Consider the following 57,671-nt stretch of genomic DNA (forward strand, 5'->3'; position numbering starts at 1 on the left):
CTTTAACTTCAGTTTGTGGAGCAGGTTTAGAAGTATTTTGCTCAACTGGTTTTGGTTTAGCTATTTCTTGTTCAGGAACAGTTACATTTCCATTATTTAAAAGTTTTTTAGCTTCAGTTAAATCAATATTATATTTCTCAGCAATTTGATTGAGCATATCTTGTATATTTACATTGCCCTCTGTCATTTGCGTCATTATTTTTTGTAAGTTTGGAGTCACTTGACCTTCATTAAATGTGATTTCTTGTGGGGTTGGACAATCTATTTTAAAATTAGAAGTATTAGTATTTGGGTTACTAGCTGCAGAACTCATTCCAGGTGAAGAGATTAATAACGTTACAGCCGCTGCAGTTGATAATAAGAATGTTTTTTTCATATTGTTATTCCTCCTCGTTGTTTATCTTACATATCCACTATAACAGCTGTTTTTTGTCATATTTCTGGTTAAAATACCCAGTTTGAAAGACGGAATTTTAAAAAAACATATATAACATTGAGAGAACAAGGCTGATCCACAGGCATAAAGCTTTATGTACATATTTTACGATACCATATATATACATCATAGAGAAATATTACATTGATAGACCTATTGACAACTTTTTTGATTGCACTTTTAGTTACATCTATATTACGATTAGATACAGAGCAGTAAAAAACTTGTTACTTCGTAAAATTTCTGTCGTTTAGCTTGTGATAATGTATGGTTAACTTTTATTTGGACGTGACAAACTTCTTTTACATAATATATTAGCATGTAAGAAAAAGGAGGTTTGCACGATATATGCAGTATCAGCAAATGGGCACTACACAAGCTCAGAATATCGCTAATTATCAGCAATTATTTATGCAACATGCTGCACTAGCAGAGCACTACACTCGTCAGATGATGGCTTTTGCAAGTAATTCTAGTTCTTACTATAGATATGCTGAGCTAGTTTATTTTCATAAATCAAGAGCGATTAGATACAAAGGATTATTCTCTGCGACACCGTTTATACAATAAAAATAATCAGGTGGAAAACATTATCCACCTGATTATAACGGTTTATAAGTCATCGTATATTATTTACATAACATATTGAAACCAAAGGAGTGAAATTTGTGGATTCAGTTCTTTTCAAAGAATTTACGTTAAACAATGGAATTAAAATAAAAAACCGATTTTTCAAAGGTGCTATGAGTGAGGCTCTCGCAAATAAGCATCATCAACCTACTGAAGCAATTTATCATTTATATGAAACGTGGGCGCGAGGTGGCACGGGAATAGTTGTGACTGGTAATGTCATGGTGGATAGAAAAGCATTAGGTGAAACGAGAAATGTCGTTGTTGAAGATGAAAGTATCTTACCTTTTTTAGAAAAATGGGCAGAAAAAGGAACAATAAATGATACACACTTATGGATGCAATTGAATCATCCAGGAAAGCAAGCTCCAAAAGGTGTCGTAAAAGAAACAGTTGCTCCATCAGCGATTCCTTTGCATGAAAGTTTAAGTAGGTTTTTCCCTCACCCTCGGGAAATTACAGGCTCGGAGATTAATGATTTAATTCGTAGGTTTGGTAACAGTGCTAAGCTAGCAAAAAAAGCAGGGTTTACTGGTGTGCAAATTCACGGAGCGCACGGATACCTTATTAGTCAATTTCTATCTCCAAGACATAACCACCGTAATGATGAATGGGGAGGAGATATAGATGGTAGAATGAAATTTTTAATAGAAATATATAGAGAAATAAGAAATCAAACTGGATCGTTTCCGATAAGTGTGAAGATGAATTCTGCTGATTTTATGAAAGCAGGTTTTACTGAGGAAGAAGCGATGTATGTTGCTAAACAGTTAGAAAAAGAAGGAGTAGACTTGTTAGAAATTTCAGGAGGTTCATATGAAAATCCTCAAATGACAGGAAGAAATGTGAAGGAGAGTACAAAGGTTAGAGAGGCGTATTTTCTTGATTTTGCTGAAAAGCTTAGAAAAACAGTACATATGCCATTATGTGTTACAGGTGGATTCCGGTCAACGATAGGAATGGAAAATGCAATTCAATCTAATGCGACAGATTTTATAGGAATTGCTCGTCCACTAGCAGTTTATCCAGACCTTCCACGTTTAATTGCAAACAAAAGTCTTCAAGAAGTCGTCTTACCTCAAAAGAAAATCGGGGTGAAAGGCATTGATAATAAGGTGCCATTTGAAATAATATGGTATTCACAACAAATGAAGAGATTAGGGCAAGGGAAAAAGATAAAACATAATCATCCTGTTTGGCTTTCACTACTTCAGGCAGTGTTGAAAAATGGCAAGGAAGCTATTCAACAACAAAGAATAAAATAACACCTTTTTTAACTCTGTTGTTCATGTTCTTAAATTTAATCTTTCTATAAAAACTCTTTTCGTATACTTTATTGCTTTTTTTTACTTGCAATTTGTATAGTATTTAAGAAGAAAAGATGTTCAAGTATGTTAGCTCTTTCGTGTTTAGCTGTTATTACGAAATTAACACTTAGAAGAGACATATATATAAATAGCATGTATAACTTGTATGTTTTAATTTATTCATTTGAAACAAGCAAATAAAAAGAACCATCTCTATTTTTATCTGGAGATTGGTTCTTATGCTTGTGCTTATAAACTAAGTCTTTTTTCGTTTTCGTTTTCCGTGTTCTCATATCAGCAAAAACAAAGGGGCTCCTGTTTTCTTCGGGGTTCCTTTTTCCTTCTCTTATTGCTTTCAGCCGAATCTTTTTTGCTTTAGATTGTGCCAAAATAATCACTCCTTAAGAATATTTGTTCTTAATTATAGTGTAAAATAGAGAAGAGCTCAACACTTTACTCTAACTAAATGTAAGTTTTTATCTTAGAGAATAGTTTTTTCATTACATCATACTCTTTTCGTTTACTGAGTTGCTATTAGTTAAGCGGGGAATCAACGAAAGACCTATTAAAGAATAAATTAACGGAAAAGACATTTCAAACTTTTTGAAAATCTAAGCATAATGGTATTAACAAAAGTTTGGGAGTAAAAATAATGAATTTATAGCATATTTATATGGGGACTTAAAAACCACAAGCTATATGAACTATAATGGTTAATAAGTCTATAACATTAATCTTACAGGAGGGTTGAAGGTGGTTCATTTTACACCTTAACACAACATGAAAATACTAAGAGGATTTGGGATATTTATCTTTTCTATCTTCGTAATTCTTTACATAATCATTCGTTTGGGTATGGAAAGCAGTACCATATTTCAAATTATGACGGATATATTACTGTCTGTAGCTGTGTTATTAACTGTTATGTCCATGTTTCTTAAGACAAGAAATAAATGAACTCGTTATTGAAATTTCGCTCATTAGATGTAGACTATTGTAGATGTAGAATTAATAGCTTATCTAAAGAATCAAGATTCATAAATGACCAAATGTAATAAGTACTAAATGTGGAAGACAGTATAGTGTTGTAATACTTACCGTCTTCTTATTTTTTTCCTTATTTTAAATTATACTGTTCGTTATTTTTCGTACTTAGGATATTCACGTATATTTCGAGTCTTGTGGAAATTTATTACTCATTTATAATAGGATTTCAATAGCAACAAAATTTAAATAGGATTAATGATCATTATGAATGTAGAAATAAATTGATAAAGATTCTATGTTGTTTTATTGCATATTTTCTATGCACAGTTTGTATATATGAAATATGGGCGGTAAAACTTTGTTTAGTACCTTGCATTATTCAATACTGTATATTATCATTAAGTTGTGGTAAATATTAGTTTTATAGGTATTAACTAGAAAAAACTTAAAGGAAAGAAAAATAGGAGGTGCATATAGTGAATGTACAATTTAAAAAAGGTGTCTTAGAATTATGCGTCTTACTTTTAATATCAAAAAAAGATCAATATGGGTATGAACTAGCTCAAAATATATCGAATAAAATTCAAATGGCAGAAGGAACTTTATACCCTTTACTTAGAAGGCTAACGAAGGACGAATATGTATCAACTTATTTAGCTGAATCGACGGAAGGACCACCGAGAAAGTATTATTCATTAACAACTAAAGGAAGCGACTATATGACCATTCTAGTTGATGAATGGCAGCAATTTTCTAAGGCTGTCAATTTATTTATAGAGGAGGGATTAAATCATGAGTAAACAAGAATTTTTAACTAAGCTCGAGCAAATGTTAAAGCGTGTTCCTGAGCATGAACGAAAAGAAATGTTATATGACTATATAGAGCATTTTGAAGTAGGGCTAGATAATGGAAAGAGTGAAGAGGAATTGATAAGTGAACTGGGTGACCCAGAACAGATTGCGCGTGATCTTTTGACAGTCTACCGTGTTGAGCTAGCTGAAAAAGACAAGTCAGTTTCAAATATGATGAACGCAATTTTTGCTACAACGAGCCTTAGTTTTATTAATATCGTATTTGTATTGGGTCCTGTATTAGGTTTAATAGGTGTATATATTGCGTTATGTGGAGTTGCTATTGCGTTTACACTTTCGCCAGTTGTACTTATACTATCGTTACTAATTAATGGCCCAGCAGGGAGTTTAGCTGTTAACTTTTTTGTAGCAATCACATTATGTAGCTTAGGTTTATTAATGGGGATAGGTATGATAAAGCTCGGAAAGTATTTATATAATATTATTCTCCGTTACATTAAATTTAACATTCATATTATTAAAGGAGGTCAGACAGTATGAAAAAACTGTTACTTGGGTTGCTAGTCGTTTTTCTTATAGGAGTTGTTGGATCCGTTGTTTCAATTAATGCAACAGGAGGCTTATCAATTAATACGGTAACTTTACATGATAAAAAAGTAGTTCAGAATGAAGAGATTAAAAAAATTGACATAGACTTTGCGTCAACTGATATAGAAGTTTTACCTTCTGACGATGACCGCTTTACTATTGAGGTAAATGGTAAAGTAAGTGAAAAGCTGAAAGAAAAATATCAATTAGAAGTAGAAGAAACAGGTGATTTGCTGAAGGTACAGTTTAAAAAACCAGATACTTATTTTCATATTGGTATATCTATAGTAGATACAACTGTATCAGTGTTTTTGCCTACAAAGTTATATGAATCAGTAACATTACACACAGCGTCAGGTGATATTGAAGCTGAACAAATAAAAGCTACTCAATTTAATATATCAGCAGCATCTGGTGATATTGAAACGAAAGGCATAGTGGCTGATCGGATTTTTGTAACAACTGCATCAGGAGATATTACAGTAGATGATCAGCAAGCTGTTCATTCATCATTTAAGGCATCATCTGGTGATATGATTTTAACAAATGTAATAGGTGATGTAAAAGCAAATAATGCTTCTGGGGATATTTCCATATTAAATGAGGAATCTTCTGGCAACATTACCGCAGATGCTGCGAGTGGTGATGTAGATATCGAATTTGTAAAACCCCCGTCATCTCTATACATTAATTTTAGAAGTAGTTCAGGTGATGGAGTCGTTGAACTAGATGGTGTGAACTATGACGAAAAATCTGATGGCCGGATAATCGGCACGATTGGATCTGGGGATCATGAATTAATTGTTGATATTTCGTCTGGTGATTTCACACTTCGATAATAATTACGACTGATAAATAATCCGAATTGACCGATAAACCCGAGTAATTGACCCAAAAATGATAAAAATTGACCGATAAACTATAGGATTTGACCCGCAAACTCATTTAGTTGATCAATATCGTAGTAGGATATGACCCTCACTGCGTAAAAGCAGTGAGGGTCATATCCCTTTAGCACCCAAAAATTTGTTGCAACATAGGGTCATCCTCCAGAAATTTCAAGGCTTGCTGCCGATACTCATCATCATGCAAATATGTATACCGATTCGGTTTAATTGTTGGAGCGATTTCAATGGCCTGTCGGTATTCATCTTTATGTAATTGTAACGTTTTTATATATTCAAAAAAGCCAGTTCTAGTAAATACTTTCATCATTCGTTCTGCACGATGACATTGTACATTAGCCATAATATATGTAGCGAGGCCAACTTGAATCCCATGCATTTGTGGTGAAGTGGATATTTTATCAAGTGCATGAGATATAAGATGTTCTGAGCCACTAATAGGAGAACTATTGCCACTTATCGCTGTTGCAATTCCACCCATAGTCAATGAGCTTATTAATTCCTTTAAAAAAATAGGGCTACTTATTTCATTCATCGGAGTTCGTATAAAGCTATTTACAGCTTTTTTACTAAGCATTGATGCAAAAGCGCTAACAGAACTCACCCCATGGTTTTCTTCAAATTCCCAATCATACAATGCAGTGATATTTGACATTAAGTCACCGATACCTGCTAAAATGAATCGCTTAGGTACTTGTTCTATAATTTGCAAGTCAGCAATAATACCATAAGGGACTTTTGCGGGTACCGTTGTTTTCTTGCCATTAACCTCGATAGAACAATTACTGCTTGCAAATCCATCATTGGACGCTGAGGTAGGTATACTTATAAATGGTACTCTTCTAGAAAAAGCAATATATTTTCCATAATCAATGATTGTTCCACCGCCCATTGCCAAAACGACTTCATAACGTTCCATGTCAAAGGCAGTTTTGATAAGTGCTTGGATATCTAAATTACTTGATAACAGTTTCATATCTAACTTCAACGTTGTTATCGATTGTTGAATCGTATCTTTATATGTATGGTAAGTAAAATCATCAAAAAGAATAACCGCATTCGTAAAACCATGTTTCTGTAAAATTTGTTCTAGATGTAGCGAAGCTCCTTGCCGTATTTCTAAAATAGCAGGGATGGGTATAGAAGTCACAGGATTGATCATTGAGATATCATTCCTTTGTTCACCAAATACTGTTCAATTTCTGTGAAATCATCTACAGCAACATATGGTAATTTTTTTTCACTTAATAAATCCTGTAGTCCATTCTTGGCAAAAGTGATATCTGCATGTGCAGCAGGATGAGAATCAGGTTCACTATCTCCAGCGAAATATACAAGGTCATATTGTTCTTTTAACTCTTGAATTACTTTTGCTTTATCAATTCCGTACCGTTCAGAGTAATGTCTATGTTCTGGGTCAATATTTAAATGCACATTTCTTTCTTGATAAAATCCTTTATTAGAAAGCACTTCTACGTCAGATACATGATATTTCTGTAAAATATGTTTTATGTAGTAGTCAGTTCCTGCACTTAAAATATAAAAATCACCACCGTTTTGTTGAACATGTTCGATGAATGTAGGTACGTATTCATCAATCGGAATAGCAAGAATATCATTAATGATTTGTTGTTCTTCTTGATGGATGGATGTAAATACTGTTGATAAGAAATCAATGTCCTTTATATCTCCAGCCTTCCATTGCTTACGTAGCTCTTCACCTTGTTTAAAATATTTTTCGATGACGATATAATAAAAGTCTTTTTTCGAAATTGTACCATCGAAATCGGAAACAAATGCCCATTTTTTCATGATTATTACCCCCATTATTTCACGTCTTTTTTGTTGTTTTCGAATGAATAAATTAATGGCTTCGCTATAGTATTCTCTATGATTTGCTATGATATATCATCATAACATAATTCGTGCTTGGATAATGAAGCGTTTAAATTTCACAGAAAAAAATATAGTAAACTACTAATATTATTGTAGTTTACTATCTGAGTTCATCTGTTTGTTTTTGAAAAAATCGATAGCTCCATATTAGACCAGTAAAGAATAACATTAATGCTATATACGCTGGTAACAGGTGTATAAAGGTCGTATAACCGATCGCTATATGTATTGAAATCCCAGTTATAAAAGCTGGGATACCTCCAATGAACAAAGTCCACCATACCCATTTGTTACCTTGTTGAAATCCCCATAAAGATACCGTTAACACTAATAAGCCGACACTAAATAAGGCACTTCCAAAACCAGCACGATCGTGGGCAATTACAGGAATTAATCGCTCATTGAACAACTGTATAAATTCTGGAGGCATGCAAATATACAATAAATCTGTTGGTACAAATACCGATGTAACACCAATATAAGAAATAATTATGCCCCCAAGAACAAATGAAAATCCTAACATTACAAAAGCAAGTTGGCCAAATAAACTTTGCTTCCATATTTTATGGTTTTTTGTATTCGTAGAATTAGGGGTATTAATAATTCCTTTCGTTGTTAAAAATCCTAACACGTAAAAGGGTAATAATAGTAGCCAAAACAGTAGATGAAGCCAATCAAAATAACCATACCCTATAAATAAAAAAATGCCGAGAAATCCGGTTATAGCTGCTAGATCAATCGCTTGTTTTGCCCATCGAAGCCCCTTCTTAACACCGTATGAAGCTAAATTCATATAAACAATGCCACCTGAAATCATCGTTCCAGCAAGAGTCATTCGGTCGTGAGACATAAATAACAGAATGCGTTCATTAAAAATCCAAATCGATTCCTTGTTCATTCGTAAGAACTGTTCATCATATGGCAACAGAACAGACGTCAAGCTAATAAAGAGAGCAATTATTCCACCAAACAAAATAAATAAACCGAACAACCAATAATATTTCCAACCTAGTTGGGGTATTATTTTTTCTTGTCTAGTTGTTAATACCGCTTCATTTATCCGCTTCGTTAAGCCTGGACCTGCGAAAACATAACCACTAGAAAGCATGATTAAATCTGCACCAGCTTCTAAAAGCAATAAGGCGTCATTAGGCTCTTTAACCCCCCCAACCGTAATTATAGGTTTTGTGAACTTACTTTTTTTCAAGTATCTTATTTTTTTTATTAGATCGTCTGTATTATTTGTAGTTAACCAATCCTCTTCTAATACAATACCATCGAAAGTCTCAAAGAAGTCGAGCGTGTGATCGTTGAGAGATTGAATAGGTGTTGCGACGTAAATAGGTTTAGTCGTAGAGAAAATGTTCCCTTTTTTCGCCATGTCTGCTTGAATGATAAAAACATCAGCTAACTCTTCTAATTCTAGGATCATCGTGTTAAGTTCTTGTTCATTCCCAACTAAACTCATTAAGAGTTTCTGTTGTACCTTTAGTTTATGTAATTTTCGTTTAGTTTCATCTAGACCAATGGATTCGAAGTCATTTGAAAACTTAATATACTCTTCCTGAAAGTTAACTTCTGGTGTAGTTCCTTTCTTTGAGTCTATCGTGATCGGCCCGATCTCAATAAAGCTAAATCCTAAGTTGGAAAAGGCCTTTGTCCCAGAAAGTAATGGGTCTATTTTTCCCGATAAACCAACAGTGTGTTTGAAGTGAATATTGCTAACTTCTGTCGTAAGTAAGGGTGAGGATTCTTCCCTACCCAAAAAGTTAATAATATGATGACCACCTGGGAGAGAAGCAACCATGTTCATACTTCTATGAATAAACTCACGAGAGGTGGCCGGCGACAGGTGTTTAATTACTGGTTTAAATATTTGATGGTAGGACCAATCTGGCATCGCTTACACCCCCAATTTGTGTTCCTCATTTAATTTTACCACCTCAATAGGGGAAAATGTTCCATCGAATGGAATTAACATAAAAGAAATGTAAGTGTTTATTATAAAAACATTATGTAAACAACAAACGTTTAATCAATTATTTAATGAATACAAATAAGAAAAGTACCGTCTAATCTTTCTGTTAAAAATCGTTGCTATTCGTTCTTAGTTATAATCACACATACACTTTCGTTCGTAGTATTTTTCTACTTTTAATATTTTTGATTATAAAAAACACATAGGAAGGCTGTTTTCGTATTAAGAAATAAACATTTACTCAACTAGAAAGAGTGTCATTTTTAAGTCTGTACCAACGATGACTAACATATAAAACCACTTAGTAGGAATTAATTTAGCTACAATTGCAATAAAAGATTACGAAAAGACTCTGCGAAATACTACATACTAGGTGCAAGTTGAAAGTAAGAACGTTTGTTTTTAATAATGATCCTTGAGTATTGATTAGTGTATTTAGACATTAGTCAAATACATTTAGCACTTGAAACATAAAAGTTTGCAGTCAAATAAAACCATTCAATTGAATGAGGCGGGCTACCCTGCTAGTAAAGCTCATAAGGAAAATGATAAAAAAATGTGGCTCATAAAAATTGACAGTGACTGTCAATTAACATAGACTATCAATATAATTCCACAATTAAAATCCGAGTTCAAACTAGGAGGCGATTCGATGACTGAGCATAAAAAGGGAAGTCTCAGAGATAGAAAGAAGGCAAAAACGAGAGCCGTTATCCAATATCATGCTTTAGCCTTGTTTGAACAACAAGGCTATGCCAATACGACTGTTGAACAAATAGCCGAGGCATCAGAAATATCGCCGAGTACGTTTTTTCGCTATTTCCCAACGAAGGAATCTGTCGTACTTGACGATGATTATGATCCAATTTTAATTAAAGCATTTCAAGCGCAGTCGAAGGAACTTACACCAATCCAAGCTTTTCGAGGAGCAGTAAATGAGGGGATGTCTTACATTCCAGAGGAAGGGAAAGAAGCACTTCAAGAGAGAATGAAGCTAATTATGTCTGTACCTGAACTCCGTGCAGCAACATTAATTCATGCTAGCGGGACTGCAAAGTTAATTGCAAAGCTGATATCCGAGAGGCTTGGTTGTGATGAGAATGATTTAGCTGTCACTACACTTGCTGGATCTATAATAGGTGCACTTTTTTCAGTGGCATATTATTGTATTCAACATCCTAACGTTAATGTTGTTGACGCTATTGACCAAGCTTTAGCGCAATTGGAATCAGGTTTTAAATAAAAGCGGTAATGGTTTCAGGGTAAGCATCCATACATTCTATGCTCTTAAATCAAATGCTAACTATGGGGTGATTTTGTTGATTGAAGTTGCTAAGCTTAGATATCAATATCCAGGCGTTACTGAAAAAACGATTAGGGGCCTTGATTTCAGTGTGAATAAAGGAGAAATATTTGGCTTTTTAGGCCCATCCGGTGCAGGAAAAAGTACAACACAAAAGATTTTGATAGGACTGTTAAAAAATTACGAGGGTAGCGTGAAAGTTAATTCAAATGAGTTGCATTCTCTAAACTCAACTTACTATGAACAAATAGGTGTTGCATTTGAATTTCCTAATTTCTATCAAAAGTTTACTGCATTAGAAAATTTAAGATTTTTTAACAAAATGTATGCAGAAAAAACGAGTGACCCAGAAAAACTATTAAAGCTCGTTGGCCTTGAGGAATACGCTAATGTGAAAGTGAGTAAATTTTCAAAAGGTATGAAAATGAGATTGAATTTTTGTCGTGCCTTACTTAATCACCCAAACATTTTATTTTTAGATGAACCTACATCTGGGCTTGATCCAGTAAATGCAAAAAAAATAAAAGACCTCATTCTAGCAGAAAAGGAGAGAGGTACGACAATTATTATAACAACTCATAATATGCTGACTGCAGAACATTTATGTGATCGTGTAGCTTTCATTGTAGACGGTACAATTGCGGCAATCGATTCTCCAAAAAATTTAAAGTTATCAAAAGGAAGAAAAATCGTTAAATTAGAATATCGGAACAATCAATCTTGTTATGCTGACGAATTTCCGTTAATGAATCTAGGAGAGAATGAAGATTTTCAGCAAATTATTAGAAATTATGAACTTTTAACTATTCATACACAAGAAGCGACACTTGAAGATATTTTTATTGAAATGACTGGAAGGAGTTTGGCATGAGACTTGTACATGCGGTTGGAATGGATATTCGCTTTCAGATGCGTCAAGGGTTCTATTATGCATACGCATTAGTGTGTCTATTCTATGTGATCGTATTTCACTTTTTACCTGATGCCCATTTGGAAAAAGTCTCTATTGCTATAGTTTTTTCTGACCCTTCTGCCTTAGGCTTTTTCTTTATTGGTGGAATTGTGTTATTAGAGCGTGAGCAATCAACCTTAGATTCGTTATTCGTTACACCACTTCGCATCCATGAGTACCTCATCTCAAAAATAATGTCACTTACTATATTAGCGCTAATGTCGAGTACTTTCACCATGCTCATTTTCCATCATGATCAATTGAATATACTCACCTTTTCTGTAGCAGTGGTGTTAACTTCAATTTTCTTTACCTTACTTGGACTAATTTTAGCTGTAAGGGTTTCTTCAGTGAACGAGTACTTATATTTATCACCTCTATACATCATTGTGTTTTTTCTTCCTTTATTAGAGTATTTCAACATTTATGATACATGGCTTATGAATTTATTACCGACAAGAGCTACACTGTTGTTACTTGATGGCAGTCTCGATATAATAACTGTTTCACAGTTCATATATGCTTGTATCATTCAAGCTGTTTGGATATTGGTCGTTTATGTATTTGCATATAAGGCTTTTTATAAATTTATTGTGTTACGTATAGGAGGGAGCAAATAATGAAACGAGTAGCTGCATTAGCTGTACAAGACGCTAGAAATATTATTAAAGACCCGATACTTGTCATCGCAATTTGTTTTCCCTTTATTTTAGGATTGACTGCACGGTTCGTCTTACCAGTTATTCAGAGCTGGGTACTTGGCACATTTCAATTTGATCTATCAAATCATTATCCCTTTATTATTAGTTTGTTATTATTAATGACGCCTTTATGGATGGGAGTGTTAATGGGGTTTATTTTATTAGATGAAAAAGATGAAGCTGTTGATCTTTATTTTGCTGTGACTCCATTAACGAAGTCTGGGTACTTCATGTTCAGGGTTTTTAGCCCAGCTGTTCTAACATTCTTTCTATCTTACATAGTTATTATGTTACAAGGTTTAGTACCTTGGCATGTTATTAATTTTTTCCCAATTGCAGTCATGTTGGCATTGGAAGCACCGTTACTATCACTTATTATGGTTACTGTTGCATCAAATAAAGTAGAAGGGTTAGCAATTTCGAAGGTCCTTACACTAATGTTTTTCACACCTGTCCCACCATATATTTTTCACAATAGTTGGACGATGTTGTTTGGAATTGTACCCTTTTATTGGCCAGCAATCATCTTTATGGAGGATAGTAATCGTGTAGCTTTATTATATGCTATCGGTCTTCTTGTTCATATCATATGGCTAAATATAGTGATGAAAAAGTATTTAACAAGGGTTAGCTAATTATATTGCGTTCATTAGTCGTACTAACTGATTTAAAATAGAGGTTATTGTTATAATATGTCATACGAAAATAGCTATATATTGATAACCAAATATCCATAAATAATCTATGTGATCATATAAGTATAAAATAATAATATTATGTAAACTAATATATGTTCTTCTTATTATTTTTTAATAGTAAACGTAACTGCACAATAACATGTTAGACTATTTTTTAAGTTTTTTGCGTAATGTTGAAATACTAATTAATAATAGAAGTAATATTGGGAGTAAGAATGCGATAATGAACTCAGCTGAACGAAGAAAATAAATCCACTTTTCTAATTCAACTTGAGTATTTACTACAATTGTGCATAGAAAAGAAACGAGCAATAAGCTTATGATCGAAAGTCTTGGAGAAATTTTAGGAATTGCATGTTGGATTAACTGGTCGGCCCCCCAAAAAAATACAATAATCGTAATGAGTACTTCAAACAAAAATAAATGGATTACGATCCCTTCAACTCGCTCTATAAAAGGGAACTCAATATACTCAAACATCGTTAATAACGGATACGTTTCATTAGATAATTGGTCATAGCTAAAGAAACCGAATGAAATTAGACACGTTATGGAATATATGAAAGTAAGCAATAATTGAGAAAATAAAACTGGCTTAAAAGCTCCTTTTAATTTTGCGATATACGGTATTAAAAATAATGACATTTCGATACCTAAGAAGTGCAATGCAACTTGATTACCTTTTTTTAACAGTTCTTTCTCTCCCTCAAAAATAAAGGGTGTTAATCTTGTTAGTCTAAATTCCCCTAGATTATATCCCAATACGAAAACAATTAAAATTGTTATAAAAAAAACAACTGTAGCTTTTGCAATATGGTATATACCACTCCTAACGAGCCAGTAGGTGATAAGTAAAACCATAATAACAAATAATGATGGTGGCATTGTCGGATAATATTGCATACCTATTATTAATTGAAAGTTTTTAGCTATTAAGATGCTAAGTGAACTATAAATTAAAGCAATAATAATATAAAATGGCTTTACTAAGAAGTTGGGTAAATGACTGTTAAAAATCTGGAAGATCGATTTACCTTTACTATAATGAAATACAAGCCCTATTAGTAAAATATTCACTACGAAAATCATTGATACTATACTTATTCCAATCCAGCCGTTCGTTCCAAAAGCTTCTGCTGTAACACGAGGTAAACTAAAAATACCTACACTAATTTGAGTCATGTAGATAAGTATTGCAACTTGATAAGGAAAAAGTTTTTCTTGCATGATTGTTCTCCTATATTTTGAAACAGGAAATATTTCTTATTTTTGTATAGTATTAACTACAAAGATAGAAGATATGTATTTTTTACTAGGATTTTGAAAACAATTAATAATAGGACTAATATAAGTGTCATTTCTGACTTATATAGTCCTTTTTATTTGTATGATTAATACTCAACATAAATTTGTGGTGATTATATTGAGTGATTGTATAACGTGTTCGCGTAGAGGATAATAAAGATTTCGTTCAGCACTAAATTAAGCTGTATATCGCATGCTTTTATGCAACTAATACACACGTAAAATGACAACGTTAAGGTAGTTCACCTTCTAAAAACCATCTCAATATACCTAGAGCATTTGTACATCAATCATTAGTCAAATGATCTATCCATCATTAAGTAGAGCGATTGCTTTTTTCTTCGTTTCGCTTTGGATATGTGCATAAATTTGAGTAGTTGCAACAGATTCATGCCCTAATAAATTTTGAATCGTTAATACATCAACCCCTTGCTGAGCTAGCTCTGTTGCAAAACTATGTCGGAGTTTATGTGCAGTAATATGTTTGTATGTCAAAAATGGCAGGTGTTCCTTTGCTCTAATTAGATGGCGGTTGATCATTTTTTGTACTGCACTAACTGAAATTCCGAGTTTTAGTTTTTTCCATTTAAAATCATAACCGACAAAGAGTGGATCATTTGGTTTTTTGGGACGAATGTCTTCATCAAGCTTATGTAGATACAATTGTATATTGTTAAGTGTGTCGTCTGATAAGGGGACACTTCTTTGTTTACTACCTTTACCGATGACTGTAATTTCCTTCCGATGCCATGAAATATTATGTACTTGTAAGCTACATAATTCTGAAATCCGTAGTCCTGTCATCATCATTAAGTGAATGATTGTAATGTCTCTATATTTAAATAACTGTTGATAAGTTTTCTCCCTGTTAGATTTATAATTATCTTCGTTATTGATAAATGTTAATAATTCACTACATTCCTGTTTTGTTAAGAATACCGGCTCAGAACGTCCTACTTTAGGTCTTTCGATCCCTTCAATTGGGTTACTTATAATTACATCTTGTTGCTGCAAATAAGAGAAGACAGATTTTAACGCTGATAATTTTCTATTAATTGTTTTTGGATTATTTTTTTGTTCAATCGCAAGATAACGAACGTAATTTCTAACGCCTGATGGCTCCAAAGCTATAAAATCATCCAACGTAATGTCATTCATATTAAGCTCAATACTCGCTTTTTCGATCACGTACTCGAAGAAAAACTTGAAGTCGTATATGTAGCGTTGAATTGTATTTGTTGAATAGTTTAAAGAAATTCTACTTATTAAATATGCCTGTATAAATTGAGGCATGTTAGAAAAATAGTGATAGTTTTTTTCGACATCAGTATAGTCATTGTCAATTGCTAAAGTTTGTAGTTCATCTGATTGATTAATCTTATGAAAGATTGACATAATCGGTCACCCTTAACTATGAGTCTATAATATTCGTATTACTAGTTCCGTGAAATATATGTTTCATGGAACTATTATATAGAAAGAACTAATAAACGTCCATACTTTACGTTTAAAATACATAAATTCCATTAAAAAGGGTATATTTTAGCTGTAAGAGGTTTTATCTCGGTTTAGACGTATGCTATTATAATCTGATTTCAGTGAGCTTATATCTAAAACTGAAAGGTCGTTTTTTCTGAAGAAAAATCATTGTCACAAATTAGACAAATTATATGTGATTCAAATCACAAGCTGAGGTCTTAGTTTTTACTATAATTACATTGTAAACGATAATAACAACTTGACTAGGAGAGATAGAAGATGCTAGATCAAAAAACAATTGAAATTATTAAATCAACAGTTCCAGTACTTGAAGAACATGGTGAAGCTATTACAACTAGATTTTATGAATTAATGTTTGGAAATCATCCTGAATTATTGAATATTTTTAATCACGCTAATCAAAAGCAAGGTAGACAACAAAAAGCATTAGCTAGTGCAGTATATAATGCGGCAAAATATATTGATAATTTAGAAGCCATTATTCCTGTGGTGAAGCAAATTGGCCATAAACATCGAAGTTTAGGAATTACAGCCGAACAATATCCGATAGTAGGTAAGCATTTGTTATTAGCTATTAAAGATGTGTTAGGTGACGCCGCGACAGATGAAATCATGAATGCATGGGAAAGAGCATACGGTGTGATAGCAGATGCGTTTATTTCAGTTGAAGCCGATATGTATAATGAAGCTGAACAAAGCCATGGTGGTTGGAAAGGTTTTAGGAAGTTTATTGTAGATAAAAAGGTCAAGGAAAGTGATGTCATCACATCTTTCTATTTAAAACCAGAAGATAAACAAGCTATTTCTAGCTTTATACCAGGTCAATACATTAGTGTAAAATGTAGCATTGATGGTGAAGAATACACTCATATTCGCCAGTATAGTTTATCAGATGCTCCAAATAAAGGGCATTATCGTATAAGTGTTAAAAGAGAAACGGGACTGGGGGATATTCCTGACGGTAAAATTTCTAATTATTTACATGATGACGTACAAAAAGGGGATATATTAAACCTCAGTGCCCCAGCTGGTGATTTCGTACTTAATACTGAAGTACAAAATGATGTTGTCTTATTAAGTGGAGGGGTAGGAATTACACCAATGGTAAGTATGCTTAATACGATCGCGGATACTCAACCTGAACGTAAAGTTACTTTTATCCATGCGGCTATTAACGGAAATGTTCATGCGATGAAAGATGAGGTAAGTGCTGTTACGTCAAAAAATGAACAAATTTCAGCATACTATAGCTACAATGCTCCAACGGTAGATGATATAAATAATAAAGCCTTTGACCATGAAGGATTCATTACACTAGAGTGGTTACAACAAATAGTTCATAATACAAACGCTGATTTTTATTTCTGTGGTCCTCTTCCATTTATGAAAACAGTGTATCAGTTACTAAAAGAAATAGGTGTACCACAAGACAACATTCATTATGAATTCTTCGGCCCTGCGAGTGATTTGGAAGGATAATGATTGTGCCTAAAAGAAGATTATCATTATAATTTGAGTGGTAAGATGCATGGGTTACTCATCATGATCATAGCCATCGATATTAATAAAAACATAACAAAAATAGCCACCTCCTATGTAGGTGGTTATTTTGTTTTGGAGCAAAGCAGTGAGGTAAGGTTCCATCTTTAACCAAAAAACAACAATCAATGCTAAATAGCCTAGTTTAAAAATTAGCCCAAAGATTTTGTGGAGGTATGTAGTTTGTATAAACTACTTGTTTGGCGTACTATAAATAATCATAAGCAACCTATAGCAGTGGTGGATGTAATTCATAAATAAATCAGGCTTTTTTCGGAAACTTTGTTGAAACTCTTACCAAACTAGCATAGTAAGAAGGGGGTTAATACATTTAACATTGTTTTTTAGAGATCGATAGTGGTATACATTCCATTACTTGATTGGGAAACAACAATCAAGTCGTTAAAATCCATAAACTACAACTGGCCGAGCTCGTTTACATATGATATATCTTTAAAAACTAAAATAAGTTTAGATTATTTAATCAAAGGTTAGAACTTAACTAAGCGCAAGAAATACAAAGATAGGATGAATATGAGATGAAAATATTGATTGTGGAAGATGATAAGACGATTGCTTCAGGGCTTGAATATTCTTTGCAAGAAGAAAACTATTCTACAATTCTTTGTCATGATGTTGCATGTGCGAAAAAGGAGCTCTCAGATCAATTAGACGAATTAGCGTTATGTTTGTTTGATTTATCTCTGCCTGATGGCAGTGGGTATGATTTATGCCGTATTGTGAAAAAACAAGCTGATGTTCCGGTGATTTTTTTAACTGCGGTTGATGATGAAGTTAATGTTGTAATGGGTCTAGACATGGGCGCAGATGATTATATAACTAAGCCGTTTCGTATTCGTGAGCTACTTTCAAGGATCAGATCAGTTTTACGAAGATACCAAAAGCAGACACAGACAAAATCTGTCATTACAATAGAAAATGTTCAAATTAATATAAATGAAGGAAAAGTGTATAAAAATGGAGTGGAAATTACCTTGACAGCTTTAGAATATCGTCTCTTACTTATCTTCGCTAACCATATCGGTCAAGTTCTTTCAAGAAACCAGCTATTGGAACAGATTTGGGATGTTGCAGGGGATTTTGTAAACGATAACACTTTAACCGTTTATATTAAGAGACTACGTGAAAAGCTAGAGGATCACCCCCAAAAACCGACGATAATCAAAACAATTCGTGGGTTAGGGTATAGGGTTGGTGAATAGCTTGTTACGTCATAAAGAGGTACAAATGTTTTTATTTATTATGTGTTTGATTAGTCTTTGTGCAACGATGCTTGGTGGTTTGTTGTCAATTAGTGCAATGGTACTTATTTTCATATGTTCAGCAATGTTAATTGGTATCACCCTCATTTTTACACACCGGAGATACCGAGAAATAGAAATGCTCTCTCATTATTTGCGCCGAATTAGCTCAGGTGATTACACTCTTGATGTCCGTGATAACGAAGAAGGTGAGTTAAGTATACTAAAGAACAATATTTATAAGGTCACGTCAATGCTATCGGAGCATAAATCTCTATTGCAACAAGATAAAAGCAAGCTTACTGATGCTATTTCAGATATTTCCCACCAGCTTAAAACCCCGCTCACCTCAATGATGGTAATGACAGATTTGTTAAGTGATGATGAGCTGCCAACAGCAAAAAGAGATGAATTCACTCATAATCTACGTATTCAAATTGAGCGTATTGAATGGCTTGTTTCCTCATTATTAAAGATATCTAAAATCGATGCAGGAACGGTTCAATTCAAAAAGGATCGAATAAACGTGAAGAACCTTATCCAAAAATCAATAGATCCTGTTTTGATTCCGATGGATATTAAAGAACAAGTATTATCAATTAATGGTGAAGACACAACATCTTTTCTTGGGGACCTTAACTGGTCAGCCGAAGCTGTTATAAATATATTAAAAAACTGTGTGGAACACTCGCCTGACGGTGGTGTAATCACCATTTCTTTTTCAGAAAATGCGCTGTTCACTGAACTCATCATTGCTGACAATGGTAAAGGGATTCCAAAGGAAGACATACCTTATATTTTCAAACGTTTTTATAAAGGAAAAAATGCCAATACCGATAGTATCGGTATTGGTCTAGCGATAGCTTACAGTATCATTACTAGTCAAAACGGTGATATTGAGGTTCAGAGTAAGGAAGGTGAGGGAACACGCTTTTTGATTAAGTTTTATAAACAAGTTATATAATATCAGTAGGTGACTATATTGTCATTTTAGAGTCATTGGATAGTCATTTTAGACAGTTATATTAGAAGTACGTCGACTTTTGGAGGTTATACCATTGGAAATTTTAAAAATAGATAATCTGTCTAAAATATACGGTAAAGGTGACACGGCAGTTAAAGCACTTGATGATGTTACATTTTCGATTCATAAAGGTGAATTTGTCGCAATTATTGGACCGTCAGGATCTGGGAAGTCAACACTACTTCATATGCTGGGAGGTGTCGACAGACCTTCAAGCGGAAAAGTAGTAGTCGATAACACCGATATTTATCAGCTAAACGAGACTCAATTAGCTGTTTTTCGGCGAAGGCAAATAGGCTTAATTTATCAATTTTATAATCTAATACCGATATTAACCGTTGAAGAAAATATTACGTTGCCATTATTACTCGATGGACATAAAGTAGATAACAAGCTACTTAATGAAATCGTTACGACCATAGGGCTAAATAACCGCTTAGGATATTTACCAAATCAACTTTCAGGTGGACAACAACAACGAATATCGATCGGAAGAGCATTGATTAGTAATCCGACCATTATGTTAGCGGATGAGCCGACAGGTAACCTAGATAGCAAGAACAGTAATGAAGTAATAAATTTATTAAAACTGTTTAATAAAAAATATAACCAAACATTGATCGTCATTACACATGATGAAAAAATTGCTTTGCAAGCAGATCGAATTATATCTATTGAAGATGGAAGAATTGTCAAAAACGAGGTCATTCGTCCATGAATATTATTAACAAACTAACCCTCAGGCATTTGAAGAAAAATAAAAGGCGTACAATCGTAACCATTATTGGGATCGTTATTTCTGTTGCAATGGTGACGGCTGCAGCGACGCTTACGACCTCATTTATAAGTGCCTTGCAAGAAAATGCGATGGAACAAACTGGGGAATGGCATGTTGTCTACAATGATATTAATAAAGATCAGATTGAAAGTATTAAACAGGATGAGAATATAAAGGCAATGTCGCTTGCTAATGATGTTGGGACTGCTCTTTTAGAAGGAACACATAACAAAAGTAAGCCTTATTTATTTGTAAAAGAATATAATACGCAGGCATATAACCAATTTCCGTTTGAATTACTTGCTGGAAGATTCCCCACAGCAGATCATGAAGTCGTTATTTCTAAAGATCTCGCAACAAATATAGGTGGAAAATATGAAGTTGGTGACCGATTAACATTAGAAATAGGAGAACGATATGTAACTGGCGAGAGTGCTAGCGAACCTTTAGACCAAATGGTACCATTACAAAAGGCAGAAGGGGTTAACATTGAAACATTAATAAATACAAAAACACAAACTTATACAATTGTTGGGGAGATTGAAAGTCCATCATGGGATACAACATTATCTACACCTGGATATATGATTATTAGCTATTTGGATGAGAATTTATTTCCAGCAAACAAAACAGTTGATGCATATATTGCTCTAGATAAAGTCAGTCAATCTTTATATGATACCTCGAGTTCTTTAGCTGAAAAAAATAATATCGATGCTGATAAGATCCAATATAATACTCACTTGTTGAATTATTATGGTGTGACAGGTAAAGAAAACTTAAGAATGACCATCTTTGCTTCAGAAATCATTATTATAGTGGTAATTGTAGCTGGATCGGTAGCCTTAATTTATAATGCCTTTACCATAAGTTTTGCTGAACGTGCTCGATATTTAGGCATGTTAAGCAGTGTAGGAGCAACAAAGATTCAAAAACGTAATTCTGTTTTGTTCGAGGCAGCAATTGTCGGCTTCATTAGTATCCCAATAGGTATTATTATAGGGTTAATAGGTGTAATGATTACTCTCTCAATCATTAACACATTCATACAACAATCGTTAAATATAGATGAAAAACTATTAACACTAACCGTTACGCCAATGTCAATGTTGGTTGCAGTGGGTGTTTCACTACTTACAATCTTTATATCATGTTATTTACCAGCTCGGAAAGCTTCAAAAGTTTCAGCTATTGATGCCATACGCCAAACGCAAGATGTCAAGCTAACAGGGAAAGAAATTAAAACATCCAAAATTATTCGGAATTTGTTTGGAATTCAGGCTGAAATCGCTTTGAAAAATGTAAAGAGAAATAAAAAAAGGTACCAAATAACGATCTTTTCTTTTGTGGTGAGCATTATCCTTTTTATATCGGTTTCTTTTTTTACCGATCATTTACAAAAATCAATAGAACTTTCACAAAGGAACGTTAATTATGACATTCAAGTAACAACTAGAAATGAAGATACAACAATGTTAAAGTCTTTATCTACGCTAGATTATGTAACGAGTGCTAGTATTGTAAAAAAAATGCATCTATACTCTTGGATCGATGCTAACTTCGTACCTGAGGACGCTAAAAAACGGATAGGTCCTGCAGATAAAAAAGAAGGGGGAAAAATCCTTTATAGAGTAGATGTAAATGTACTCGATGAAGATAGCTTCGTTGAATATGCTAAGTCAATTAATGTAGACTCCGAAAAGTTGAAGAATTCGGATCAGCTTAATGTGATATTGATAGATACATTTAAACACATAGATGAAAATACGCAGCAAATAATTGAAGAAAAATCTATTTATGCACAACCTGAAATGAAAATAAGTTTAATTGACAAAGTTTTTGGAACAGGGAAACAAGCAGGGGAAACATTTATAAATTCTGTCCAAATAGCAGCCGTCACAGACCAATTTCCAATGGGGGATATTACTTTAGATTTCCTAGAATTTGAAATCATCATACCAGAAAGCTTAGTGGAACAACTGTTTCCTACTAATTATGTTCAAGACTTTTTTACGGATCTCTATTTAACATCTTCAGATCCAATGCAAACATATACTGAAATCGAAGAGCTAAATGATGCCAATTTCTCTATTTATAGTTCTCATGTAGAACGAAAACAAAACAAACAGCTGATGCTATTAATTAAAGCATTTTCCTATGGATTTACGATACTCATAACAGTGATATCAGTTGCAAATATATTTAATACGATTTCAACTAGTATTGCTTTACGTAAAAGAGAATTTGCAATGCTAAAATCAATTGGTATGACTTCTAAAGAGTTTAACAAAATGATTAATTATGAAAGTTTCTTTTACGGAATAAAGTCTTTGTTATATGGCTTACCAATTAGTATCGTAATCATCTATGCCATTCACCGGGCCATGATGAACACAATCAAACTTGAGTTTTCGATCCCTTGGGCGGATATGATAATTGTTATTATTGCTATATTTTTAATTGTAGTTGTATCTATGCTGTATTCCAGTAATAAAGTAAAAAAAGATAATATTATTGATGAATTAAAAATGGAGAATATATAGGTTATAAACGTAGTCTTGGGAAAGCACCTTCCTGAGACTACTTTTGTTATATGACTGAAAATTATTAATGAAAACATCCGTAGGTGTGTTTAATAACGGTTTCAATCTGGTGTCGCACACATTAATGAATGTCATACAAAACTAACACAATATAACATTTGATTAGTAAACCTATTAAATTTATGCTGTCCAATTTAAGTAAAAATACCAACATGGTTTCAAAAAGAAGAAAGATTGCTGTAGGCACTTTTCGTAAGCTGAATTCCTTTTCAATAAAATTTAAACAGGTAGCTAGTAGTTTTATAATTATAACAAGAATTCTAAAGAAGAAAAAAGCCAAGAACGCTACTTAAATACTTGTTTATTTTGTTAGTGTGTAACACTAGAGCAGAAGGATCTATATGTACAACATAGAAGATAAAAACATTGAATATTTAAAATATTTTTACAATGTGTATGGATACATATACACATAACTAACAAGCTCTTATCACCGTCCATAACTAAATACAGATTATTTATCCTTCAACAAAAATCCCTGTTTTTATCACACATCTGTATATGAGCACGTAATCCAATTTGTACATTGACCTCAAATACTTTGATACACATTTACCTTGGCACACATCTTGCAAAATACATATGTAAGAGCGTGGAACAATTGTAATCACTCTATGACAGCATCCACAGAAGATTGCAATAAAGGTTACCGGTAATGTTTCCGTAACTCAAGGCTCACGCAAAAATAAGAGGAGGGGAAATTATGAAAAAGAGAACAAGTTGGTTAATGGTTATGTTAACAGTTGTATTGGCAGTCGTACTTGGTCTTGCTGGTTGCAATAGTGAAGGAGCTTCACAGACATCCGATTCATCATCTCAAAAAAGTAACGAAAGTAGTAGTGATAATAACAATAAGGAAGCTGAAAGTACGAATAGTGAACAAGTTTATAACACCATTATGAGTGAGCCTACTTCATTAAGTCCTGTCTATGGTGCCTATACTCAAGATTTACTTCTCTTAAATAACATTCAAGAGGGGTTAATGAGAAAAGGACAAGATGGTGCTACTATTGAATATGGCTTAGCAGAAAGTCATGATTTTGAAAATAATACCTATACATTCTATTTAAGAGACGCAACATGGTCAAATGGTGAGCCTATAACGGCTTATGATTTTGAATTCGGTTGGAAGACTGTGATGGATCCACGTAATGCAGCAGAATATGGGTATTTGTTTGAAATTACATTAATTACTGGAGCGGCGGATTTGGTGTATATGGAAATTCCAGAAAACGAGGCTGAAGCTGAAACAGTTATACAAACTGCGAAAGATGCTGTAGGTGTCAAAGCACTTGATGATAAAACACTAGAGATTAAAGTGGATGGAGAAAGCCCAGCGTTTCTAGAGTTACTTGCTTTTCCATCGTTAGTACCAATTCAACAACAGTATTTTGAAGAAGTTGGCGGTGTAGATGTGTATGGAACTGAAGCAAGTAATATGCTTTATGCAGGTCCTTTTGTAGTAGAAGAGTGGTCCCACGATGAAGTAGTTGTTTTAGCGAAAAATGAAAAATATTGGGATAAGGATACGGTTCAACTTGATAAAATCAACATGCCATGGATTTCAGATGATAATACAAGAATGCAAATGTATGAGCAAGGTGATATTGATGGTGTAGCTCTCCCTAGTGATTATATTGATCAATATGCAAATAGTGATGAAGCAACGTTGCGTACAAGAGCAAATACGTGGTGGTTTGTATTAAACCAAGAAGCAGAAGGTCTCCAAGGTGAGTATTTAAGAAATGCAAAATTTCGTGAAGCATTAGCAATTGGCTTTGATCGTGCAGAAATGAGTCAAGTTGCATGGGGAGGAACACAGGTTCCTGCAGGTGGTATCATTCCTCCAGGTATGGCTGGTTCACAATCAGGTGTAGATTTCCGTTCTGAATTCACAGAAAATTCTAATTTGCTTAAATTTGATTTTGATAGAGCTAAACAACTCATTGAAGAAGCAAAAGCTGAGATTGGTGAAGACGTTCCAGAATTTGAATTAATTGTTTATCAAAGTGATGATTGGGCAAAAACAGGACAGTACTTACAACAAAAATGGGGAGAAATCGGTGTCCCATTTACGATAAAACAAACAGACTCCAAAATAAGAAGAGCATTAATGGATAGTAGAGATTACAATTTAGTAGCAGCAGGGTGGACTGCAGATTATGATGAGCCAAGTACGTATTTAGATTTATTTGTTTCAACAGGATCGTTTAACAAAAATGGATATGTAAGTGAGAAATACGATCAAGTACTTGAGGATGTTAGAGCAACGAATGACATGAAAGAGAAATTTAACTTATACGCTGAACTGGAAAGAATTGTTGTGTCAGATTATGCGTATATTCCTCTATCACATGATGGGTATTATAGTTTAGAAAGAACATATGTTGATGGTATTGTCACTCATGCTGTTGGTCCAAGATCATCATACAAATGGGCATCGGTAACAGAAAAGTAAAAAATACAAACTTAACTTCTATTGTTATTGCTTTAACTCGAAAGGTATGTACTAATTTGAATTTCAAAATAATCAAGGTATATGTTTTGTACATTTAACTTGACTACTCTTTTTTCAAGTCACACCAAGATAGGAGATGGATAAGTATGCTAAAGTTTTTCCTCCGGCGTTTATGTTTTATGATCTTAACTTTATGGGTAATATGTACGTTATCATTTTTCTTTATGAAAGCAATTCCTGGAACGCCTTTTGAAGAAGACAAAATTCCACCAGCAGTGTTAGAAAATATGAAAGCAAAGTACGGATTAGACAAACCAATACCAGAACAGTATGCAATATATTTGTCAAATGTTGTACAACTTGATTTTGGTGTATCGTACAGAATAAAAAATAGAGAAGTAACGACTATTATTGCAGAGAAAATTGGACCTTCTGCGGCAATCGGGTTGCAAGCAGTTGCGTTAAGTATCCCATTTGGAATATTACTTGGCATTATTGCTGCGATATGGAGAAATACATTAATAGATTATTTAGCTGTTGGTATTGCCGTATTTGGATTCGCAATTCCAAGCTTTGTAGCAGCAGTACTACTCCAATATGTAGTTGCAGGGAAACTAGAATTATTACCTATTGCGCAATTTGAATCGTATAAACATACGATACTACCTTCGTTAGCAATTGCATTAGGAGGTTTTGCATATTACACAAGGATGATGCGTTCGGAGCTACTCGAAGTATTAGGACAAGACTATATAAAAACTGCAAAATCTAAAGGGTTGTCTCAGCCTCTTGTTCTTATGAGACATGGTTTAAGAAATGCGATGATTCCACTCATCACTAGCTTACCAGTTGTAATCATTTTCAGTATGACAGGCTCGTTAGTCGTTGAAGAAATCTTTGCCATCCCAGGTATTGGTAAGGAATTAGTAACTTCAGTCATAACACGAGATTATACAGTAACGATGGGTTTGACGTTATTTTATGCGATTTTATACATCATTAGTCTATTTATTGTGGACCTATTGTATTCTATTGTTGACCCAAGAATTCGTATCATAGGGGGGACTGAATAGCATGAATACAGATCCTATGATTCAAGATAAGAGATTCCAGCCTTTAGACAAGAGTATCTATAAAGCTGATCATGATAAGCAGTATAAAAGTATGTCTTTTTCTCAAGATGTTTGGCGCCGTTTAAAAAAGCATAAACCAGCCATGATTTCATTGTTTTTCCTAATAGTGATTACTTTTATGGCGTTTGCTGGTCCATATATGAATGAACATGATGCAGACTACCAAAATTATGACAGTATTAAAATGGAACCCACGATGGAAAATGATTATTGGTTTGGCACAGACACATTAGGTCGAGATATGTGGACCAGGACGTGGGAAGGTGCAAAAATATCTCTACTCATTGGTGTTGTCGCAGCAACATTAGATGTTATTTTTGGTGTTGTTTATGGAGCTATTGCGGGTTACTTTGGAGGAAGAATTGATTTTATCATGATGCGTTTTATAGAAATAATCGTAAGTATACCTAACATTATATTTACAATTTTACTATTAATGGTCATTGACCGAGGAATATTAGCTATTATTATCGCAATTGCTCTTACAGGTTGGGTGGGGATGGCCCGCCTCATCCGTGGTCAAGTAATGAGCTTAAAAAGTAGAGAATACGTATTAGCAGCACGTTCTTTAGGAACAAAACCTATGAAACTCATACGTGTACATCTTATTCCTAATATGGTGGGTCCAATGATGGTAAACATGTCTTTTACGATACCGGCAGCTATTTTTGCTGAAGCTGTACTGAGTTTTATTGGTTTAGGTGTACCATTACCAGATGCGTCTTTAGGATCTTTAGTCAATGATGGAAGAAAGTTACTTCTTTTAGAACCACACTTGTTATTTTTCCCAGCAACGATTATTACTTTGATTATTCTTTCGTTCAGTATTTTTGGAGACGGTTTACGTGATGCAGTAGATCCAAGACTTCGAAAATAACAGAAATGTTCCATGTTAATTTATTCAATGTACTAAATATCAATATCCTTATAATCAACTATTTTTTTCAGCTTAGGGGGGTATAGACTTAATGAAAAAGCTATTAGAAGTAAAAGATTTATACTTTTCTTTTGATACATTTGAAGGTGAAGTTGAAGCAATACGAGGAGTAAGCTTTGAAGTGAAGAAGGGAGAAGTAATCGCCTTAGTAGGAGAATCAGGTTCTGGAAAAAGTGTTACGTCTCAAACCATTGTCGGGTTAAACCCAATGCCTCCAGGGCGCTATAAATCAGGTGAAATACTATTCGAAGGAAAAGATATATCCAAACTAAACGATAAAGAACTGCAAAAAGTACGTGGCGCTGAAATATCAATGATTTTCCAAGACCCGATGACTTCGTTAAACCCAACAATGAAGATTGGCAAACAAATTAGCGAGGGTCTAATAAAGCATCAAGGGTTATCAAAGGAAGCTGCTAAACAAAAAGCCATTCAAATGCTTAGTTTAGTAGGTATTCCTAACCCTGAAAAACTATTAAATAATTACGCACATCAATTTAGTGGCGGAATGAGACAACGTGTCATGATTGCCATTGCATTAGCTTGTAACCCGAAGCTGTTAATTGCAGATGAACCCACTACTGCACTTGATGTAACGATACAAGCTCAAATTATAGATTTAATGAAAGATTTACAAAAAAAGATCGATACATCCATTATTTTAATTACACATGACCTAGGAGTTGTAGCTAATATTGCACAGAGAGTCATGATTATGTACGCTGGAAAGATTGTTGAACAAGGCTTTTTAGAAGAAATATTTTATAACGCTAGGCACCCTTATACATGGGGATTGTTAAAGTCTGTCCCCCGTCTAGATTCGAGGGAACACGGAAGGTTAGCATCAATTCCTGGTACACCACCACCATTGAATAACCCACCTAACGGCTGTCCATTTGCAGAGCGCTGTGATTATGCTATGAAAATTTGTGCCGAAGAATATCCTTATGAAACTACTAAATCACTAACTCATAAAGTAGCTTGTTGGCTTGAGGATCCAGCGGTTCCTCCGATACATCAGCCTATGCATATAGGAGGACATGTATAATGGGAAACGTTAAGCCGTTACTAAAAGTGAAGAATTTACACAAAGAGTTTAAAGTTGGAGGAGGTCAGAAGCTTAAAGCAGTAAATGACGTATCTTTTACTGTAAATGAAGGTGAAACTTTTGGTTTAGTAGGAGAGTCAGGTTGTGGAAAATCAACAACAGGAAGAACAATATTGCAGTTATATGAAGCTACAAGCGGTGAAATTATATTTGATGGTGAAGACATCTTAAAAATGGACAATAAAAGAAAAAGAGCCTTACACAGTGATATCCAAATGATCTTTCAGGATCCATATGCATCATTAAATCCAAGGTTAACAGTCACTGAGATCATTGCTGAAGGAATGGATGCACAAAAAATGTACAAAAAGAATAAAAAGGCAAAGCTTGCACGAGTATACGAGTTGTTAGAATTGGTTGGCTTAAATAAAAATCATGCAAACAGGTATCCACACGAATTTTCTGGTGGACAGCGTCAGCGTATAGGTATCGCTAGAGCACTAGCAGTTCAGCCGAGATTTATTATAGCAGATGAACCAATATCAGCGTTAGATGTATCTATCCAAGCACAGGTTGTTAATTTATTTCAAGAATTACAGGAAAAGCACAAGCTAACTTACTTATTCATCGCTCATGATTTAGCGATGGTCAAACATATATCTGATCGCATTGGTGTCATGTATCTCGGTAAACTAGTTGAAGTAGCAGAAAGTTTAGAATTGTATGAGGATCCACTTCATCCGTATACACAGGCTCTACTTTCAGCTATACCTATCCCAGATCCAGATATTGAACAAAGCAGGGAACGTATCGTTCTGCAGGGAGACGTGCCAAGTCCAATGAACCCTCCTAGTGGCTGTCATTTTCGCACAAGATGTCCTTATGTCAAAAAAGAATGCGAAGAAATAAAACCTGAGCTGGTGGAGGTCAAAAAAGGTCATTTTGTTGCTTGTCATTTATATGAATAGCATGTCAGAAATACATTATGTTGAACATCTAAATCTTTAATAATCTATGTTCAATATTTACTAATGAGCTCTTGTTGTCATTTAATAGTTATGTTATTTAATGTTGTAAAACGAGATTTTTTAGAACATTATATGCAACTAGACACGAGCTGTATATGAAATTAATAACAACAACCTATGCAGATAGATCATTACTCATTGTAAGAAAGGAAAGATATTTGTGTATTCTTACAAACATACAAAATACATCTTAAGTATTTTTATATTACTGTTATGTATCGTGTTAAGTTTCTTATTTGTCAATGATAAAGGTTTTATATTTACTCTAACAAACTACACATTTATATTTGGATTACTTATGTTAACGCTTTGCACGATTTTTTATTTATTGGAGCGTTGGTTCACTCCTGTTTTTTTGATGAGTTCGGGTAAAGATTTTCGGTCGAAAGAAAAACATGCTAACAGCTTAGTAGATTACAAGGTTGATCCTGATACGATAAAAGAGCAAGAACAGCAACAAATGCAAAAAAATATTCTTAAAAAAGAAATAGTCAACATTCAGTTAACAGTCGCAGTTACCTTACTTACTGTTGCGGTTGTGCTAAACCTTGTTTACTATCTGATTCAATAAGAGATAGGTTATAATGTGGTTGGACCTTCAGATTTTTCCATATTCTAAATTATTAGTTTCATCCTTGTTAATTTATAAAACTTACACACGAAGATAAATAAATGAGCATAACAAAAGGGAGTCTTATAGATTACATTCTAAATCTTATTACTCCCTTTTTATTTATGTCTGAATGAAGTACTTTTTTCCCATTTATTGTAGTTATCATACTAAGCACAAAACATGTATACTCCAACATTTCGTGGCATCTTTTCTTCTATATAGCGATGACTTTTGATAGAAAAACGTATTTATAATCTAGTATAGGAACGATAGTAGCAAAGTTTTCGAATAGAGTTTTTTTAAAAAAAATTGAAAATGTAATAAGAACAAAGTTCTTTATAATTAACAAAGTTATGCTTCCAACTTTGTTATATTATTTATCCAATTATTATTTTTATATCGTATCCACAAAAAGATTGCTCTAAATAAGTTATCTAAACCAATTGCAATCCATATGCCCGCAATTCCAAAACCAAAGTATAATCCTAGTAGATAAACACCTAGTGTTCTAATTAACCAGATCCCGATTGCAGTTGTATACATCGGAAATTTAGTATTTTCACCGCCTTGATAAATGCCTGTTAAGATGAGAACAAATGCAAGAACCGGCTGAATAAATGCATCTATTTTCAATGCAAGAGTGATTTGTTGAATAACATTAGTATCTGTTGTGAAAAATGATGCTGCCCATTCTCCAAAGAAGAAGAGTAGTAGACCAAAAATAGTCATAGCAATCGTGCCAATTAGAATCGAATAATTCCCATACCTTTGTGCTCCTGCAAAATCTTTTTCTCCAAGCTTTTGACTGACTAATGTGGTAGCTGCTGTTGCAAATCCATACCCAATCATATAAGAAAATATTTCAATATTTCCTGCAATTTGGTGGGCTGCGAATGTGTTTGTTCCAAGAGCAACAATCATCCCAAAGTAAAGCACCTGGCCGACTCTCATAACAAGTCTTTCTCCAGCAGCTGGGGCACCTAATGTAATTAATTGTAGCTGGGACTTTTTATTAATCTTCCAATTTTTTTTCTTAAATGCAAGAATGTTCGATTTTGCTAAGTAGATTGTTAAGCCAATTACACCAATAAACCTAGAAATGACAGTAGCAAAGGCAGCGCCCGCAAGGCCGAAAGAAGGGATAAATAAAAATCCAAAAATCAGAATATAATCTAATAATATATTTAATAGGTTGATCGTAACACTTATTTTCATGGGTGTTTTAGTATCACCAGTTCCTCGCATAATGCTACTAAGTACAAACATTAGTGATATTAAAATTGAAGGGATGGCTACAATTTGAAAATATGTAACTGCAGCGCTTAACACATCGTGTTCTACACCCATTAAGAGTAATAGAGATTCAGCAAAGAATATCGATATAACACCAAAGAAAATACCAAATAATGTCGCCAAAATAATGGCCTGTTGGCCAATTTGACTCGCTTTTTCCTTGTTATTTGCTCCTATATTTTTCGCTACGTAAACATTAGTCGCAACCCCTAACGACATAAATACTGCAAAATAAATAGCCAAAATAGCGTTCGTAACTCCGACAGCAGACACTTCAATTAAACCAAGCTTTGAAACAAATAACGTATCTACAAATCCAAGTATTGTTTGAAAAAAATTCTCGATTACTGCTGGTAATGCTAGAGCTAAAATTGTGATGATTAAATGTTTTGTAGTTTCCGATGAATTCTTTTGTTGTTCAATTTGATGCTCCATTAATATACCTTCCTCTAACGTATAAATTTGTCAATAGCGTCGTTTAATTTATCCATTACTTGATCATCACCTTCTTTGACAGCTTCGACTACACAACCCTCAAGGTGGTCCTTTAGTATCAGTTTGCCACAATTGTCAAGTGCTGAACGAATAGCGGCTATTTGAATAAGTAGATCACCGCAATCTCTATCTGATGCAGCCATATCTTTCACAGAACGAACATGTCCTTCAATCCTGGCTAACCGATTTACTATACTTTTGCGATGTTTATGATGTTCTGACATATGTTATCACCTCACTGATCACTATATCCCCTAGGGGGGGTTATTTGCAAGCCCAAAAATACGATTTAATCAAATATCTTCATAGCATAAACTATTTCCCATTTGCTATAAGTTTACTAAGTGAAGCGCCCATCATAGAGAAATAACTGTATAGTCCACAAAAAAAGTAAAATAATTTTTTATATAGAAAGTATTGACATTTTATTCAAAAACATTTAAGTTAGTTACATAAGTAGCTAACCAATGAAGGAAGGAACCATTATGGATCAAAAATTAAACAGTGAAAAACCCATTTTTTCTCAAATCGCTGAAAATATTGAATCAAGTATCTTAGATGGGTCTATTAAGGAAGGGGAAAAAGTACCTTCTACAAATGAGTTTGGCAAATATTATCAAATTAACCCTGCTACAGCAGCAAAAGGAATTAATCAGCTTGTGGATCAAAAGATATTATTTAAAAAAAGAGGGATAGGTATGTTTGTCACAGATGGTGCAAAAGAAATGATTTTCGAGAAGCGGAAAAAAGATTTTTACAATGATTACATCATTCCATTAAAAGCTGAAGCAAATAAGCTTGGTTTATCTAAGGAAGAACTTTCTATTTTGATTAACAAGGAGGAAGAATGATGAAAATATATACACAAAACCTTAGTCAGAAGTATGGTTCCAAAACAGCATTACACAACCTTAACATCACGCTTGAGGAGGATAAAATTTATGGGCTATTAGGTAGAAATGGGGCAGGGAAGACGACATTTATGCAAATACTTGCAGGTCATATATTACCAAGTAAAGGTAAAATATTAATTAATAACGAACAACCTTTCAATAATCGAAACGTGTTAAAAAGTGTTTGCCTAATTAATGAAAGTAATAATTTTAAAAGAAAATTAAAGCTTAAACATGTACTACACGTTGCATCTAAATTTTATCCAACATGGTCAAAGCAAACAGCCGATCATTTACTACATGTGTTCAATTTAGACCCGAATATGAGTGCTAGATCATTGTCTAAAGGGATGGAATCTGCATTAGGTATCATCATAGGACTTTCAAGCGGAGCAAAAATTACCATTTTTGATGAACCGTATATCGGTTTAGATGCATCAGCACGATATAAGTTTTATGATCTTTTACTAGACGAGTATAAAAGGAATCCTCGAACGTTTATTTTATCAACCCATCTAATTGATGAGGCGAGTAATTTATTTGAAGAAATTTTGTTAATCCAGGAGGGGGAGTTGCTCCTACACAAAACGGCAGATGAATTACAAGAAATGAGTCTTCAAATAAGTGGGAATATACAAGCAGTTAATGAGTATTGTCATGAAAAAAATGTTATTTTTGAGAATGAGATGATTGGAAGAAAAACAGCTATGTTATTTGGTGAAAAATTAAACATCCAAGAGGCAAAATTAAAAGGCTTAGATGTAGGGCGGTGCAATATTCAGGAATTAATGGTTCACTTGACAGAAAAAGAAGGGGGACGCTTATATGCATAATGATATTCGAGCAACCTTAAATTATTTTATTTATGATTTTCGCTTCACGATAAGTATCTTTTGGGTTGTGTTGTGTTCAAGTTTAGTAGTACTTTCTATAGCTTCATTATCTCTTGACTCAATTGTGAGAATAAATACTAGTTTAGCGGTATACATTTATGCTGCTATTGCTGGATTTTCAATTACTAAAGAAATTTTTCCTAATTGTATTAGAATGGGAGCGACACGGAATAACTACATTATAGCAGCTAGTTTTTTCGCTATTCTTTTAGCCATTTTTATGTCTGCAATGAATTTACTCGTATCTTTTATTTTTCAATTAATAACTACTTCGCCGGAACTATCAAATTTAGCGATATTTTACACTTTAGATGCTACAACATTATCATTTACATGGTTCAATCACTTTTTCATTGACTTTGTCATTTGTCTTTTCATCATATCAGTCGGTTTCTTCTCTAGTGCTATATTCTACAGGTTCGGTCTTATTGGCGGGTTCGTCAACCTAGCTTTGCTAGGTATATTCATTTTAATACCTAACCTCCGTGACTTATTTATAGATTTTGTTATGAGTATAGAGGGGCGCACGATAGACTTAAATTTTGGCGCAGTTACGATAGTTGTAATCACATTTATTTTCCTAACATGGATAGTATTAAGAAGAGCTTCTTTAGTACAAAGTGTATCTAGATAGATAGTTATGGAACGGAAGGATATTTTACGATGAATATACTCTTAGACTTTGTTCCTATTGATATCAAACTAGAACAATAATATGTATTATTATACGTTTTTCGTTGTATTACTTAAGGTTAGCTGATACGAATTATGTTACCTTGTATACTTTCTTAAAAAGAAAAACAACAATTCATACGAAAACAGCTATAAATTAAGTGATAGATGAAATTTCTTACCACTTCAACAAGGTTGCATAATGGGAACACCTGGAGGAATAAGAATTTGAAGCACTAATAATAAAACGATACGATCAATTTTAAAATGATCGTATCGTTGGTAGTTATGAAGGTTAATTTTTCAGGATCTAATTAACCGTCGTAATATGGAAATTGGTTAAAGGACTTCCTAATATAAGTAATAGTTCAATTGTACATCTAGCTTTAGGATCACACTTTTTGATTGAGAATATGTCTATAGCTGAGTAAATAGTAGGCAATGTCGGTCTAATACACTATAAATGCGGCTAATCTGCATAGATATCTATATAATATTCTCGTGCTAATTACAATATGAGAAAAAGAGTTAAAGCATATCGTACAACTTCTATGAGAAGTTTGGTCAATTAAGCGTTTCTTGCTTTCATTACAAGTGGAGCATGTTTCATCATAGGGAAAGTGCATATTAACAAACAAAATCCTATAAATCCTACAATTGTAAATGTATAAATGACATTTAATTCAAAAACCCACTCCAATAAAGAAGTAATGTTAATAATATTTATTAATATTGTAATAAGAAGGTTAAATGTGAAAAAAATGATTAAGAAATTTCGGGTTCCTAGTCTTTTCCAACTGACGGTAAGAAAGGCACTTAGTCCAAGTAATAAAAAACCAACCATCAAATCAATCCACACATATGCTAGAATATGATAATTCATTGAATAAAACATGCCTGGATGAAAGAAGGATAATTTGTGAACACCTAATTGATTCAATGTGTGCATAATAAAATATATAATATTTAAAACGGTAATAAAGCAAATAACCATAATGGAAGCGATAAAATAGTATGACTTTAAAAACTGTTTTCGAGTACTGCCTAGGCCTATTAAAACTGGGAAGGAATAAACAATTCCAATACACGCAATTGTACAAATAGCTCCATATATCGGGCCGAAAAGGGAAGCAGAAAAACTGACTTCAAAAATAACCCCAATTGCTATAAAAATAACAGCTAGCCCTAATGTTATCGCTGAAAATAACAATAACCACCAACGCATATCTTCGAATAACAGTCTGTATGTTCCTTTTACAGCATTCATACATTAACCACCTTCTTAGTCGTAGTCATGTTAATTAAATAGCCTTGTAAAGTAGCTTTTTCAATCAAGAGATTTTGTTCAGAAGCAATTTTTTTCCATTCTTTAGAGTATGGAGCATCAATCATAATTTTAGTTGTAGAGCCTATTTTTGAAGATTCTATGATTTTTGCATGCTTCGACACTTTATGAATATCTTCTTCAGCACCTGATAGGAGAATACCACGTTCACGCATTTCTTCCATTTGATGATGGAACAATACTTTTCCTTCATGTACAACAACTAGCGATTCACATAAAGGTTGAATTTCCTCTATATGGTGGGTGGAGAGTAAAATTAATCGAGGATGGTCTTCATAGCTTTCTAATAATACATCATAAAACTGCTTGCGCTTCACTGCATCTAAACCATTTGTTGGCTCATCTAGAATTGTCACGGTAGCGTTGCTTGCCAAGCCTAGTATGATTTGTGCTGCGGTTTTCATTCCTTTAGAGAATTTAGTAATTTTCTTTTTTACAGGTAATTCGAATAGATCACACAAAGATTTTGCTAGCTCATGATCCCAATTTGGATGAAAATATTGACCGTATTTTAATACATCCTGTACTGTCCAATTTTTACCGAAGGGATGGTTTTCTTGAATGTAACATATATGTTGCTGTGCAGATAAGTTGTTGTATGGATTTTGATCCATAATGGTGATTTCCCCATTATCTGGTCGGTCATGTCCTGCTAACAAACTCATAAGTGTTGTTTTTCCAGCTCCATTTTTCCCCCATATACCGGAAATAATTGGTGCATCCTCCTTAAATGAAAAATGATTCAACACAGGTGTCTGATGGTATCCGTAAGTGACATTTTGTACATTAATCATGATTCACTCTCCTTATCTTTTTTCTGTTGTCCTCTTATTAAGTCAATAATCATTTCTTCATCAATATGAATGCGGCGTGCTTCTTCAAGTAAAGGCATGATGTATTCTTCATAAAAATGTTGTTTTCTTTCTATAAGCAATTTTTCTCTCGCTCCTTTTGCAACAAACATTCCAACACCTCGTTGCTTGTATATGATTCCTTTATCAACAAGGGACTGCAAACCCTTTCGTGCGGTTGCAGGATTAATGTTATAGAATCGTGAAAGCTCATTTGTTGATGGAACTTGCTCTTCAACTTTTAACCTTCCGTCAACGATGTCATCCATTATCATCACAGCAATTTGTTGGAAAATAGGTTGAGATTCATCAAGAGTTGATTTCATTTGTGCCACCTCACTTTACGTAAAAATACAGGTTAGTTGTATAGTTAGTCACTCATGTAACTAACTATACAGGAGATTTTTCTCTCTGTAAAGATGATTCTAATTAAAAGGTGAATACACACATACTCGGCATGCCACAATTTTTAGGGGTTAAACTGGTACTAAACCTTCAAACTCTATGTAGTTATTTTAACTAAGTAATAAATACTCAATCTTGCAAAGGTAATGAATTTTTTAATAATGGGGTCGCTGAAAAATGATGTAGTGCAATTTTAAAGTAATTCCGCTAGCTGAACTATGTTTCCTATTACCAGATACTGTGAAAAATAGTTTATACAAAAAATAAATAAAAACTCAATGGATGATCAGCTTTTTTATGGCAAGTTTGATTACAAATGATTCTTGCTATTTCTAAATGCTCATACATCAATTAGAGTTGACATTAGGAAACAAACTAAATAGATTATTTCAATCTTTATTTATAGTAGTAGGGAAGTTACATTTATGGAACAAGAACAAAGTGGTGTAATAACAAAAGATAAAGCATTATATAAGGTAGCAGAACTTGCGACAGAGAAATATGATGTACAAGTTGATGAGTTAGTTTTTCTAAGTGAAGAAACTAACATCTTATATAAACTTAAAGATCATTTAGGTTACACATATGTCATGAAGATCTTTCAAGAGGAATCTAGTTCTTTAGAGGATAATCTTACGGAAATATTCTTTATGGACATTGTAAATAAAGCAAATTACGTCTCTGCTCCGAGAATGATCTCAGGGAAAGATGGGGAAAAATTACAAGTTATTAAATCAAAATATACTTCTACACCCAAACGTGTTGCTTTATATAGTTGGTTGGAAGGTGATGATCTAGAGGGGAATGAAAGTGAGAAGCGCTTTATACAATTAGGTGAGTTAACTGCTCGTCTGCATAAAACAACTTATGGGATACAGATTCCTTCAAAAATTACTCCAAAAACATGGGATAAAGTATTTTATTATCAGGGAGAAGAAGCAATCTATAAACATGAAAAATACCAGAAGTTTTTGTCAAAAGAATACCATCAAATAATGGATGGGATCATTCCTTTTTTAAATGATCAATTATCGACTTACTATAAAAATAATAATGAAGACCTTCAATTAATACATGGTGATCTAAACCCATCGAATATTAAAGTTAACGGGGAACAAATGCATTTAATAGACTTTGAGGATTCTATGTTTGGGTTGCCAATACACGACATATCCATTATGTTGTATTACTACAAGTATGAGGAGACGCAAAATTTTGATGAAGTAAAACGTTTTTATTTTCAAGGTTATAGAAAGGTCCGCGATTTACCTAATATAACTGACTACGAGCTAGAGCTATTTATGACCGCTAGAAGAGTGAACTTCTTGAATTATATATTGGAAGTTAGTAATGATCCTGTAGATTTTATTGAAACTAGTTTACCTAGAGTTAAAGAATTTGTCGAAAAATATAATATTAACCTATTGAAGTGAGTTCGTTAAAGTATGACTTTTTTCGTTAACTTTGTTGCTAGTTATATTAGTGCTTAATAATTGAAAAAGTAGGGAAGATGCCCCGATCACTAAATGTATACATGCTTATATCTTAGAACGCACAGCAACAATCAATGCGAAAACAGCCTAAAGTACTAAACAGGGTGAAATATATAACCCAAAAATGCTATTTCTTTAATGTAATAGGAGGTGGTGAAGTATAAGTTCTAATAATTAATACTGTTTGAGAAAGATGGTCCTTATTGTAACTAAAATAGCATTGCTCGTATAAATTAAGCATCGTTTTAAATAATGGTACGTTAAAACGCTTTCATTGAGAGGTAGCCAAAAAATAATTACCCCACTTGCTATCACCCCCAAAATCATATGATGACTTGGGGGTATGTATTCGTACTCACTTTAACTTTGTGTTAAAAATACTATATCTTTTCGCTAACCTTACTATTCTTAGTATACTCTTTTACAAAAGTCAAAAATTTTGTAGCATCACTAGTTGATGAAAATGAGACTTGTGCTTGTTTGTCGTTTCCTCCGCCTTTACCTTCATACTCTTTCGCATGCTCTTTAACCATAGCCCCGATATGTATATCAAATTTACCGTCTTGTGCTATCAATAGTCGATTTTCGATCGTTGATAGTAATAACACGATAGCCTGCTGTTTTGCTAAAATTTGTTTTGATATGATTTGTAAGTCTTTACTACTGTAATCCTTTGATATAAAGTGTATAACATGGTCATTTGCTTCGTGAATTAACTGATCCGCCACATATGAAAATAATTGACTTTTTACCTCGCTTAGATCTTTTTGAAATTGCCTTCTTTCTTGTTCCATTTTGTCTAGCTTATTTACAAAATTATCCCTACTCGTACTTAGCTTTAAACCGATATTTGATATTACTGAATGTGCTGATCCATAATCAGCTAATGCTTTAAAGCCACATACGAAGTATAGTCTTGTTTTGCCCCGATGCTTTTCGGTTTTAAGTAGCTTTAGCATACCTATTTGTCCTGTAGATTCCACATGTGTACCGCAACATGCTGACACATCTATGCCAGTAATTTCAACGATCCTAATATTTTCAGATACTTTCGGAAGTTTACGTAATCGTAATGAAGGTAATTCTTCATTAGACACATAATAAGTTTTTATTTTCCTATTTTCAAAAATATATTTGTTCACCTGTTGCTCTACTTGGAACAATTGTTCATCAGAAATGCTAGGTGTATCCAAATCAATGGATACAGTATCAGACCCAAGGTGAAAGCTTAAAGTCTCCATTTCAAACAGTTCAATACATACAGCCGATAATAAATGTTGCCCAGTATGATGTTGTGTATGATCTATACGTCGTTGTTTGTCAATTTGACAATCCGCCTCACCAATGTTTAATGGCGCTGTCACTTGATGAACGATACTTGTACCATCTTCTTGCACATCAATAACTTCTACACCATTAATCGTTCCATGATCTGCTGGTTGTCCTCCACCTTCTGGATAAAATGCTGTTTCTTCAAGAATAACGAAGTAGTTATTATCCTTTTCATATTTATGTGTAATGACAGTTTGCCAAGTAGTCATATTTGGGTCTGAATAATAGAGGTTCGTTTTCATTATTTTACACCTTTCCCACGTTGGATTTAATTGATATAATTATGATTTTCGTATATTATACTATTTTTTGCAATTATTAAAGCGTAATTAGAAGGGAAACTGAGATGAAATTAACTATTCATGAGATTTTTGAGCAATGGCAAAAGGCACTTCAAGCAGAAATATCTACGTTAAAAGACAAAGGTGGCTCTAGTGTTCACATTCGACATGGAAAGATGATTTCTTCTCATAAAGATGAATATATTTATGTTTTTTATACAAGTTCAGATGTCTATTTGGTAGAAGGTGCAGCAGTAAGAATTAAGTACAACGAAGAAGATTATCTTGGAGAGATTATATCTGTTGAAGGTAACCAACTTATAGTCACACTAGCTACTTATATTGGGAAAACAGTCAGCGATTTAGAATTGAGTACGGAACCTTGGCGTTTAATTGAAGCTTTATTAACAAGACTTGATGAAGCTTCAAATGATCAACAAAAACTTAGACAAGTGTCAAAGTTGTTAAGAGGTAATGCGGCTGTTAATCATCATCAGCAACATGCTGAAACTCCTTTGAAAGAGGTTGTTAATCGAAGTTTATATAACGATACAACTTATGTTTGGGGACCACCTGGTACAGGAAAAACGTTCACGCTTTCCAGAGTTATCGTCCAAAATTATGTAAAAGGACAAAAAATCCTCGTCTTAACACATAGCAATGCTGCACTTGATGTAGTAATGCTTGCTGTTACGAATTTCTTGTCTGAACGTGGACGTTGGAAAACAGGTGATATTATTAGATACGGTATGAGTCGAGACGAACAGGTCATTGCACACGATAGTCTACTGTCTTCAACAATAGCTGAACAGATCCATCATCAAATACGTGACCGAAAAATGGTGATTACTGAACAAAAAGATTATGTAAAAGAGAAAATAGAAGCTAAGCAACACGTTCCGATACAATCAGTTACGTCATTACAAACTGAACTAGAAGGGTATCGTTCTGAATTAACAGAAGCTGAGAAAGAAGTTATACTGCGAGCACGAGTAATAGGGGTAACACTAACGAAAGCGGCAGTGGATAAGCAAATTTTTGATAGAAACTATGATCTTATCGTGATTGATGAAGCAAGTATGGCGTATGTCCCACAAATAGCCTTTGCAGCTACTCTTGGTAAGAGAATTGTTGTTTGTGGTGATTTTCAACAGTTACCTCCTATTGCTCTTTCAGACAATTTGTATGTAAATAGATGGCTTAAGGAAGATATATTTCGGAAGACAAACATTGTGACAACTTTGGAACAACAGGGAAAACACCCGAATTTGTTTATGTTAACTAAACAGAGAAGGATGCATCCTGATATTTCCGCATTTTCTAATGTAGAAATGTATCAATCCAATATAAGTGATCACTTAACAGTTAAAAAGAGAGCAATCATAGCTAGAAAAAAGCCTTATCCGGGTGATGCAATGATTTTCATTGATAGCTCCTATTTTCAAGCTTTTGCTATGAAGGATGAAATCTATGAATCAAGGTTTAACTTAATCACAGCCTGTCTTGCACTACACCATATATTTGTTGCCTATCGAAACGGGCATAAATCCATAGGGTACGTGACGCCATATCGTGCCCAAGCTCGAATCATATCCACTTGGCTAAATGAAAGAATGCCATTATCAAAATTAGCAGAAGGTACGACAATTACAGCTGCAACTATTCACAAATTCCAAGGCTCTGAACGAGATTTCATGATATTTGATATTGTGGACAGTAATGGTCAGCTTACTGCTGGTCAGTTGTTAACTAATAAACAATCATCACGACTAGTAAATGTGGCTGTCACAAGAGCAAAAGGCAAGTTATTAACAATTGCTGATCAACCTTTTATTAAGAGCAAGGTAGGTAAAGATAAAGCGATTAGTAAACTGTTAAATCATATGCATAAAAAAAATCACAAACAGAGCCACGACAACATTGTAGCATCATTAACAGATGAACGAGGTAGTAAACAATTAACTTGGTATCGGAATAATGAAGTGAATGATATATTATTAAAGGATATTTCAAATGCCAACAAAAGAATTATGATCTCTGTACCACAATTACACAACTATCATAATCAACTTTGGCCAGTGTTAAAAGATTTATCTAATAAATTGGTTATAACAATTATTACTGAAGAACCTGAACAAATTCCACTACAAAGCTACCATTTAGTACAAAAGAGAGTTTTACAGCCGTTTGTGATTATTGATGAAAGAATCATATGGGCTATCGCTCACACAGATATACAGGTTGCAGCAAAAATGAACGCGCCACAAACAGTTCGGTTGCTATTAAAATACTTAAATATCCCATTGGCTAAACGGAATCAGATGCAAGTTAGAGAAACAATCCTTCTACATCATCCAACGATTTCACTGAAGAATTATATTTCAACTTGGCACTACTGTTACGTTTGCAATCACCAGCAGAGTAGTTTTATAAATGAGGAAGGAAGAATTATACTTGAGTGTAAGCATTGCTATAGTAAACGTGTATTGTCTGACAAAATATTAGCTAAATATTTACAATATATTGATGCAAGATGTAAGCAATGTCATTCAAAATTAAATGAGGAAATGAAAAATGGACAGGCAGCCATCTATTGCTCAACATGTAAAGTCTATTACGATGCAAAACGATTGTGGTAAGCTATAAAGAGAGCCTTAAGGAAATTTGTGACATATCAATTATGATTTTACAGGCATATTACTCCTACTTACAATCTTATTCACGATTCATTTCACGAATTTTAGGCAATTATGTTAAAATATATGTCATAGAATTTTATATTCCTTAAGCGGTTACCAGAGTTAAATCTGTTGAACTTAAAATTTCATATTATACATGAGACTAACAATAATATATCTGCGACGGTTTATGATTAGTTATAATGGTAAAGCTTAATGATAGGAATATGAAATAAGTGATTCTATGGAATGAGAGTGAAAAAATGAGTTTAAGTGAAAAACGCTGGTTTAGAACAATGATAGGAATCATCTTGATTCTATTAATTGCATTTCTTCTTGAGAAAACGTTATTTGTGTTTACCCCAGTTTTCGTACTAATTAAAACGATTTTTTTACCATTCGTTATATCTGGGGTCTTATTTTATTTATGTAGGCCTCTTATTAAGTGGTTAGAAAAAAGAAGAATTCCAAATTGGTTAGCGATAATAATCGTTTATTTGGTAATCATTCTATTCTTTTATATCTTCTACAAATTAGTAACTCCTGTTATTAATGATCAGCTAGAAAGACTAATGAATAACTTACCATCTATGATAAATGTGATGTTTGAGGGGATCGAGTATGTACAAAAAAACATGGATTTATTCCCTGATTTTCAAGAAGCAGCCTTATCCTTCAGTGGAGACTTCGAACAAAAACTAACTGAAAATATCGGAAATATATCTAGTGGGATCATTAGCTTTGTTGGTGGATTCGTTAATACGATCTTTTATCTGTTCCTCGTTCCTTTTATATTGTTATATATGTTAAAGGATGGAGATCGTTTCCAACCGAGCGTCGCTAAATTCTTTCCTGAAAATAAGCGTGGTAATATTCTTGCAGTGTTGAAAGATATGGATAAAACCATTTCTTCCTATGTACAAGGACAAGTAATCGTCAGTGTCTCTGTTGGGTTGATGCTATTTATAGGCTATCTCATTATTGGTCTTGATTATTCGATCATCTTAGCTATTTTTGGTATGTTTACGAATGTGATACCGTTTCTAGGACCTTATCTAGCTGTTATTCCTGCATTTCTTGTTGCGCTTTTCCAAGATCCTATAATGGCAATTTATGTTGCAATTATTATGCTCATTGCACAACAAGTTGAGGGTAATGTAATATCACCACAAATAATGGGAAAGACATTGAATATACACCCGTTAACAATTATCATTTTAATACTAACTGCAGGGAATTTAGTCGGGATACTAGGTATTATTTTTGCCATCCCTACTTATGCTGTTGCAAAAGTTGTTATCTCTCATGCCGTTAAGCTTTATAAAATCAGTATACAGGAATCACGTTAATAGTCATTTGAACGACATCACTGTACATGTAAATAAAGGTAAAATGGGAAAACCCTTGATCTAAAGGTTTGTGTTCATGCCTTCGATCAAGGGTTTCAATTTGCTAAATTTCAAAGTTTACATTGCTTTATTATAAGTAGGTGTCGATTTAGTATTATTAACTAAATGATAAATTCTTGGTGCGATCATCGCTGCAATAATCGTAAAGACAAAATCCTTTATCGCAAAAAAGATCATTGTTTTCCATGCAGCTGAGTATCCAATTTCTGCACCAGTCCAAGTGTTTATAGAAAGATACATATAATTAGTACCAATCATATAAACGAGTATAATACCAACAAATGATGCAATCATAAATGTTGACAAAGTCGGCTGCTCTTTGCGCTCGACAATTTTACCAGCAAAATAAGCTACAAAAATATATGAAATAATAAATCCACCTGTAGGTAACATGAGAACTGGTAATCCACTTTTAAATTCGGCAAACACTGGTAAACCAGCGATACCGACAAGAGCATAAACTACCATTGATAAAGAGCCAACTCTACTTCCTAACAACAATCCTGCTAAAATAGCAAAAAATGGTTGCATTGAGAGTGGTACATTCCCAACTTTTAAGAAAGGTAGCCAAGAAATAATATTAGCCCCAATTGCCATTAATGCTACAAACACAGCCCCATATGTTATGTCAATCACCCTGAACTTCCTTGAATTCTTTCCCATGATGTATTCTCCCTTCCTCCATTAATTCTACACAAAAGAATTGTTAACTTATAAAACCGTAATGTTAACATATTGAAGTGTACTTGTTAAAAGGTCGTTTTGTCAATGATCTATCCTCATATCAAGGTTGAATTATAAGGATCTTTTCGTACACTTTGTTTGGTTATATGTTCCAAATAGAGAAAAAAATGGTTTAACATGGTTAGTCGTTGTTGTACAAAAGGAAAGATGCCACGATCTCAAGTTGTATACGTTTTTGGCTCTTAGTACGAAAAGCAACAATTAATGCGCAAACATCCTATAATAAAAACGCTTGTTGCTATTGCAGAAGATATAGGTGTCACATTATAAATAAGTCATCGTTATAGAAGAAGAGATGTCTCGAAACCTAGTTATTCACACATTTATTTTTTAGTATGAGAAGCTTCTAAAACTATGTTGATAAAAAAGCACCTTAGGCTAAATTCTAAGGCGCTTTTAGAGGATCAAAATATCAAGTTAATTTATGATGTAGAATGAGCATTGGCTTCACTTACAAAGCTTTTTTGAACCCATATTTTGGAACGCCAGCGAATTAACATAAGTATACCACGAAACCATTCATCAACAATAAATGCGATCCAAATACCAACTAAGCCCATACCCATTTGTATACCTAACATATATGCCAAAGGCACGCTTATGCCCCACATAGATAAAATTCCCATATACACAGGAAATTTTACATCTCCAGCTGCTCTTAACGAATTAATGACAACTAAGTTAAACGCACGTCCAGGTTCAAGTATAATTGTTAACAACAGTAACTGACTACCTAATGATATAATACCTTCATTATCCGTAAATAACTGCAGCAAGTTTTTTCCTGAGAAGAAAAAGATTAAAGCCGCAGACAAGGAAATAGTTACCGCTAATCTTAAGCTCTTCAAGCACCGGTGAAAAGCTTTGTTGAGTTCATTAGCCCCTACATGGTGGCCTATCATAATTTGAGTTCCTTGGCCTATTGCGAGTGCGAATAAAAAGATGAACATCATTAAGTTTTGTGTGTATACCTTAGTTGTTATCGCATCAGTACCGATCATAGCTATAAAGAATGTAATTAGCATTTGAGAGGTATTATATGATAAATGTTCACCTGCAGTCGGTACACCAATTTTAAGTAATTGACGAATCGGCTGTTTTGGGAACTTAAAGAAAATATGAAAAGGTAATGAACCATTTGTTCGCTTTAATAAAACATAAATAATGATAAGTAAACCAATAAATCTACTTAATATTGTTGAGATAGCAACTCCCTTTACACCTAATACAGGTACACCGAACGCACCAAAAATAAAAAGATAATTCCCAATTACATTTATTAGATTTACTCCCATTGTGATATACATCGTGTCTTTTGTAAAACCGTGGCTGCGTAATATAGCTCCTATCGTCATTAGAAGCCCTTCAAGAAACATAAAACCACCAACGATTTGTAAATAACTTAAGGCTTCACCCATTAGTTCATCTGGTAGCCCCATTAATAATAAAATGTCTTTCTTAAATATAAACAGGATAGCACTTAAAGAGATGCTAAAAAATAAGTTTACTGAAATTGCAACAACTGCAGTTTCATTTGCACGCTTCAAATCTTTTGAGCCGAGTTGTTGGGCGATAATAATGGCAGTACCAGTTGCAATAAAGTTAAACATGACAATGACGATTGATATTATTTGATTAGATACTCCCACTGCGGCAACTGACAGATCTGAATATTGACTAAGCATCAGCGTATCAGCGCTTCCCATTAACATTCGGAGTAACAGTTCAATAAAAATCGGCCATGTGAGGGCAAATAATGTTAAATTTTGTTGAATGTTTGATTTTTTCAATATTAATGCAGACTCCTTTTGATAGCTTTTGAAAAACTATACCTAGTGTATCTATTTTCTGTATAATAATGAATAGACTGAGCCGATATGTTTTGGAGTATTACGACTTTTAAGGAGAACTTAAATGAGTATAATAACTATACCAGCCCCACCTTTTCCTACGTATATTAAAGGTGGGAGGGCGATATTTCATAAAGGACAAAGGCATTTTAAAAGAACATTTATCGTTTTTGATTTAATCTACGTTTGTAAAGGGGTTGTGTATATAACTGAAGATGACATTCCATACGAAATAAAAGAAGGGCAGTATATTATTTTAGTTCCAGGAATTGAACATTATGGACATCGAGGATGTACAGAGAAAAGTGAATACATATGGATGCATTTTCAAACAGAGCAGAATTATCAGTTAGAGGAGAGCCGATCCTTAAACTGGTCTCATATCATTCAGAGACAACCTACTTTTGTCACACCAGCTCATTTTCATTTACAGCTCCCAAGACTTGGTGCTGTCCGAAGACAGAGTTATATGGAGAATGTTATGGAAAAAGTCATTTCATTAAATGAATTGCAAAATCCCGAAGTACATATACAACAACAGCTCTATTTTCAAGATTTTATCTTTCATCTTCAAAAAGAAACCCTTAGTATTCCTGATGCTTCTGAGAAATTAGCAGAGCAAGTAGTGATCTATTTAAAAGAACGTTATAAGGAGAATTTTTTGTTAGAGGATGTAGCACGTGACCTTCATTTTCATGCTGATTATATAACAAGGTGTATGCAGCGTTCACTTGGGATGACTCCTTTACAATTTCTTACCCAATATCGATTGTTTCAAGCGAAAAAGTTACTAACGACGACAGATAAAAGGGTTATGGATATTGGTAAGGAAGTTGGAATTCAGGATTACACGTACTTTTCAAAGCTCTTTAAGCAGCATGAAGGAATGAGTCCTGTGATGTATCGTAAAGAAGTGAGCCGATCAAATGATATGAACTAGCGTATATATGAGTGATAACAACCATCACCAATCACCATTTTAATAAGCAGTTGCTACTAGCACGACAGGACATGCTTGCAACTTTCTTACATAATAGGATTATAAAAAATTAGTTTTCTAGGAGGTGCAAACGTCGTGTTTTTTCTTCAAATGTCAGGTTTCCAGGCTCAGGGAAATCATCTCTTGCAAAGCTATTAGCAAAACGAACAGGTGCAATTGTAGTAGATCACGACATTGTGAAAAAACTGCATTAATAGAATCTCTTGAATTTGCAATAGATCCAAAAATTGCAGGTAAGAATTCATACAATATTGATTGGTCATTAGCAGAATATTATTTATCTCAACAAAATAGTGTGATACTGGATAGCCCATGTTTATATAATGAAATGATAGAAAAAGACAGCGCCTATGTACAAAGTTTGGTACAAATTATATCTCAATGATTTTACAGAAATAAATCGCAGATTAAAGCAACGAAAAAGCATGCAAAGTCAATTAAGTGAAGTTACTGAAGAGAATTTCAGTATAACTATTAATAATAGTAAAAAGCCGTCTGATACTTACGGTTTAATTGTAGATTCATCCAAACCATTACATAGCTATGTAAATAAAGTCATAGAATATATAAATAGTAAAGACTAAAGGTATAATTGAAGGAGTTATTTAGTAATATAAAGCAATTGATAGTCAAAATAGTAAAAACGAATGGAAAATCATGATAAAATAAACAAATAAGACCAACTTATTAAAGAGGTTTATAATAATGATAAAAAAGTTATGGATATTTCAAAAGAGTGAGGGCATTTCACCATACATATGGAGCGTATTTAGTATTTTACCGTTCTATTTTGTTTTTCAATCTTCTTCAAAGCTTGAAGTTGTAATAGGAATTATATTAACTGTGTTATTTCTTGTTTCTTATAGATTTGCATTCATCTCCAAAGGATGGATCATGTATTTATTAACGTTATTATTATTAGCAATAGCAGTAACAATGACCATCTTATTTCAATTTATTTATTTTGCATTTTATATTGCCTATTTTAATGGTCATATAAGAAGTCGTATCACCTTTATGACGTTTTACATTATACATTTAATCATAACAACAGGCTTAATTAATTTTAGCGTCATTCTTCAAGAACAGCTATTTCTAAAACAAATTCCTTTTATTATCATTGTGTGGATTAGCGTGATCCTTCTACCGTTCAATATTTATAATCGGAAAAAACAAGGTAGACTTGAAGAACAGCTAGAAGATGCTAATAAAAGGATTTCTGAGCTTGTTAAACAAGAGGAACGACAACGAATTGCCCGTGACTTACACGACACGTTAGGTCAAAAACTTTCTTTAATTGGCTTAAAAAGTGATTTAGCAAGAAAGCTAATTGCTAAAGATCCTGAAAAAGCCAAAAGCGAATTGAAGGATGTTCAGCAAACTGCACGCACAGCTTTAAATGAAGTAAGAAATATGGTATCACAGATGCGTGGTATAAGGTTGAAAGAGGAATTTGTACGAGTAAAAGAAATATTAAAAGCTGCTCAACTTGAATTTATTATAGATGAGGATGTCAAATTGAACAATGTTTCATTGTTTCTAGAAAATATACTAAGCATGTGTGTCAAAGAAGCTGTAACAAATGTAGTGAAACATAGTAACGCTACTTTATGTGAGATATCTATAGAACAATCATGGAATGAAATTTCTATTACCGTTCGTGATAACGGTATTGGCATCACCATAGATCACGATTTAGGTAAAGGAAGTGGACTTTTAGGAATGAAAGAAAGACTTGAGTTTGTGAATGGTAGACTAGATATCGTTTCAAATGAAGGAACAGCAATCATCATGAAAGTGCCCAATAACATAGTTAAGCAGGGAAATGAGGAGGAACTGAAATGATTCGAATAGTTATTGCAGAAGACCAACGAATGATGCTGGGTGCATTAGGGTCACTTCTCAATTTAGAAGAAGATATGGAAGTGGTAGGTAAAGCTAGTAACGGTGCTGAAGCAATATCACTTGTGCAAAGACACAAGCCAGATGTTTGTATAATGGATATTGAAATGCCAGAAAAAAGCGGACTAGAAGCAGCTGAGGAACTGAAAGAAATGGCATGTAAAGTTATCATTTTAACGACCTTTGCACGAAGTGGTTATTTCCAAAGAGCATTAAAGGCAGGTGTTAAAGGGTATCTATTAAAGGACAGCCCAAGCGAGGAGTTGGCAAACTCAATTAGAAGTATCATGGCTGGAAAGCGAATTTATGCACCTGAACTTATGGACGACATGTATAATGAAGGTCATCCTCTGACTCATCGCGAAAAAGAAGTGCTAGAACTCGTTGCTGATGGTCGAGATACGAAAGAAATTGCAGATGAACTCCAAATAAAAACGAGTACAGTAAGAAATTACATTTCAACGATACTTGATAAGCTTGAAGTTAAAAATCGAATTGAAGCCATCACTCATTTTAAAGAAAAAGGATGGTTTAAGTAAATAATTGTCAAGCAAAACCAGCTAATTTTAAAATATTAGCTGGTTTTATTTGTGTAAATATGAAATTATCACATGTATTAGGTATTAGGCTATTTACTTCCTCTTAATTGCTTTATTAAGCAGACCAATTAATATAAAGCATACAAAAGGAATGAAAGGATAGTGTACAACTTGATCCAATAACGACAAAACGTTAAGAGAATTTTAAGAAATTGAATACTTTTTGCATGGTGGGAAAGGGGATGTATTTCCCGTAATTTTTGTAGGATAATACATAGTTACTCTAGATATTTGAACGATACTTATTTCAATAGTAGTATGATTTTCTTTAATAAATTGACAAATCTATATATACCCCTTATAGTATTTTATATACCATACGGGGTATACGAATGATTGGAGGTGAGTTGTAATGAGAATGATATATACTTTTCCACAAAGGTTTCTACATTTAAGTATTCCATTAACACTGGTACTAGGTTTTATCATAGGCAGTTCTACTGATACAAGCTTTTTAAAACCAACAATATTATATGCGACAATTATGATGATTTATACATCGTTGGTTGGTTTAAAGTTGAAAGAATTATCCTCATTTAAGGGGTCTAAAATTTTATTGTATTCTATGATGATCAACTTTTTATTCATTCCAGCAATTGCACTATTAATAGGTAAAACGTTATTAAATGAATACCCTAATATGTTTGCTGGTTTAGTGTTATTGGCACTATTACCTACGAGTGGTATGACTATTTCATGGACATCCATGCAAAAAGGGAACGTTCATGCTGCGATAAAATTAACAATTTTCAGCTTAATACTAGGTTCGTTGTTAACACCGATATATTTATTATTAATGGTTGGCGAATTTATTAATATTAATATGTTTGAAATTTTCAGCACCATATTATTAGTTGTTTTTTTACCTATGTTATTGGGACATATGACGTTCAAAGTAATATTAAAAAAATATACTTTGGACCAATTTCAGCAGAAAATTAAACCTAATATAACACCATTAAGTATATGGTCAATGCTTTACGTGGTATTTGTAAGTATCAGTATGAAGGCTGAAATGATTGTTAGCAAGCCACAGTTAATCATATTTGCACTTATCGTTTTAGTGTTATTTTATCTAGTAAACTATATTATTAGCACAGTAATTGCGAAGAGGCTCTTAAATCGTTCAGATGGGATTGCTTTAGTGAACGGGGTAGCACTAAGAAACCTTTCAATTGCAATAGGTTTAGCAGCGACATCTTTCGGTGCTGATGCAGCACTAATCGTTACGTTAGCTTTTATTGTTCAGCAACAAGGTCATGTTTATTATATTAAATATACGAACAAGTATTGGTTTAATCAACAACAGCAAAGAACATTAACACAAAGAACAACAATTGGATAGTACATCTAGAGAGGAAGATAATAAAATGACAAACAAATTAAACATTATTATAAACTCACGTTCAGAGGGTCTAACAATTATGAACAAAGCTGGTAAACACGAATTTATCATAGATGAAGGTAAACAAATGGGTGGAAGAGATTTAGGGCCAAATCCACTTCAATCAGTTTTAGGTGCGCTAGCAGCTTGCGAAAATGTTACCGCACGTGTAGTAGCACGAGAAATGAACTTTGATTTTAAGGATATGGAACTAAAAATCAGTGGAAAATTTGATCCACGCGGATTTATGGGTAGCCCACATATCCGTCCATATTTCGAAGCTGTTAAGGTAGATGTGAGAATCATAACAACTGAACCCGAAGGAAGAATCAATGAGCTTCAACATAAAGTAGAATCTCGCTGTCCTGTATACACGATGCTAAAAGCTGCGCAGGTAGAAATGATTGACTCATGGCAAAAAGCATAGATTATTTAACAATATGTATACAATAATATAACATTGCTACTAAAAGGATTCACTTCACCAAACTATATTTTTCATTTATAAGATTTTCAAGAATTGATAAATGGAAAACAGTCGTGAGGTTTATTCTTTTTTATTTTTTTCCACCAAAAACAATTTCCAATCCAGGTATTAATAAACGTTCATACTTCATAATTACAACACAAAAATGACGCTTAACTGTCACCGTTAAAGGCGTTTATTTTGTGATATTCTGATCTTGAAGGGGCGGTGTTATGTATAAAAAACAGGAGAAAACATTAGCTTTAATAACATTTCTAGTTGCATTTATCTTAGGTTTATCCTTTTTAGGACGTGTTTTTTCAGGGTAAGGAGGAGGCTTTTCCATGGTAAATGAAGAGGCAGTCTTTTTTAGTCGTATTTTGACGGAGTTAACACTATCCGTACATATTATTTTTGCAACAATAGGTGTTGGTGTCCCACTTATCATTATGATCGCACAGTGGGTAGGAATTAAAAAGCAAGATGAACACTACATCCTTTTAGCAAGAAGGTGGACACGTGGCTTTATTATAACAGTTGCGGTTGGTGTAGTTACAGGGACTGCAATTGGTTTACAACTCTCACTTTTATGGCCAAACTTTATGGAGCTTGCAGGTAATGTCATTGCGTTACCATTATTTATGGAAACATTCGCCTTTTTCTTTGAAGCGATATTTCTTGGCATTTATTTATACACATGGGATCGTTTTGAAAATCAGCGAAAGCATTTGTTATTGTTATTACCTGTTGCTATTGGGGCATCCTTTTCAGCTATTTTTATAACGATTGTAAATGCCTTTATGAATGCTCCACAAGGGTTTGACATTGTAGAAGGGGAACTTGTCAACATTCAGCCTTTATTAGCAATGTTTAACCCAGCAATGCCTACGAAGGTAGCACATGTGTTGACAACTGCCTATATGACTTCAGCATTTGTCTTAGCATCAATTGCTGCTTTTCGCATGCTTAAAGGATCAAAGCATGAATATCATAAAAAGGCGTTGTTTTTAACTATGAAACTTGGTCTAGTTTTTTCACTTGCTTCCGCTATAATTGGTGATTTCTCTGGGAAGTATCTAGCAGAATATCAACCTGAAAAGCTAGCGGCAGCTGAATGGCATTTTGACACAAAAAGTGAAGCTCCACTCGTTTTATACGGAGTTTTAAGTGAAGAGGAAGTGAAGTATAGCTTAAACATACCATATGCGCTCAGTATATTAGCTTTTGGTTTTCCAAGCGCTGAAGTAATTGGGCTAGATCAAATCCCTGAAGATGAAATACCACCGCTTTATATTCATTATTTATTCGATTTAATGATTACGATTGGAATTTTATTAACAATTTTATCAGGAGTTTACTTATTAGCCATTTGGAAGAAATGGAATTTTATTTTGACGAAATGGTTCCGTTGGATGATGGTACTTGGTGGACCTTTAGCAATGATTGCTATCGAGGTAGGTTGGTGGTTTACAGAAGTTGGTCGACAGCCGTGGATACTATATCAACTTTTGCGAACAAACGATGCTGCAACTACAACTCAACATGTTGATAAAATGCTATATGCATTTTCAGGATTATATGTAGTTTTAACAATAAGTAGTATCATCGTTCTTTCACAAATGTTTAGAAAAAATACAGTTGAACAAGAATTGTCAGATCGAGCACTAGAGAAAGCAGGTGGCTCAGTATGACTCTTCAAGTAATTGGTATATCAGTATTATGGCTCTTTCTCTTTGGCTATGTAATTGTGGCTTCTATTGATTTTGGTGCTGGTTTTTTTAATGCGTATAGCACACTTACACGTAAGCAGCATATTTTAACGAAGCTCATTCAACGTTATTTGTCACCAGTTTGGGAAGTTACAAACGTTTTTCTCGTTTTTTTCTTCGTAGGCATGATTGGCTTTTTTCCAAAAACTGCATTTTATTATGGCACAACATTACTAATTCCAGTTAGTTTAGCGATTATACTTATAGCCATAAGAGGATCTTATTACGCTTTTGCAACTTATGGTAAGGGTCAAAAAAATACGTATACGATGTTGTACGGTCTGACAGGATTATTTATACCTGCTTCATTGTCTATCGTTTTAACCATTTCCGAGGGTGGCTTTGTTACAATGAAGTCATCTGGTCCAATACTAAATTATGTTGACTTGTTCACAAGCCCCTTGACGTGGAGTATTGTCATTCTTAGTTTGTCCGCTGTTCTATATATATCTGCTGTTTTTTTAACATGGTATGCTTATTATGCACAAGATCATAAAGCAACAGAATTGTTCAGAAGATATGCTCTCGTTTCTGCATTACCAACCATTGTTACAGCCTCAGGGATTATTATTGAATTGCGATCACATAACTCAATTCATTTTGAGAATTTATTAGATTTATGGTGGATATTTGGTTTGTCATTTTTCTTATTTATTGGTACTGTGATTTTACTATGGAAACGAAAAGCATTTGGATTAGCATTTGGATTGTTAGTAGGCCAATTTTTTCTAGCTTTTTTGGGGTATGGCGTATCGCATTATCCTTATTTAATGTATCCCTATCTTACAATGTACGATAGCTTTACAAATGATACGATGGCGATTGCTTTAATTATTGCGTTTGTTGCTGGACTAGGATTACTCATTCCTTCTCTCTACCTTTTGCTGAAGTTATTTCTATTTAATAAGGAGTACGTCCAAGGTAAGGGAAACAATCATGTGTAAGGAGGATGATGAATGAATAGCTTTATTATTTTCTATGCACCTATATTAATCGTTATTACATCATTAATTTTCGCTTTTTGGGTGGCACCTAAGGATGATTTGATTAAAAAATAACCTAGAATATTTAAATGTTAAAAGCTGATCTATTCATGAATAGATTGGCTTTTAACATTCAATACTTTAAGTGGAACTATGCTGTCTAACTAGAAATGATTTTTTTAGATGTAAAAGTTATGGGTCCAATTATTGATCCTATCGAGTTAACATCAGTATTTTCTACGGTTAATATATACTTCACCTTACCTAAAGTTGGTTTCAAATCAACGTGTGTAAAGCTATCAATGCTAAAATCGTTTACTTCATTTTCCAATTCGGTTTTTGCACTAAAAATTAGATTGGTTGGGTTTACCGTATTTCTATATATCTTATATATTAATTCAGGTGAATCGTCCTGTACTTCAGAGCCAATCGTCACATTTAATATAATCTTCTCTTCCATCATCACTTTATCTACAATTAATACTACTAGTGTCAAAAACTGTGGTGATATAGGGATATTTTTCATAATACTTGCTGAAGTATTTGGATTTAACACATACTGATGTACATCTATTAGTTTTGTTTTAGCAGGAATGCTGCAACTACTTTTTCCAATTTGATATTTGCTAATTTGTTGGATAACAAATGTAGTTGGACCTATTACCCTGGCCATTGCATTTTGAGCAAGGCCTTCCACTGTAAGTATATATTTAACCTTCCCTAAAGGTGGATTTAAATCAACATGAGTTAAGCTATCAATATTGAAATCAATACCTGCTACTAATTCTGTTTTCGCACTGAAAATTAGATTGGCTGGGCTTACTGAATTCCGATATATTTTATAAATTATTTCAGATACATTTGCTAAAGCTTCTGTGCCAACAGTAGCCTCTAATAAAACATGATCCTTGAGCATGATGTTATCCAATGATAGTTCTGCTAACGTCAAGAAATTTGGTGATAATGGTATATCTTCAGACGAAGCTTCTATTGTATTTGGATGTAATACAAATTGACTCATATCTATTAATTTTTGAGAAACAGTTTTGTCACACATACACTTTCCTGACTGAGGGTTTCTGATTTGTTGTATAACGAAAGTGAGAGGTCCTACTACTTGAGCCATAGCATTTAAATCAACACACTCAACGGTTAGGATGTATTTTACTTTCCCTAAGGTTGGATTCATATCTACATGTCTAAATGTATCTATACTGAATTCATTACTAAAATTAGGAATACTTCCTTCTAATTCTGTTTTCGTGCTAAAGATGAGGTTTGATGGACTAATTGTGTTACGATAGATGCTATATAATAATTCTGGAGAATCACTGAGTACCCCAGACCCTACAGTGGCATTCAATAAAACAAAATCCCCTGGCATAAGATGTTCAAGTGATAGTTGTGCTAATGTCAAAAAATCTGGTGTAATGGGGATATTTTGAGCAATACTACTTGCAGTATTTGGATGTAATACAAATTGATTCATATCAACGAGGGTTTGCCTAACAGCTTGATTACATCCACATCGTGTTTTACACACATCCTCAACTCCTAAACTAAGTGATAATTTATTATATGGATGTGTTTTATTTATGTATAGAGATGTATACTAAATAGCGTGTAAATAGGTTACGTATAAAACTGAAATATTTTGTTATGGGTGATTTTAGACGGTTCTTTGCACATTTTTTTTATGCTTGTACATCACTCTATACGTATTTTTGTATGATTACATATAATATGGTAGGGGTTGGATTAATTGGAGGTTGTACTAAATTAGGGGATTATTAGGTAATCGTGATATAATAGGCATACAATAACGAATTTCTAAAGGGTGGTCGGCTTCATTCCCATTGAAAGGGGGGTGAAGCATATGACGGTATTTGAAGCGTTGATGTTCGCTGTAGCGTTTGCTGCTCTCGTCATTTCAATGCTGTCTTTTAACAAAAACGACAAAAAATAGACCACCCTTAACGCTTTATCGGAGCAGTGGGTGGTCTACTTTGACTATAAGCCGATCCTCTAGGAATCGTTTATTGTTCAATACCGTGAGTGGTGACGACACTCGCGGTCTTTTTTATTGTATGCAAGAACAGCTTGTCTATGATTAGAATATCACAATTGTTTAAAATTGTACAATAGATCATGTATCACATATAACCTTATCGCATAACATCTACATATAATAAGGCTTTTTTCGTATAGGTTCGTGGTATCACTTTTTCAATTAAGTTAGTAAAAAAGAAGCAAATAAATACCGAAAAGAGTCTTAAATTACGATGTGGAAAGGTGTGAGGATCGTGGATGCGTTAATCAAGTTATTAGCTTTTATTTGGGAAACATAATATAACCATTACGAAGGTTCTGGTATAAAACCGGAACCTATATACTTAAATAGCATAACCAGTTCTTTTTTTATAACTACACATATATGAAACTCTGATATAATCGGATTACAATAACGATATTTGAAGGAGCTGAAGTATAATCAAAGCCTTTGCTTTGTAAC

At 33.6% G+C, this 57,671-nt stretch carries 51 protein-coding genes and 1 pseudogene; 36 read left to right on the forward strand and 16 right to left on the reverse strand.

Annotation, left to right across the window (positions count from 1 at the left end; all coding sequences use genetic code 11):
- Positions 1–376: hypothetical protein (locus tag SLH48_RS12575; protein WP_320258467.1), on the reverse strand; the 376-nt coding region annotated here is incomplete at its 3' end.
- 408 nt (positions 377–784) lie between these two features.
- Here SLH48_RS12575 and SLH48_RS12580 point away from each other — a divergent pair.
- Complete coding sequence (locus SLH48_RS12580; protein ID WP_214481787.1) at positions 785–1,006, forward strand: hypothetical protein; 222 nt, start codon at positions 785–787, stop codon at positions 1,004–1,006.
- 98 nt (positions 1,007–1,104) lie between these two features.
- Positions 1,105–2,331 carry an NADH:flavin oxidoreductase/NADH oxidase family protein gene (locus tag SLH48_RS12585; protein ID WP_320258468.1) on the forward strand — a complete coding sequence of 409 codons (1,227 nt, stop codon included), beginning with the start codon at positions 1,105–1,107 and terminating at the stop codon, positions 2,329–2,331.
- A gap of 218 nt (positions 2,332–2,549) precedes the next feature.
- On the opposite strand, the gene SLH48_RS12590 is transcribed toward SLH48_RS12585, so the two are convergent.
- Positions 2,550–2,762, reverse strand: a complete 213-nt coding sequence (locus tag SLH48_RS12590) for a hypothetical protein (RefSeq protein ID WP_320258469.1) — start codon at positions 2,760–2,762, stop codon at positions 2,550–2,552.
- 1,074 nt (positions 2,763–3,836) lie between these two features.
- On the opposite strand from SLH48_RS12590, the gene SLH48_RS12595 reads away from it, so the two are divergent.
- From SLH48_RS12595 to SLH48_RS12605, 3 genes are read left to right on the forward strand one after another with little or no spacing between them, the layout of a single operon-like run.
- Entirely contained in the window at positions 3,837–4,160 is a 324-nt protein-coding gene (locus SLH48_RS12595) for a PadR family transcriptional regulator (RefSeq protein WP_214481784.1), read from the forward strand.
- The gene (locus SLH48_RS12600; protein WP_320258470.1) at positions 4,153–4,713 is read left to right on the forward strand and encodes an HAAS signaling domain-containing protein; all 561 of its coding nucleotides are present in this window, start codon (positions 4,153–4,155) and stop codon (positions 4,711–4,713) included. The genes SLH48_RS12595 and SLH48_RS12600 overlap by 8 nt, the downstream gene beginning before the upstream one ends.
- Positions 4,710–5,600, forward strand: a complete 891-nt coding sequence (locus tag SLH48_RS12605) for a DUF4097 family beta strand repeat-containing protein (protein ID WP_320258472.1) — start codon at positions 4,710–4,712, stop codon at positions 5,598–5,600. The genes SLH48_RS12600 and SLH48_RS12605 overlap by 4 nt, the downstream gene beginning before the upstream one ends.
- A gap of 172 nt (positions 5,601–5,772) precedes the next feature.
- Here SLH48_RS12605 and SLH48_RS12610 read toward each other — a convergent pair whose 3' ends face one another.
- The 3 genes from SLH48_RS12610 to SLH48_RS12620 form a co-directional block, all read right to left on the reverse strand.
- Positions 5,773–6,828, reverse strand: a complete 1,056-nt coding sequence (locus SLH48_RS12610; protein WP_320258474.1) for an iron-containing alcohol dehydrogenase family protein — start codon at positions 6,826–6,828, stop codon at positions 5,773–5,775.
- Positions 6,825–7,478: an MtnX-like HAD-IB family phosphatase gene (locus SLH48_RS12615; RefSeq protein ID WP_214481780.1), complete on the reverse strand. Its 654-nt coding sequence runs from the start codon at positions 7,476–7,478 to the stop codon at positions 6,825–6,827. The genes SLH48_RS12610 and SLH48_RS12615 overlap by 4 nt, the downstream gene beginning before the upstream one ends.
- A 184-nt stretch (positions 7,479–7,662) precedes the next feature.
- Entirely contained in the window at positions 7,663–9,462 is a 1,800-nt protein-coding gene (locus SLH48_RS12620) for a dihydroorotate dehydrogenase (RefSeq protein ID WP_320258475.1), read from the reverse strand.
- A gap of 730 nt (positions 9,463–10,192) precedes the next feature.
- Here SLH48_RS12620 and SLH48_RS12625 point away from each other — a divergent pair.
- The 4 genes from SLH48_RS12625 (at position 10,193) to SLH48_RS12640 (ending at position 13,131) form a co-directional block, all read left to right on the forward strand.
- On the forward strand, positions 10,193–10,783 hold the full coding sequence (locus SLH48_RS12625) for a TetR family transcriptional regulator (RefSeq protein WP_320258476.1): 591 nt from the start codon (positions 10,193–10,195) through the stop codon (positions 10,781–10,783).
- A gap of 76 nt (positions 10,784–10,859) precedes the next feature.
- Complete coding sequence (locus SLH48_RS12630) at positions 10,860–11,714, forward strand: ABC transporter ATP-binding protein (RefSeq protein ID WP_320258477.1); 855 nt, start codon at positions 10,860–10,862, stop codon at positions 11,712–11,714.
- Complete coding sequence (locus SLH48_RS12635) at positions 11,711–12,415, forward strand: ABC transporter permease (RefSeq protein ID WP_320258478.1); 705 nt, start codon at positions 11,711–11,713, stop codon at positions 12,413–12,415. The genes SLH48_RS12630 and SLH48_RS12635 overlap by 4 nt, the downstream gene beginning before the upstream one ends.
- Positions 12,415–13,131, forward strand: a complete 717-nt coding sequence (locus tag SLH48_RS12640) for a hypothetical protein (RefSeq protein ID WP_320258479.1) — start codon at positions 12,415–12,417, stop codon at positions 13,129–13,131. Before SLH48_RS12635 ends, SLH48_RS12640 begins: the two co-directional genes overlap by 1 nt.
- Positions 13,132–13,341: 210 nt before the next feature.
- Here SLH48_RS12640 and SLH48_RS12645 read toward each other — a convergent pair whose 3' ends face one another.
- Both SLH48_RS12645 and SLH48_RS12650 read right to left on the reverse strand, forming a co-directional pair.
- Positions 13,342–14,421: a GerAB/ArcD/ProY family transporter gene (locus SLH48_RS12645; RefSeq protein ID WP_320258480.1), complete on the reverse strand. Its 1,080-nt coding sequence runs from the start codon at positions 14,419–14,421 to the stop codon at positions 13,342–13,344.
- 384 nt (positions 14,422–14,805) lie between these two features.
- Positions 14,806–15,894 (reverse strand): tyrosine-type recombinase/integrase, encoded by a 1,089-nt coding sequence (locus SLH48_RS12650; RefSeq protein ID WP_320258481.1) that lies wholly within the window; start codon positions 15,892–15,894, stop codon positions 14,806–14,808.
- A gap of 363 nt (positions 15,895–16,257) precedes the next feature.
- Here SLH48_RS12650 and hmpA point away from each other — a divergent pair, with 363 nt between their 5' ends.
- From hmpA to SLH48_RS12705, 11 genes are all read left to right on the forward strand, one after another.
- Positions 16,258–17,478 (forward strand): NO-inducible flavohemoprotein, encoded by a 1,221-nt coding sequence (gene hmpA, locus SLH48_RS12655; RefSeq protein WP_320258482.1) that lies wholly within the window; start codon positions 16,258–16,260, stop codon positions 17,476–17,478.
- 599 nt (positions 17,479–18,077) lie between these two features.
- A complete protein-coding gene (locus SLH48_RS12660) occupies positions 18,078–18,761 on the forward strand; it encodes a response regulator transcription factor (protein WP_320258483.1) in 684 nt (227 codons plus the stop codon).
- A gap of 1 nt (position 18,762) precedes the next feature.
- Complete coding sequence (locus SLH48_RS12665) at positions 18,763–19,764, forward strand: HAMP domain-containing sensor histidine kinase (RefSeq protein ID WP_320258484.1); 1,002 nt, start codon at positions 18,763–18,765, stop codon at positions 19,762–19,764.
- 94 nt (positions 19,765–19,858) lie between these two features.
- Positions 19,859–20,542 carry an ABC transporter ATP-binding protein gene (locus tag SLH48_RS12670; RefSeq protein WP_320258485.1) on the forward strand — a complete coding sequence of 228 codons (684 nt, stop codon included), beginning with the start codon at positions 19,859–19,861 and terminating at the stop codon, positions 20,540–20,542.
- Positions 20,539–23,145, forward strand: a complete 2,607-nt coding sequence (locus tag SLH48_RS12675) for an ABC transporter permease (protein WP_320258486.1) — start codon at positions 20,539–20,541, stop codon at positions 23,143–23,145. Before SLH48_RS12670 ends, SLH48_RS12675 begins: the two co-directional genes overlap by 4 nt.
- A 763-nt stretch (positions 23,146–23,908) precedes the next feature.
- Positions 23,909–25,663, forward strand: coding sequence for a peptide ABC transporter substrate-binding protein (locus tag SLH48_RS12680; RefSeq protein ID WP_320258487.1), 1,755 nt, complete (start codon positions 23,909–23,911; stop codon positions 25,661–25,663).
- Positions 25,664–25,809: 146 nt separating this feature from the next.
- Complete coding sequence (locus SLH48_RS12685; RefSeq protein ID WP_214481766.1) at positions 25,810–26,736, forward strand: ABC transporter permease; 927 nt, start codon at positions 25,810–25,812, stop codon at positions 26,734–26,736.
- 1 nt (position 26,737) lies between these two features.
- Complete coding sequence (locus SLH48_RS12690) at positions 26,738–27,673, forward strand: ABC transporter permease (RefSeq protein ID WP_320258488.1); 936 nt, start codon at positions 26,738–26,740, stop codon at positions 27,671–27,673.
- A 91-nt stretch (positions 27,674–27,764) separates the two neighbouring features.
- Complete coding sequence (locus tag SLH48_RS12695; RefSeq protein WP_320258489.1) at positions 27,765–28,781, forward strand: ABC transporter ATP-binding protein; 1,017 nt, start codon at positions 27,765–27,767, stop codon at positions 28,779–28,781.
- Positions 28,781–29,749 (forward strand): oligopeptide/dipeptide ABC transporter ATP-binding protein, encoded by a 969-nt coding sequence (locus SLH48_RS12700; protein WP_320258490.1) that lies wholly within the window; start codon positions 28,781–28,783, stop codon positions 29,747–29,749. Before SLH48_RS12695 ends, SLH48_RS12700 begins: the two co-directional genes overlap by 1 nt.
- Positions 29,750–29,969: 220 nt before the next feature.
- Positions 29,970–30,380: a hypothetical protein gene (locus tag SLH48_RS12705; RefSeq protein ID WP_320258491.1), complete on the forward strand. Its 411-nt coding sequence runs from the start codon at positions 29,970–29,972 to the stop codon at positions 30,378–30,380.
- 393 nt (positions 30,381–30,773) lie between these two features.
- Here the strand turns inward: SLH48_RS12705 and SLH48_RS12710 are convergent, their stop codons facing one another.
- Complete coding sequence (locus SLH48_RS12710; protein ID WP_320258492.1) at positions 30,774–32,150, reverse strand: MATE family efflux transporter; 1,377 nt, start codon at positions 32,148–32,150, stop codon at positions 30,774–30,776.
- Between the two features lie 14 nt (positions 32,151–32,164).
- Positions 32,165–32,434, reverse strand: a complete 270-nt coding sequence (locus SLH48_RS12715) for a metal-sensing transcriptional repressor (RefSeq protein WP_214481760.1) — start codon at positions 32,432–32,434, stop codon at positions 32,165–32,167.
- 261 nt (positions 32,435–32,695) lie between these two features.
- On the opposite strand from SLH48_RS12715, the gene SLH48_RS12720 reads away from it, so the two are divergent.
- The 3 genes from SLH48_RS12720 to SLH48_RS12730 are packed head-to-tail and all read left to right on the forward strand — an operon-like array spanning position 32,696 to position 34,630.
- Positions 32,696–33,061, forward strand: coding sequence for a GntR family transcriptional regulator (locus tag SLH48_RS12720; RefSeq protein ID WP_320258493.1), 366 nt, complete (start codon positions 32,696–32,698; stop codon positions 33,059–33,061).
- Positions 33,061–33,936 carry an ABC transporter ATP-binding protein gene (locus tag SLH48_RS12725; protein ID WP_320258494.1) on the forward strand — a complete coding sequence of 292 codons (876 nt, stop codon included), beginning with the start codon at positions 33,061–33,063 and terminating at the stop codon, positions 33,934–33,936. Before SLH48_RS12720 ends, SLH48_RS12725 begins: the two co-directional genes overlap by 1 nt.
- Positions 33,929–34,630 carry a hypothetical protein gene (locus SLH48_RS12730; RefSeq protein WP_320258495.1) on the forward strand — a complete coding sequence of 234 codons (702 nt, stop codon included), beginning with the start codon at positions 33,929–33,931 and terminating at the stop codon, positions 34,628–34,630. Before SLH48_RS12725 ends, SLH48_RS12730 begins: the two co-directional genes overlap by 8 nt.
- Before the next feature lie 606 nt (positions 34,631–35,236).
- Here SLH48_RS12730 and SLH48_RS12735 read toward each other — a convergent pair.
- From SLH48_RS12735 to SLH48_RS12745, 3 genes are read right to left on the reverse strand one after another with little or no spacing between them, the layout of a single operon-like run.
- Positions 35,237–35,935 carry a hypothetical protein gene (locus SLH48_RS12735; RefSeq protein ID WP_320258496.1) on the reverse strand — a complete coding sequence of 233 codons (699 nt, stop codon included), beginning with the start codon at positions 35,933–35,935 and terminating at the stop codon, positions 35,237–35,239.
- Positions 35,932–36,807 (reverse strand): ABC transporter ATP-binding protein, encoded by an 876-nt coding sequence (locus SLH48_RS12740; RefSeq protein WP_320258497.1) that lies wholly within the window; start codon positions 36,805–36,807, stop codon positions 35,932–35,934. The genes SLH48_RS12735 and SLH48_RS12740 overlap by 4 nt, the downstream gene beginning before the upstream one ends.
- Positions 36,804–37,190, reverse strand: a complete 387-nt coding sequence (locus SLH48_RS12745; RefSeq protein WP_214481754.1) for a GntR family transcriptional regulator — start codon at positions 37,188–37,190, stop codon at positions 36,804–36,806. The genes SLH48_RS12740 and SLH48_RS12745 overlap by 4 nt, the downstream gene beginning before the upstream one ends.
- 504 nt (positions 37,191–37,694) lie before the next feature.
- Between SLH48_RS12745 and SLH48_RS12750 the strand changes: the two genes are divergently transcribed.
- Positions 37,695–38,702 (forward strand): phosphotransferase enzyme family protein, encoded by a 1,008-nt coding sequence (locus SLH48_RS12750; protein ID WP_320258498.1) that lies wholly within the window; start codon positions 37,695–37,697, stop codon positions 38,700–38,702.
- A 440-nt stretch (positions 38,703–39,142) separates the two neighbouring features.
- On the opposite strand, the gene SLH48_RS12755 is transcribed toward SLH48_RS12750, so the two are convergent.
- On the reverse strand, positions 39,143–40,336 hold the full coding sequence (locus SLH48_RS12755; protein WP_320258499.1) for an alanyl-tRNA editing protein: 1,194 nt from the start codon (positions 40,334–40,336) through the stop codon (positions 39,143–39,145).
- A gap of 104 nt (positions 40,337–40,440) precedes the next feature.
- Here SLH48_RS12755 and SLH48_RS12760 point away from each other — a divergent pair, with 104 nt between their 5' ends.
- Positions 40,441–43,014 (forward strand): AAA domain-containing protein, encoded by a 2,574-nt coding sequence (locus tag SLH48_RS12760; protein WP_320258500.1) that lies wholly within the window; start codon positions 40,441–40,443, stop codon positions 43,012–43,014.
- A gap of 302 nt (positions 43,015–43,316) precedes the next feature.
- The gene (locus SLH48_RS12765) at positions 43,317–44,402 is read left to right on the forward strand and encodes an AI-2E family transporter (RefSeq protein ID WP_214481750.1); all 1,086 of its coding nucleotides are present in this window, start codon (positions 43,317–43,319) and stop codon (positions 44,400–44,402) included.
- A 117-nt stretch (positions 44,403–44,519) separates the two neighbouring features.
- Here SLH48_RS12765 and SLH48_RS12770 read toward each other — a convergent pair whose 3' ends face one another.
- The gene (locus tag SLH48_RS12770) at positions 44,520–45,125 is read right to left on the reverse strand and encodes a biotin transporter BioY (protein WP_320258501.1); all 606 of its coding nucleotides are present in this window, start codon (positions 45,123–45,125) and stop codon (positions 44,520–44,522) included.
- 503 nt (positions 45,126–45,628) lie between these two features.
- The gene (locus SLH48_RS12775) at positions 45,629–46,996 is read right to left on the reverse strand and encodes an MATE family efflux transporter (RefSeq protein WP_250886580.1); all 1,368 of its coding nucleotides are present in this window, start codon (positions 46,994–46,996) and stop codon (positions 45,629–45,631) included.
- Between the two features lie 124 nt (positions 46,997–47,120).
- Between SLH48_RS12775 and SLH48_RS12780 the strand changes: the two genes are divergently transcribed.
- From SLH48_RS12780 to cydS, 9 genes and pseudogenes are all read left to right on the forward strand, one after another.
- On the forward strand, positions 47,121–47,996 hold the full coding sequence (locus SLH48_RS12780) for an AraC family transcriptional regulator (protein WP_320258502.1): 876 nt from the start codon (positions 47,121–47,123) through the stop codon (positions 47,994–47,996).
- A 135-nt stretch (positions 47,997–48,131) separates the two neighbouring features.
- Positions 48,132–48,640 (forward strand): annotated as a pseudogene (locus SLH48_RS12785) (AAA family ATPase).
- Positions 48,641–48,761: 121 nt separating this feature from the next.
- Positions 48,762–49,901: a sensor histidine kinase gene (locus tag SLH48_RS12790; RefSeq protein WP_320258503.1), complete on the forward strand. Its 1,140-nt coding sequence runs from the start codon at positions 48,762–48,764 to the stop codon at positions 49,899–49,901.
- Positions 49,898–50,497 (forward strand): response regulator transcription factor, encoded by a 600-nt coding sequence (locus SLH48_RS12795; protein ID WP_320258504.1) that lies wholly within the window; start codon positions 49,898–49,900, stop codon positions 50,495–50,497. The genes SLH48_RS12790 and SLH48_RS12795 overlap by 4 nt, the downstream gene beginning before the upstream one ends.
- Before the next feature lie 412 nt (positions 50,498–50,909).
- A complete protein-coding gene (locus SLH48_RS12800; RefSeq protein WP_320258505.1) occupies positions 50,910–51,902 on the forward strand; it encodes an arsenic resistance protein in 993 nt (330 codons plus the stop codon).
- A 25-nt stretch (positions 51,903–51,927) separates the two neighbouring features.
- Positions 51,928–52,368, forward strand: a complete 441-nt coding sequence (locus SLH48_RS12805; RefSeq protein WP_320258506.1) for an OsmC family protein — start codon at positions 51,928–51,930, stop codon at positions 52,366–52,368.
- Positions 52,369–52,751: 383 nt separating this feature from the next.
- Entirely contained in the window at positions 52,752–54,098 is a 1,347-nt protein-coding gene (locus SLH48_RS12810) for a cytochrome ubiquinol oxidase subunit I (RefSeq protein ID WP_320258507.1), read from the forward strand.
- Positions 54,095–55,120: a cytochrome d ubiquinol oxidase subunit II gene (locus SLH48_RS12815; RefSeq protein WP_214481741.1), complete on the forward strand. Its 1,026-nt coding sequence runs from the start codon at positions 54,095–54,097 to the stop codon at positions 55,118–55,120. The genes SLH48_RS12810 and SLH48_RS12815 overlap by 4 nt, the downstream gene beginning before the upstream one ends.
- A gap of 12 nt (positions 55,121–55,132) precedes the next feature.
- Positions 55,133–55,234, forward strand: coding sequence for a cytochrome bd oxidase small subunit CydS (gene cydS, locus SLH48_RS22505; protein ID WP_413785420.1), 102 nt, complete (start codon positions 55,133–55,135; stop codon positions 55,232–55,234).
- Positions 55,235–55,319: 85 nt separating this feature from the next.
- On the opposite strand, the gene SLH48_RS12820 is transcribed toward cydS, so the two are convergent.
- Positions 55,320–56,702 carry a hypothetical protein gene (locus SLH48_RS12820; protein WP_320258508.1) on the reverse strand — a complete coding sequence of 461 codons (1,383 nt, stop codon included), beginning with the start codon at positions 56,700–56,702 and terminating at the stop codon, positions 55,320–55,322.
- A gap of 333 nt (positions 56,703–57,035) precedes the next feature.
- Between SLH48_RS12820 and SLH48_RS22510 the strand changes: the two genes are divergently transcribed.
- Positions 57,036–57,125 carry a putative holin-like toxin gene (locus SLH48_RS22510; protein ID WP_352223147.1) on the forward strand — a complete coding sequence of 30 codons (90 nt, stop codon included), beginning with the start codon at positions 57,036–57,038 and terminating at the stop codon, positions 57,123–57,125.
- The last annotated feature ends 546 nt before the right edge of the window (positions 57,126–57,671 follow it).

Origin of the sequence: Cytobacillus sp. IB215316 (assembly GCF_033963865.1) — a bacterium.
Classification (GTDB): Bacteria; Bacillota; Bacilli; order Bacillales; family SM2101; genus Nanhaiella; species Nanhaiella sioensis.

Excerpts from the sequence above, each read along its gene's own strand:
- SLH48_RS12580 (WP_214481787.1), top strand. The coding sequence starts at position 785 with ATGCAGTATCAGCAAATGGGCACTACACAAGCTCAGAATATCGCTAAT.
- SLH48_RS12600 (WP_320258470.1), top strand. The coding sequence starts at position 4,153 with ATGAGTAAACAAGAATTTTTAACTAAGCTCGAGCAAATGTTAAAGCGT.
- SLH48_RS12605 (WP_320258472.1), top strand. The coding sequence starts at position 4,710 with ATGAAAAAACTGTTACTTGGGTTGCTAGTCGTTTTTCTTATAGGAGTT.
- SLH48_RS12610 (WP_320258474.1), bottom strand. The coding sequence starts at position 6,828 with ATGATCAATCCTGTGACTTCTATACCCATCCCTGCTATTTTAGAAATA.
- SLH48_RS12615 (WP_214481780.1), bottom strand. The coding sequence starts at position 7,478 with ATGAAAAAATGGGCATTTGTTTCCGATTTCGATGGTACAATTTCGAAA.
- SLH48_RS12620 (WP_320258475.1), bottom strand. The coding sequence starts at position 9,462 with ATGCCAGATTGGTCCTACCATCAAATATTTAAACCAGTAATTAAACAC.
- SLH48_RS12625 (WP_320258476.1), top strand. The coding sequence starts at position 10,193 with ATGACTGAGCATAAAAAGGGAAGTCTCAGAGATAGAAAGAAGGCAAAA.
- SLH48_RS12635 (WP_320258478.1), top strand. The coding sequence starts at position 11,711 with ATGAGACTTGTACATGCGGTTGGAATGGATATTCGCTTTCAGATGCGT.
- SLH48_RS12640 (WP_320258479.1), top strand. The coding sequence starts at position 12,415 with ATGAAACGAGTAGCTGCATTAGCTGTACAAGACGCTAGAAATATTATT.
- SLH48_RS12645 (WP_320258480.1), bottom strand. The coding sequence starts at position 14,421 with ATGCAAGAAAAACTTTTTCCTTATCAAGTTGCAATACTTATCTACATG.
- SLH48_RS12650 (WP_320258481.1), bottom strand. The coding sequence starts at position 15,894 with ATGTCAATCTTTCATAAGATTAATCAATCAGATGAACTACAAACTTTA.
- hmpA (WP_320258482.1), top strand. The coding sequence starts at position 16,258 with ATGCTAGATCAAAAAACAATTGAAATTATTAAATCAACAGTTCCAGTA.
- SLH48_RS12660 (WP_320258483.1), top strand. The coding sequence starts at position 18,078 with ATGAAAATATTGATTGTGGAAGATGATAAGACGATTGCTTCAGGGCTT.
- SLH48_RS12675 (WP_320258486.1), top strand. The coding sequence starts at position 20,539 with ATGAATATTATTAACAAACTAACCCTCAGGCATTTGAAGAAAAATAAA.
- SLH48_RS12680 (WP_320258487.1), top strand. The coding sequence starts at position 23,909 with ATGAAAAAGAGAACAAGTTGGTTAATGGTTATGTTAACAGTTGTATTG.
- SLH48_RS12685 (WP_214481766.1), top strand. The coding sequence starts at position 25,810 with ATGCTAAAGTTTTTCCTCCGGCGTTTATGTTTTATGATCTTAACTTTA.
- SLH48_RS12690 (WP_320258488.1), top strand. The coding sequence starts at position 26,738 with ATGAATACAGATCCTATGATTCAAGATAAGAGATTCCAGCCTTTAGAC.
- SLH48_RS12695 (WP_320258489.1), top strand. The coding sequence starts at position 27,765 with ATGAAAAAGCTATTAGAAGTAAAAGATTTATACTTTTCTTTTGATACA.
- SLH48_RS12700 (WP_320258490.1), top strand. The coding sequence starts at position 28,781 with ATGGGAAACGTTAAGCCGTTACTAAAAGTGAAGAATTTACACAAAGAG.
- SLH48_RS12710 (WP_320258492.1), bottom strand. The coding sequence starts at position 32,150 with ATGGAGCATCAAATTGAACAACAAAAGAATTCATCGGAAACTACAAAA.
- SLH48_RS12715 (WP_214481760.1), bottom strand. The coding sequence starts at position 32,434 with ATGTCAGAACATCATAAACATCGCAAAAGTATAGTAAATCGGTTAGCC.
- SLH48_RS12720 (WP_320258493.1), top strand. The coding sequence starts at position 32,696 with ATGGATCAAAAATTAAACAGTGAAAAACCCATTTTTTCTCAAATCGCT.
- SLH48_RS12725 (WP_320258494.1), top strand. The coding sequence starts at position 33,061 with ATGAAAATATATACACAAAACCTTAGTCAGAAGTATGGTTCCAAAACA.
- SLH48_RS12730 (WP_320258495.1), top strand. The coding sequence starts at position 33,929 with ATGCATAATGATATTCGAGCAACCTTAAATTATTTTATTTATGATTTT.
- SLH48_RS12735 (WP_320258496.1), bottom strand. The coding sequence starts at position 35,935 with ATGAATGCTGTAAAAGGAACATACAGACTGTTATTCGAAGATATGCGT.
- SLH48_RS12740 (WP_320258497.1), bottom strand. The coding sequence starts at position 36,807 with ATGATTAATGTACAAAATGTCACTTACGGATACCATCAGACACCTGTG.
- SLH48_RS12745 (WP_214481754.1), bottom strand. The coding sequence starts at position 37,190 with ATGAAATCAACTCTTGATGAATCTCAACCTATTTTCCAACAAATTGCT.
- SLH48_RS12750 (WP_320258498.1), top strand. The coding sequence starts at position 37,695 with ATGGAACAAGAACAAAGTGGTGTAATAACAAAAGATAAAGCATTATAT.
- SLH48_RS12755 (WP_320258499.1), bottom strand. The coding sequence starts at position 40,336 with ATGAAAACGAACCTCTATTATTCAGACCCAAATATGACTACTTGGCAA.
- SLH48_RS12760 (WP_320258500.1), top strand. The coding sequence starts at position 40,441 with ATGAAATTAACTATTCATGAGATTTTTGAGCAATGGCAAAAGGCACTT.
- SLH48_RS12765 (WP_214481750.1), top strand. The coding sequence starts at position 43,317 with ATGAGTTTAAGTGAAAAACGCTGGTTTAGAACAATGATAGGAATCATC.
- SLH48_RS12770 (WP_320258501.1), bottom strand. The coding sequence starts at position 45,125 with ATGGGAAAGAATTCAAGGAAGTTCAGGGTGATTGACATAACATATGGG.
- SLH48_RS12780 (WP_320258502.1), top strand. The coding sequence starts at position 47,121 with ATGAGTATAATAACTATACCAGCCCCACCTTTTCCTACGTATATTAAA.
- SLH48_RS12790 (WP_320258503.1), top strand. The coding sequence starts at position 48,762 with ATGATAAAAAAGTTATGGATATTTCAAAAGAGTGAGGGCATTTCACCA.
- SLH48_RS12795 (WP_320258504.1), top strand. The coding sequence starts at position 49,898 with ATGATTCGAATAGTTATTGCAGAAGACCAACGAATGATGCTGGGTGCA.
- SLH48_RS12800 (WP_320258505.1), top strand. The coding sequence starts at position 50,910 with ATGAGAATGATATATACTTTTCCACAAAGGTTTCTACATTTAAGTATT.
- SLH48_RS12805 (WP_320258506.1), top strand. The coding sequence starts at position 51,928 with ATGACAAACAAATTAAACATTATTATAAACTCACGTTCAGAGGGTCTA.
- SLH48_RS12810 (WP_320258507.1), top strand. The coding sequence starts at position 52,752 with ATGGTAAATGAAGAGGCAGTCTTTTTTAGTCGTATTTTGACGGAGTTA.
- SLH48_RS12815 (WP_214481741.1), top strand. The coding sequence starts at position 54,095 with ATGACTCTTCAAGTAATTGGTATATCAGTATTATGGCTCTTTCTCTTT.
- cydS (WP_413785420.1), top strand. The coding sequence starts at position 55,133 with ATGAATAGCTTTATTATTTTCTATGCACCTATATTAATCGTTATTACA.
- SLH48_RS22510 (WP_352223147.1), top strand. The coding sequence starts at position 57,036 with ATGACGGTATTTGAAGCGTTGATGTTCGCTGTAGCGTTTGCTGCTCTC.